Origin of the sequence: Desulforhabdus sp. TSK, assembly GCF_022836495.1 — a bacterium.
Lineage (GTDB): Bacteria > Desulfobacterota > Syntrophobacteria > Syntrophobacterales > Syntrophobacteraceae > Desulforhabdus.
Map to the genome: position 1 here is coordinate 1 of NZ_BQXM01000028.1, position 57,671 is coordinate 57,671.

Below are 57,671 nucleotides of genomic sequence, written 5' to 3' on the forward strand. Positions count from 1 at the left end.
TCGGATAATGGCTTTACGTACTTCACGCAGGCTCCTCGTAGAGGCTTTGACATTAACATCGTAATATCACTTATCCGATTTCGTTCATCATATCAACTTTGTTTGAAAACATTTGCTTGGGTACTTAAAACGATAACAGGGGTATGAACCCTGTTACGGCGCATCTCATCAATCAGCGCCAGCCCATCCAGCCTGGGCAGCATAATGTCGATCACCGCAGCATCATAAGGTTCTGTCAGCGCCAGATGAAGCCCATCTTCGCCATCGGGCGCAAGGTCCACGGCGAAGCCTTCCTGCCGTAACCCCTTGGCAATGAATTGCGAGGTTTGTTTGTCATCTTCAACCACGAGAATCCTCACGGCACTCCCCCTTTTCATTAAAATGGATTTTCATTCTGATTAAATCGGTATCCAAGCCCAGAGTGCTGGCGCATGAATCAAAAAGCGATGCTCCACCGTTCCGCTTCGGCGATCTTCCGGGCAGCCCGAGGCTATGGCAGGTCGCCTCCACCTAGAATTCGGACACTGAGTATCGCCAGTGTTGCAAGGTTACGCGGCTTTTCTGCCAGACTGGACAAAAGACTCCCTTTTTCCCTTCGGACTGCGGGGATCACTCTCAACAAGGTAGCGTACAAAACACTCAAAGGGTTGCTTGTAGCCCAAATAATAGTATCGGTGCATGTGTTCGTTCCAAAGCTGCGTCTCTTCCCTTTTCCTTCCCCTCTCCAGTCGTACGGGTTATGGCAACGAAAATTCCCGTCCGGGTTTTTTCCGAGGGGTAACCAATGAAATTCGAAATAAAAATCTTTGACCAGTTTGAAGCGGTGTGGTTAGATTCCCAGTGCTTGTCTGGTTCGTCCTGGCAGCCGTACAGGACTTGCTCAATTTGAAATAAGGAGAAAACGATGAACCCGTGGAAACGCTGGTTACTGATTTTAGGGGCTGGCATTCTTGGCCTCAACCTGATCATGCTTGCATCCAGCCTCTTCGGTGTCAACTTCCTGGTAAACTTCTGGTGGTTCGATTCACTGGGATATGGGTTCTATTACCTGCAACGACTTTTCTATCGATATGTCGTTCTCATTTCCGTGACAGTTTTCTTCTTCCTGATTTTCTTCTTGAACTTCTGGATCGCTTCCCGCTACCTGGGAACCACCGCCCCACCCCAGTCCGACGACAACGCACAGAAGATGGCGTATAAGGATCTGTTCCAGATGTTCCGCACGGGCTCCATGAGGGTTTACACCCCTCTTTCCCTGCTCCTGAGCGTCCTGATCGCCTGGCCGCTGTTCAACCATTGGGAAAAGTTTCTCCTTTATTTGTTCGCCCCCCGCATGGGACTCAGCGATCCCGTCTACGGCAAGGATATCAGCTATTACCTCTTCTCCTACCCCATCTATACGCTTCTGCAGCGTCGTTTACTGTTGGCCTTCGCCCTGCTCCTGGTGGGGCTGGTTGTGCTCTACTGGCTCGAAAAGCGATTGCTGTCCCGGCAGGAGCAGACATTCCCCAATGGCGCCAAGTGGCATTTGAGCATTCTCATTCTGCTCATTTTTTTCATTGAGATCTGGGATTATGCCTTACAGGCGTACGGGCTGCTCTACAGCACGGATCACCAGGTACTGTTCTACGGGCCGGGTTTTGTGCAGATGTGGGTCATCCTGCCCCTCATCGCCTTGACGCTCCTTTTTCTCACGGGAACGGCCTTCTCACTGATTTTCCTCATTCACAGGCATCGGGGACTCTGGGCCTTCGGCGCCTTCGCCGTGCTGTTTCTTCTTGCCATGGGAGCCCGCTACTCGACATTTCTTCCCAAGCTCGTAGACAAATATATCGTGAAGCCCAACGAGATTTCCCGGGAAAGAACTTTCATCGCCCGCAATATCGAGGCCACGCTGGCCGCCTACAATCTCAACGAGGTGGAAACACGGAACTTCAGTCCCCAAAGGGTTCCGACGGACCTGGATTCCCCGGCCATCAAGGCGGAGCTTCGCAATATTCCCGTTTGGGATGGAGAACTGCTGGAAGACGTCTATCAGCAGTTGCAGCAGCTTCGGACTTATTACAATTTCACCCCTGTGGACGTAGGGCGTTACACTGTCAACGGCAACTACCAGCAGGTTTTCCTGGCCGCAAGGGAACTGGAACAAAGCCAGCTTCCGGAAGGCGCCTTCAATTGGGTGAATCGCCACCTGACCTATACTCACGGTTACGGCGCCGTTATGACTCCCGCCAGTCAGGGGGGAGACGAGCCCATGACCTGGTTTATCCGCGGGATTCCTCCCGAATCGGAATACGGCTTCAGCTTGGAACAACCGGCGATCTATTTCGGACTGGGGTCCTACCCGTACGTCATCGCTCCCAATGACGCCGGGGAGTTCGACTACCCCAAAGGAAACAGCAACGCCGTGACCAGTTACGCGGGAAAGGACGGCGTTCCCCTGAACTCACTCTTCAAGAAGCTTCTCTTTGCCTACTACTTCATGGACAAGGACATTTTCTTCACGACAAAAACCAACAAGAACAGCAAAATCCTGCACCGCCAGAACATCATAGAGCGCATCAAGACGCTCACGCCCTATTTTCTTCTCGACGACGACCCCTACCTGGTCGTGACGGCAAAAAATCTTTTCTGGATCCAGGACGCCTACGTCACCTCGGCCATGTATCCCAACGCCACCCCGTATTCTTCCCCAACGGGCACATTCAATTACATCCGAAATTCCGTCAAAATCGTCGTAGACGCATACAACGGCACCGTTGATTTTTATGTGTTCGACACCGGAGACCCCATCATTCAGGCCTACAGCCACATCTATCCAGGCCTTTTCAAGAACCGCGACGCAATGCCGTCCGAGCTCGTGCAGCAGGTGCGTTATCCCCGGGACCTTTTCGACATTCAAATGACCATCTATGCCAAGTATCAGCAGCAGGACCCCGATGTCTTTTACCAGCAGGAGGACGTGTGGGAATTTGCCAAGAGCTACCAGGAAAAAGAGGTTTCCCGCATTACGCCTTATTATCTCACCCTTGACCTCATCGAGCCGCCGCGGTTTGATTTCCTGCTCCTGGCCCCCATGAGCCCCAAAGGCCGTGACAATCTGCGGGCGCTGGCCCTGGTGGGATGTGATGCGCCCCACTACGGCAAGATCATCGTCTACAACTTCCCGAAAGGCGAGCTCATCTACGGGCCTTCGCAAATTTCCGCCCTCATCAACCAGGACACCACCATCGCCGAGCAGTTCACCCTCTGGGATCAAATCGGATCGCGGGTGGTGCCGGGCAGGATGGTCATTTTGCCCGTGGGGAAGGTCATCATTTATATTCAGCCGGTTTATTTGAAGTCATCCGCCCAGACGAAAATCCCAGAATTGAAGCGCCTCATCATGAGCCAGGGGCAGATCGTAGTGATGGAGCGTTCGCTGGAGGATGCATACGCCAGGCTGCAGGAGCGCATCAAGGCAGACATCCGGCGCATCGATACGCGCTTCGCGCCTCTGCTGCCTGGGGCGCCGCCACCCCAGGAGGGCATCTCACCCCATGTGGAGCCTCAGCAGGAATAATATGGAAGGCCGTTCGTGCCTCGATGTTTCGGCACGAACGGCCATTGCATGCAGGTTTAGGGTCTGCCCGGATTTTTTACGTGGATTGGATGCTTGGAGAGGGACGGAATTTCAGGAGCCTGGTTTCTTGCTCACTCGATCCAAGACCTTTTCGTAGTAATCCTGGTTTTCTTCGAGGGAAGCGGAAACCCCTCGCTTCATATTGAGCTTCATCATGAGGTAATTCAGCCGCTGCATCTGCTTATATTTTTCCTGGGTATCGCTGATACCGGCAAGCATTTGTTGCGTTGTTCGGATTTCTTTCCGCAATTCCAGTTCGGGAGGCAGGCAGTCGGCGTTTTTGAGGATTTTATAAGAGAGTCGAATGTCCAGCGGGAGGTGGCTGTCATCCTCCAACTGCAGAGGCTCTCCTTTCCCGGCAATGTCGTCAAACTCTCCCCGATCTATGGATTCACGGATGCGCTCTTCGGCGATTTTTCCAAATATAGCAAAGAGATTACTCATCATTACCCCTTTTCGTCCATGCGGGTGAGCCGCAGCCCTCTGGAAATGGGATCCGCTGTCATCATTCGAGCCAGGTCAAACTCACAATCGATCATGTAACCTGATATCCATATAACATACGCCGTTCAAAGCGCAAATGAAAGGTGCAGTTAAAACGATGAGCTCTTCAGAATCTTCTTTTATGGCCGCATATCCTCCCCGAAAAATCTGGATCCTCGGGGCGGGACATTTTGGGTATATTGCCGCGCAACGCCTGAGCCGCCGACTGCCCGAAAGCCATTTTCTCGTGGTGGAGCTTCGGGAAGACCGCCTTCAGAAGGTCCACGAAGAGCTGGGATTGCCCATCCATGTGGAAGACTGCCTCGAATTTTTGTGCCAAAGGCCCGTCCCCGACGACGTCTGGGTCGTTCCCGCCGTTCCCGTCCACGTTGCATTTCGATGGATGCTGCACCAGCTGAGCACAATCGGCGAGGTGCAACCCCTCCCCGTTCCCGAAGCGGCAGACGCCCAGGTCCCCAACCCGTACCGCATGTCCACGGGAACACTGTATGCCAGCTACGCCACCTGGATCTGCCCCGACGCATGCAACGAGCCCGACGAGGTGTGCACTCACACCCGGGAGCCCCGGCCGGGAAATCTTTTTGAGCACCTGAGCCGCATCCAGGTCCCGGGCTTCCAGGTGGCCGTCTTCAGGAGCTGGCAGCTTGCTCCAGGCGTTGGGGGCTATCCCGGCGGATATCTGAAAGACATTCTGGCCAGGCAGGTGGCAGAGCAACCCGGAAGCTATCTCATCGCCACCAGCTGCCGCTGTCATGGCGTGGTGGATGCTCTGCAATGGAGACGATAATGCCCTGCCGACCCGCTCCCCTACGGGGCTTCTTTGTCTATCTTCTCCAAAAGCTGCAGGATCCGCTCTCCCTGCTTCAAATCGGTCCACCACTCCTGGGGAATCGCATCAGGTCCCAGATGAGCCCCCAGAACCATCCCCACGACGAGCCCTCTGGCGGCGGAATCGCCCCCGGCCATGACATTTTCCACCAGGGCTTCCCGCAGGTCCTCCTCAAACCGGGCGATGAGGTGCACCACCGACGGAAAGGCTCCATGGGCGTCGCAGCTTTGCCCAAACTCCAGGATGGCAGTGCGGGTTTCGAGCGTCCAGCTGTCCAGCCCTTCCTTCAGCATTTCCTCCACAGGCGTTCCCTTGAAGCATTCGGCTCCGACCTCCTGCATGGCCGTGACGGGAGATTCCCCCGCCAGGACCCTGCCGGCCACGCGGGCGAAAAATTCCGCACCGTCCACCACCAGAGGTGTATTGTGGGTCATGGCGGTCTGGGCTCGCACGCTCGCCATGAGCTGCTCCACGTCCTCCCGGTAACGGTAGACCAGGGGGGCGATGCGGGCGGCTCCGCCCAGGTCGTTGGAGAATGATCCCGATTCCTCCGGTCCTTTTCCCGACGCAAAGTTCCCCAGGGTCGCCCTGGTGGCTTCATCCACATAACCATGGTAAGCTTTGAAAAGTCCCCGCCAGCTCCCGGCAAAATGCCGGAGATCGAATCCGCCACCATCCGCAACGGATTGCAGGAGCACGAGGGTTTGATCTCCGTAGTGAGTGAATTCCCCCCGGTCTTTTGTGGGATGATAGGATTCCTTCAAGGGTTTGAGCAGCTGTTGGACACGTCCCAACTTGCGGTCGATCATCCCCGTGTCATAGATCCAGTGGGCTCCCAGCGCGAGAGAATCAGCGGCAAAGGAGGCCATCACCATCCCTCTGGCCTTCGTTTTCATCCTGTCACTCCTCTTCTGGTATACGCTGCATGGATGAGATCATGACTTTGTGATGACCGTGCAGGAGCGGCTTCCAGCCGCGACTCTGTTGGGAACCAGCTGTCTTTGTCGCGGCTGGAAGCCGCTCCTACAAAAGTCCAGTGTCTGCAGGTGATTCAAAGCCACCCCGCTCCCCGTGTTTACCGATCCACCGGCGCACGGCCTGCTCCAGTTCCCACCCGGCGCTCAGCTCCTCGCCCACCACGCGCAGCAGATCCCGGCAGCCCGCGGGCCCCAGCGCCTCCTGCAGGCCGGGGCACAGGTAATGCAAACAAAAATAGCTCTTGGCCGCCAGCTTGCACCCGTATTTTCCCACGAAATAGCAGCTTTCGGGAAGTTCCGGAGCATCGGGCAGCTCTTTGCCCAACAGGAGATTGATGAGCAGCAGGACCTCATCGAAGCCCTCCTCGATGCCCGAAAAACAGCAGCTTCCCCTGGGCTGGGCCGCACACACCGTACAGCCTTCCACAACTCCGTTCCGGAGCATGAGCGAGGAAGTCCGGGCAATGGCCTTCCGGTAGTTTTCCAGGAGCCCTCTGATCTCATCAGCATGGAAAAGCGCTTCCCCGAAGCGCTCATGCAGCCTCAGGGCTTCGTGGACTTCACCCTCGATGATCTGCCGCGGCTTTCCCTTCATGGTGTCCCTCTCCCCATGAGCCTCATAGATTCTTCAAACCCTCATGCAGGCAGTCCTCGGCTCGGTATCCCTTGAGGCGCGCCAGGTTCACCAGGTCCAGGAGGATTTCACCGAACGCCCTGGGCGATATGGGACTGCCGTTGGCCATGTAGCTCCCGAGGACTTGGCTCTTGCCCACGAATTCCTGCGTCCGGGCCTCAACCTCGTTCCAGGGAGCATCGTCTTTGCCCGAAAGGCGGGAAATGATGCGATAGGCGCGCATGAGAGCGGGCAGGGATTCGGGGATTCCGCCGGACTTTTGCCTGTTGGCGGCCTTTTCCCCCGCCTTGATCTTCTCCCAGTTCTGACGCACTTCTTTGTCGGACTCCACGGTGGCATCCCCGAAGACATGCGGATGTCTGCGGATCATCTTTTGGCAGATGGCGTCACAGACCGTTTCCAACCGGAAGCTGCCCTTTTCTTCGTAGAGGTGGATGAGGAATAAAACCATGAAGAGGAGGTCGCCCAGCTCGTCCACCGCTTCGGACAGGTGACCGGACCGAATGGCGGCGGAAGCCTCGTGAGCTTCCTCAATCAAATAGGTCTGAACGCTCTCGGGTGTCTGCTTCCGGTCCCACGGGCACCCGCCTTCACCCCGAAGACGATCGATGATCTCCCAGATCTGCCGCACTTTGAACCACCTGTCTTCCCCACTTTCCATGAAATTTTCCGTCATGAGTGCACTCTCGCTTCCTTCTCCGTTTGCGGTTTGGGTTTTTCGCCCCCCCGGTCACGATCCAACCAATAGCGTTTGAGCTCTTCCTGCTTCTTCTGGAAAAGCGTTTGAACCTTTTCGGGAGTCGCATGAATGACCATTCGGGCAGCCTCCTGGACATAGGGCGTCAATGCGGACTTTTGAAGTATCGTGCTCTGGGGCGACAGGAAAAACGTCAAAGCCGAAATGAGGATAACCGCCAGAGTGAGGGCTTTGAGGAGCCCCACCGCCACACCCCAGACCCGGTCGAAGAAGCCCAGCCCGGTGCGTTCAAAAACACGGGACATCCCGAAGCCGACCACACCCAGGCAAAACCAGGCCAGAAAAAAGAGCAGCGTGAAACCGATGGCTTGAGCCCCGACCAGGCTGGGGAAGCTCTGAGAGAGCCGGTTTCCCACTGCTTCAAAATAATGCGAGGCCAGGATGAACCCTGCAAGGACCCCGGCAATGCCAAACACTTGAGAAATCGCCCCTCGCAGAAACCCCCGCCCCAGGCAAAAGAGCCCTATTCCCAGCAGGACCCAATCCAACCCATTCAACTGCATCCGGTGCACTCCCTTTCGTACCGTCTTGGTTCCCTTCCCGTGCCCCTCCCCTGGGGTCACGCTGAAGCATCGCTTTTTTCCTGTCGTTCCAGGTTACCAAATATTGAAGAGTTATCCAAGCGGGGAGCTGGATTCGTTTGGGATCGTGAGCCCGTGCCGGTGGAAACCTCGTGAGTGCGCATCCCATCTACCCTCGCGCCCTGCGGCGTTCCCTCCAAAGTGCGTATTGTCATGGGAGTCAACCCATGCTACAAATAGCTCGTTTCTGATAGAAAAAACCGCATGGTAGATATCATGGACCGACGCGCCCTTCGGGGCTCATTATATAAGAGAGGACACCAAGGCTTTGGCCCCAACAGCGAATAAGGTTAAAGGGCAAACGGCAACCGTGCAGGTTGCTTTTGACGACAATCATCTGGTGCAGCAACTGGCGGGAGAGCAAAACAGCTACCTCAAGATCATTGAAAAACAATTGGACATCCGCATTCACCTGCGGGGAAACCAGTTCACCCTCTCGGGGGACAAGCCCCAGGTGGAGCTCACCGAGCGACTCCTGCACCAGCTGATGGAGATCCTCCAGAAGGGATATCCCCTTTTCGCCAGTGACATTCTCTATTCCATCCGCATTTTGAGTGAAAACATCCATCGAGATCTCAAGGACATACTCCTGGACCAGGTGTTCATCGCCTCCAACAAGCGGGTCATCACGCCCAAGAGCGTCAAGCAGAAGGAGTATATCGAAGCCATCCGGAACCATGACATCGCCTTCGGAATCGGACCGGCGGGAACGGGGAAGACTTACCTGGCCATGGCCATGGCCGTGGCGGCCATGAGTCGAGAGCAGGTCAGGCGTATCGTTCTGGTGCGCCCGGCTGTGGAAGCCGGCGAGAAATTGGGCTTTCTGCCGGGCGATCTCGCAGAAAAGGTCAATCCTTACCTGCGACCGCTCTACGATGCCCTTCACGATATGATGGATTATGAAAAAGCCGCCAACCTCATCGCACGGGGCGCTATCGAAGTTGCTCCTCTCGCCTTCATGCGGGGACGCACCCTCAACGACGCCTTTGTCATTTTGGACGAAGCCCAGAACACCACGCGGGAGCAGATGAAGATGTTTCTGACACGCCTGGGGCTGGGGTCCAAAGCCGTCATCACGGGTGACATCACTCAGATCGATCTGCCGGAAAACAAAGCCTCGGGACTCGTTGAAGCCATCAGCCTCCTGAAAGGAATCGACGGGATACGCCTGGTTTTTTTCACCAACCGGGATGTGGTCAGGCACCGACTGGTGCAGGAAATCATTCAGGCTTACGAGCGACTGGAAAAGGGCAAAGCTCCCGCATCCCAGGGGGCATCGCACGAGTGAGGCCATGGAAAAGGAAAAACGAGAACTGGACAAGCACAAGAACCGGCCGAAGGCTATCCTGGCAGGCACCAGGCTTCTCTGTTCCCTGGAGGATATCCTTTGCCAAAAAATTCTGCTCCTGGGAGCCCTCAGTCTCATCATCTCCCTCCTCCTGGCCCCATCCTTCGTGATGGCTCCCCCTCCCTACAGACTGGGAGACATCGCCGATCAAAACATCAAGGCCGGGCAGGACCTGCGCATCGAGGACGAGGAAGCGACCCTCAAGAAGCGCGAAGAGGCCGTCCGCCTGTCCCCCCTGGTGTACGACCTGGATGAAAGTGTGGGCGAGCAGGTCCTGGAGAGGCTGACTGCGGCCTTCGAGACCATGCAGGATTACCTGAAAGAGGACACCGCTCCAACCGAACAGCCATCCCTCCTGACAGCCCCCCCACGAAACCCCCTGTCATCCATCGTGGAGCCCCTCCCTCTGGAGCTCAGGCAACTGAGGCCCTCAGCAGGGGCCTTTCCGGTAAAAAAAGATTTCGAGGTGCTCCTGGGATTTTCCGTCCCCGACGAAATCTTTTCCAACCTGATGGATGCCCGCTTTGATGAAAAGCTACGGAACAAGGTGGGGGACCTTTTAAAATCCGCCTTTGAGAACGGAATTGTCGCCAGCAAGATTTCCCTGCTGCAGGCTCGGGGAGAGCGCATCGTCGTCCGCCTGGCCGGTTCGTCCAATGAATACCTTGCCTCCTCGCCTCACGCCTTTCCCGATCTGGAAGAAGTGCGCAAAATGGCCAGGATGCAGGCTTTGGAGGAAGGAAAGAACGTCAAGGAGATGATGAGCATCGCTTTCCTCGTGACGCAGCTTCTCAAACCGAACCTGAGCTTCAACCTGGAAGAAACAAACGCGCGCAGAGAAAAAGCCTATGCCGAAACTTCTCCTATCTACATACACCTGGCCAAGAACGAAATGCTCGTGCGTGAGGGGCAAAAGATAGGCCCCCTGGAGATTCTCAAGCTGCAAGCTCAGGCGCAGTCCCGCCCCGAAAGACACCAGCTCATCATCATCCTCACCATGTTTCTTTTCAGCGGCATGTCCATCTGGGTGGTGACCAATGTCACGAAGCAGCACATCCCGGCCTTTCGCATGGATTTTCAGGACCTGCTCTTTCTGGGTGTCGTCCTCATCTTCATGCTGATGCTGGGGCGGTCGGCCCTGTGGATGGCCGAAATCATCGGCGAGGGAACGAGCCATTTGAGCGGCAGGACACTTCTGTATGCCGTCCCCCTGACAGCCGGGGCGATGCTGACCAGCATCTTTTTCGGGGTCACGATCTCCCTCCTCTTCTCCCTCGTCCTGACGATCTTTACGGGCATGCTTTTCGGCAAGGACTTCGGCATGTTCTTTTTCTTTCTCATCGGCTGCTTCGTGGCGGCCCACGGCGTTGCCCCATGCCGCAACCGCATGATCCCCATCCGGGCGGGCGTCCTGGTGGGATGCACCAACGTCATCCTCATCGTTCTCAGCGCCTTCATTCAAGACCAGCTCGTCTTCTTCAGGATCGTGACCAACGCCTTTTTCGCTTTCAGCGGCGGCCTCTTTGCGGGCGTGCTGGCAACGGGCCTGACCCCTCTCGTGGAAATGGCTTTTCGGTATACCACCGACATCAAGCTGCTGGAGCTCGCCACCATGGACCAGCCGCTCCTCCAGGAGCTCATGGTCCAGGCCCCTGGGACCTACCATCACAGCATCATCGTGGGGAACATGGTGGAAGCTGCCGCCAAGTCCATCGGCGCCAATTCCCTCCTGGCAAAGGTGGCCGCCTATTATCACGACATCGGGAAGATCAAGAAGCCCCTCTACTTCATCGAAAACCAGTTTGAGTGTGAAAACCGCCATGAGAAGCTCGCGCCCTCCATGAGCAGCCTCATCCTCATTTCTCATGTGAAGGAAGGAGTCGAGCTGGCCAGGCAGCACCATCTGGGCAGGGAGATCATCGATATCATCCGCCAGCATCACGGCAAAAGCTTCATTTCCTTCTTCTACCAGAAGGCCCTGGACGCCAGGGAAAAGGCAAAGACGAGCAAAGGCGCGGAGCTCCCCCCTATCCTTATGGACGACTACCGCTACCCCGGCCCCAAGCCCCAGACCAAAGAGGCGGGGCTCGTCATGCTGGGGGATGTGGTGGAGGCGGCCTGCCGATCCCTGACAGACCCGACGCCGGCCCGCATTCAGGGGCTGGTGAATCGCCTCATCAACAATATCTTCAGTGACGGACAGTTGGAAGAGTGCGAATTGACGCTGAAGGATCTGCACCAGATTGCCAAGCACTTCAACCAGATCCTTGCCACGGTCCATCACAAGCGCATTGAATATCCGACGGCGCCCACCAATGACGGAAAGGGAAAATCCGATGTCTGTGATTCAAGTCAGCGTGAACCAAAGCCGGATCGAGATAAACCCCCGGCTCCTGGAGGAAAAAGCGGAGCGGATCTTAAGCGCCTTGGGATACACTGACGTCGAACTGAGCATCCTCATTGTGGACGACCAGGAAATGGCCGACATGAACCGGCAATACCGCCATATCGATTCCACGACGGATGTGCTGTCGTTCCCCATGTGGGAAGGGGAATTCGGAGACGTCTGCATGGACCTCCTGGGCGACGTGGTCATTTCAGCCCCCACGGCCCAGCACATGGCGATGGAGCATGACAGGCCCTTTTCGGCAATCCTGGACCTCCTCCTGGTCCACGGCATCCTGCATCTCGTGGGTTATGACCATGAGCGCGGTGAGGAAGCCGCCCGGGAAATGGAGACCCGCAGCATGGACCTGCTTCATCTTCTGGGGCACGAGAAAGAAAGCTTCGACTGGTATCTGAAGCCCGGTGACACAGACCCAAAGGAGAAATAAGGAGGAATCTTGGCCAGACTTGCTATCAACGTCGATCATGTGGCCACGGTGCGCCAGGCGCGCCTGGCCGCCGAGCCCGATCCGGTCACGGCGGCCGCCCTGGCGGAATTGGCCGGAGCGCAGGGGATCGTGGTCCATCTTCGGGAAGACAGGCGCCACATCCAGGACCGGGATGTGGAAGTCCTGCGGCGAACGGTAAAGACCAGTCTTAACCTGGAAATGGCCGCCACTGCGGAAATGATCCAGACGGCCCTGCGCATCAAGCCCGATATGGTGACACTCGTCCCGGAAAAGCGCCAGGAATTGACCACCGAAGGCGGACTGGACGTCACTCTGCACGAAGAATCCCTCCGTGGGGTCATGGAAACCTTTCACAAGGGAAACATCGCCGTCAGCCTCTTCATCGATCCGGACCCCAAGCAGATCAAGACGGCCCACAGGCTGGAAACCGATTACGTCGAAATCCATACAGGGAGCTTTGCCGAGGCGAAAACCTTCCAGAGGCGCCAGGAAGAGTACGACCGCGTGGGCACGGCCGCCAAGCTGGCGCGGAAACTGGGACTGGGAGTCCATGCCGGCCACGGAGTCGACTATCAGAATATCTTCTGGCTCCGGAATATTTCCGAGATCGAGGAATTCAGCATCGGCCACGCCGTCATCGCACGGGCGGTCCTGGTGGGGATGGACCGGGCAGTGCGTGAAATGCTGGCACTGGTCACCGGGTAGACGAATAGATGGCTGTCTACGGCATCGGCATCGACCTCATCCGGACGGACAGGATCCAGCAGATGCTCTCCCGGTGGAACGATCACTTTCTGAAGCGCGTCTTTACGGAAGGGGAACAGCGGGTCTGCTCGGCCCGTAAAACACCGGCCCGGTGTTACGCCCTGCGATTCGCAGCCAAGGAAGCGTTCGTGAAAGCCCTCGGGAGAGGGATGCGTCCTCCCGTCCTCTGGCTCGACATCGAAGTGATCAACAACGCGTTGGGAAAGCCTGAAATCGTTCTCTCCCGGCGGGCGGAGCTATTCTGCGGAGAACAGGGGATTCGCGCCCGGCACCTGAGCCTCACCGACGACGGAGACTATGGAGCGGCCATGGTCGTTCTGGAAAGTTGACGACGAAATAGACCGGACACAAGGATAAGAATAAGGTGAAAGATTCACAGCAGGGATTGCGTGTCGTCACCGCGGCCGAAATGGCGCGCATGGACCGGCAGACCATTGAAGAAGTCGGGATTCCCGGCGCGGTGCTCATGGAAAACGCCGCCCGGGGCGCGGCATGTTTTTTCCGCCAGGTGATTCCGGGCCTGTCCTCACAGCGCATCACGGTGGTCGCAGGGAGCGGCAACAACGCAGGGGACGGCTTTGTCCTTGCCCGTATTTTCCATGGGGAGGGCGCCTACGTCCGGGTGGTCTGCCTCCGGGATCCCGACCGCCTCCAGGGAGATGCTCTCGGCAATTTCAAGATCCTGGAAAAATTGAATGTTCCGGTGGTCGTCTGGAACGAGGCCCTGGACTTCGATGCTCAGTGGCGCTGGATTCGAGAGAGCGACGTGCTCATCGATGCAATCCTGGGAACCGGCCTGAACAGCGAAGTGGAGGGGCTCTTTCGCAAGATCATCGACGGCATGAACACCCTCCCCTGCCCGATCCTCGCCGTCGATATCCCATCGGGCCTGGACGCGAGCTCGGGAAATCCGCTGGGAACGGCTGTCCGCGCCACGGCAACCGCCACTTTCGCCTTTCCCAAAATCGGACACCTCATGGATCCGGGTCCGGAATACACGGGGAAGCTCCAGGTCGTGGACATCGGCATCCCGCCAACCGTTGCGGCGTCGACGGATGACGGCAGCCCCGTCGTCCGCTGGTGGCTGGATGAAGCCTTCCTTGCCGGCTGGCTGAAGCCGCGGCCTTCGGACACCCACAAGGGCAACGCCGGTCACGTGGCGGTGCTATCAGGCTCTCGGGGAAAAACCGGGGCAGCATGCCTCATCTGCCAGGCTGCGGCCCGAGCGGGCGCGGGGCTGGTGACCCTCTTCATTCCCTCCAGCCTGAACCCCATCCTGGAAGTGAAGCTCACTGAAGCCATGACTTATCCTATCCTCGAAACAGAGGAGCAATCCCCGGCGGAAGCGGCGCTGCACGATATCCTGGATTTTGTCGACGGGAAACAGGCCCTCGCCATGGGGCCGGGCATTTCCCTCCACCAGGAAACGCAGGCCCTCGTGCGGACGGTGGTGGAGCGAGCTTCCTGCCCCATGGTTCTGGACGCCGACGCCCTCACTGCCATCGCGGAATCCCCTGAAATCCTTAAAAAAGCCCATCTACCCTTAATTCTCACGCCGCACCCGGGAGAAATGGCCCGCCTGATTCAGAGCTCTCCCCAGGCCGTTCAGGCGGATCGCATGGGAATCGCCGCTGAATTCAGCAGCAAATATGGAGTCACCCTCGTCTTGAAGGGGCACCGGACGCTGGTGGCCTCCCCCGACGGCCGGATCGCCATCAACAGCTCGGGCAACCCTTCCATGGCGAGCGGCGGTATGGGCGACGCCCTCACGGGCATGATCGCGGGCTTTCTGGGCCAGGGATTCGATCCGTTTCGCGCGGCGTGCCTGGGAGTCTACATCCACGGGAGGGCGGCCGATCTCCGCATGAAGGGCTTAGCCAGTCGGGGACTCCTCGCTTCCGACCTGCTGGAGGATGTGCCCTCCGTCATCGGGTCTCTCGAAGGCATGAACGGTCAGGCGGAATGAGCCCATGCGGGAGCTGACCCTCCATTCCCCCCATGAAGACTGCACGTACCGCCTGGGCTTCAAGCTGGGAACACTGCTCCATCCCGGCGATATTCTGACCCTGCAGGGCGACCTGGGAGCCGGCAAGACCCTTCTGACGGGCGGCGTCGCCCGGGGACTGGGCATTCCCCCGGAAGTTCTCATCACCAGCCCCACCTTCACCTTCATCAATGAATACGAAGGCCGCCTCCATCTCTACCACCTGGATCTCTACCGGCTGTCCGACCCGGAGGAGCTCGAAACCCTCCCCTGGAAGGAGGCCCTCTTTGGAAAAGGCGTTGCGGTCATCGAATGGCCGGAAAGGCTGGGGGAGGATCTTCCCGAAGAACGCCTGGAGATCCGCATCCTGGTGACGGGCGACACCACCCGGACCCTGATCTTCCGGGCATTGGGCGAAGCGCTGGAAGCACGGCTGGAGACGTGGAGGGTGGAGCTGACTTGCACATGATCCAATAGGTAGGCAGCTTCTTGAAGCTTATTGAAAATTCATGGAGCGTCCGGCTTTCGTTCCTATCTCATTCGGAGACCGCTTTGAGGAGAGCATCACGCGCATCGGAATAAAACTGAATGTCAACCTTGGTCGCCATTTCGTCGGAAAGATCGAACAGCTGTTTGCGGCACCCTACCGGCATCAGGATGGCCGTCGCCCCCTTTTCAACGGCGATCTCGGTGATGGAAACCGCGTTGTGGATCTGTTCTATCGAGCCGCCCAAATTGATCTCTCCAACGATGATCAGCCCACCACGCACGCTCTTCTTCAGGATTGAGGTACAGAAGGCGACGAGGGATGCCACTCCCAGCTTGGCGCCGGATTTCGAGGCATCAAAGGCCCTGAGCTGAACCGAGAATTCGTGCTGCCTGGGGTTCTTGTCTCCGATCAATTGCATGGACCGGGCATAGAGATTCTGCTCGGCAACGCTGACACTCTCCTTAAATGCCGGAGGAACAGGCTTGTTCAGGATCTTTACACCCGAGCCTGGGCCTTCGTTGACTTCGATGCGGTACAGACCAGCATGATCATCCATACCACCGGGACTTATAGTCCAGACTTGGCCGGGCTCCAGTGGATCACTCCCAATGCTGTTTTCACTCTGCAGCTCGGGGGTCGAAACAAACTTCTCAACGCCATCCCTTCCCATAACGTAGCTGAAGTGAGTATTGAGGAATTCAGCCGCACCGATCCGTTTCTGTTGTTCCTTTACACGCCGCCTGACCTCAAGAGCAATTCGAACCGCCCACTCGATTTCTTCCTCGGGTACTTCCTCATTCCCAGCAGGATAGAGTAGCTTGAGCAGCCCGCTTATGGTCTTATTAACGGCATTCGTGTCACGCCCGCTGAGTGCACCGCCATAATGGACCCTGTTTTGAAGCGATGCTATGCGGCTCTGGTTGCGGAGCTGACTCCAACATTCCGAGAGGAAATCACTGACCAGGCCGAAGTGGCTGGTAAGTAGCTCCTTCTGGATCTTTGGAACATCCCAGCCTGGCAGATAGGCATGGATGCGGTCCATGAAAGCGGTATCATCTCTCATCTCGGGCGGCATTGGGCCAAAGAGATGCCCGATTCTTTGCTGGTGCTCCACATCCACTTCGAAGTTTCCAACCAGGACAATACTACCATCTGCCCGGATGCTCTCCTTGCCACGGCTGAATTCCCCGGACTCCATGTAGCCCTTCATGATGTTGACGCCGTCTTTCTGGTCAAAAGAAATCCCGGAGATCTCATCGAAGCAGACCACATCATACTGGCAGACCAATCCACGCTGGCCGTTCGAGTTATTCACAAACATGCGGGCAACGGTCGCCTTGCCGCCGGATATGAGGTGAGCATACGGAGAAACCTGTTGGAACAGGTGGCTCTTGCCGGTCCCTCTCGGGCCAAGTTCGACCAGGTTATAGTTGCGCTCAACGAAAGGAACCATCCGTAAGAACAGAGCGTTCATTGATCTATCTGAGAGCCCCCCCGACTCTATCCCGATACTCCGCAAGAGAAGGCACTTCCACTCCTCGGTCGAGAAGTTCCTTCGAGCCTTTCCCAATTGATCGAGGACATCTCTTTTGGACAGCTGAATCTCACGTAGGCCTTCCACTCCGAAGGGGCGGCCCTTCGTTTCCTGAGCAATGCCGGCATCGTAGGCCAGCGAGATTTCTGCATAGAATCCACCCGTGAGCATACGCTCGTGCTGGTTGACCAGTTCCGGGCTGATCCGAACATCCTGGAGTCTCAAGCTTGGAAGTGTCGCCAGGTAGGAGTCCGTCCTGGCATCGAGTCTGGCCGTAATGAGATCAATGATTTTGACCTCACCGTTCTCTCTCGCTCTTGCCTTGAAAAGCTCCTCCTCACCGGCCTTAACCGTTCGGGACTTGAGCTGCCTTTGAACGACGTCCAGCCCCTCCTCGATCTCCTCCGGATCGATGCTCGCGCAGTAGCGCCCCAGCAAAAACTCAACCACGTAAGTCGGAACCGGAAACTGGCGGCTGAAGGTGCGAACAAGATCCTTGCGAACCAGATATCCTTCGAGGTGGGAGGCCGCAAGCCTGTCAATGTGGTCTAATTCAATCATTTGCCGCCTCCACCCACAATGGTAGCAGATTGAGCCACAAGCTCACCCTTTTGATCGATCAACACAACAACGACCTGAGAGTCTTCAAGCTCTTCATTTTCAACGACAACGGAAGCAGTCCCATTCTCTTTGAGCGGTTTGGCACTCACCACCGCGCTGGATGCTGCATTGCCGGGTTCAGTGCGGATGTCCATGATGAGACCTAGGAAATCTCCGTCAACAGCGACTGTACAGCGAAATTGCTTCCAAACAATGTCGGTAATCTCCACTGTTCGAGTTGACTGTCCACCGGTCGCACGGGTAACCAGCAATTCGAGAGTCAAACATTCCTGGATACTTAGCCCCCCATGGGCATATTCGAGTCCATTTCGATAGCAGCTTATTCCGTCTGCAAGCGCAAAACTCTGGGCAGGGTTCCAGTACCATGGATACAAGCGCTCTTCAGTGGCAGCTCCAGCTTTTAGCGCCGCACAACGTCCCCATTTGTTCTCAATAAGAGAAGCCGACAGATCGACTTTGGGGAGTCCTCCCGGGAGCAGAAGCCATCCGTGATCCGTTACAATCCGCACGGTCTTCCACCCGGCATCGAGAAGCTGGCCCACTCGTTCCACTATCTCCACCATAAGGGGAAGAATATGTTTTGCCAGCTTCCATCCATGATCATGGCCCTCGGTGTCGATGTCTCCGAGCTCGCACCACCCTCTGCCTGTAGCGTCCCCCGTTTCATGCTTCTCAATAAAGGTGAATCCGGCATCGATCAGTAGCTTTCGAAGATGGTGCCCGCCCTTTAATGATTGCCCTGTCTCTTTAACGCAAGGCTCGAAATCGGAGTTTGCCTCCTGTCCGCCGATGAGATGCCGAACCGGTGTCACAGCCGGCTTGCCGGTGGCGGTAACACTTGGCAGTGCTGTCCATACTATCTTTTCGCTGACATTCAGTCCTTTGGTGGACAGCAGATTGGCCAGCCGTTTGGCAACGTCGAAACGAAGGCCGTCTACAAAAACCATGCACTCACCGGCATTACCACCCGAGGGCTTATACCTGGCCACGGGTTCACCCGCATAACCGGACTGATCCGCCAGTTTTTGCAGATGTCGTGCAGCCTCTTCCATCCAGGGCAGATATATGGTTCGAATGACTCCACGGACGGCTTCCAGGTCTTCATCCTTGCTCACACATCCCAGAGCTTTTAAGACAGCATCATCAGCCCGCCAGCCGGATGTCTGGTATATGGCTACAACGTCGTTGATGTCTCCTACGGCAAGAGAGTTGGAGGTGACTTCAGCCAAGAGAGTCAAATGTTCCAGGGCCAGAGCCAGCGGCGATTCACCCAACTCCGCCCACACGAGGTGCCGGAGGTCCTTGTACATTTTGTCGATTTTTGGAAGTTTCTCCCGAGCCTCGTGCGGAGGGTACTTCTGAAGGCTAAGCAGTTGTTGTCTGAGCCCTTTCTCCTGCATCTCGTTCCATTGGGGCCATCCCCCATGAGAAGTGGCATTCGAGTACAGAGTAAGCTCAGGCATTTTACACTTACGGATCTGGTTGGGGATATTGGGGTAACGCCTTGGAGCCTCACAATAGCGCTCCCAGACCGGTTGCCAGGGACCGAGGTGATTTGCGAGCCTTGTTGCTCCGACCAGAGCGCCATCCTTCTCAGGGCTGAAAGCAAACTGCGATTTACAGATTTCTACGAACCCAGCCCATTCGTTTTCTCCTCTTCCAGCCTTGAAAGCATCCCCTTGGTCGAGCCAAATGAGCAGATCTCTGACCGGATCGCCACCGGTGAGCAGTGTGTTGAAATAGTCTTTATCCAAATGCTTGCCCTTGAGGAGTTCCACGTCTTCATCGAGCAACCTGTAGAGGGCCAGCTGCATGGCTCTCTTAGTGTCGTTGTCCTGAGCAATGTCCAACCCCAAGCCTCCCTGATCGGATTTTAGAAAGGCAAGGATCGTCCAGTCCTTGGCATTTACCTGTGACCAGATCACACCGCGATATTGCAGCTCGGCAATTGGCTTCAGATGGTCCGGGCAATTCTCCACCGCTCGCAGATCCTGGCGGCTGATGCCGGGGAGATAGATAATGGGCGTGCAGCCTTCCGGCAACTGAAGATCATTGTTTTTCCCAGCGATGACACACCGCAGCCATATAGCGGGTCCGGTGTGTTTATCTGGTGAATACTCTCCCAGCACAAGCAGGTCGGGCAATTCGTTTTGCAGTCGCGATATCACTGCTTCCCATTGCCTGTCGTGATCCGGCCACAGGATACAACTCGGTGCCACCTGAACCTCAGGGTTGAAGACAGTGGCTGATCGCACTGCCTGGAAGAGGTGTTCGATCACTCTCATTTGTTGCCTCTGTCACCTTGAGAAGAGCCATGGCCTGATTGGCCAGATTCTTGGGGGTTTCATTCTAGCGAGTGTCATCCTGGGCTGAGGATTTTACCCTACCATATTCATCACAGGCGGCTGCTAGCGCTGAGGGAGCATCCGATGGAAGCCCCGCTGATTTGCACATTCTCACCAGTTGATCCACCGCAAGCTTACATCCTCGCTCTTTAACCAATTTGGGATAGTCATTTTCCTCATTTACCGCTTCACCATTCAGGTAATGGAGCCATGTTTCGATATTGCGTTTTGGAACTACGATCGCCACGGCTTCGTCAGCGGCCCGAAATGGTATCTGTCGCGAACTACAAGCATCCTCGAATCCTTTGATCCTAGACTGTACATCCGTGGAATCCGCGTCTATCATCGCGATCAGAGCAGAAGCCGCTCGTGTTTTTCGTCTACGATATGTCTCAAGTTCACTCGGAAAGGTCTCTCTCACCCACTGTTCCGCAGAACCACTCGCTGAAGGGCTTTTCTCGACCCGTAGCTCCCTCGTATTCCAACCCATTCCTTTAAGAAACCGTCTGGCGAAGGCTTCATGTTGAGAATCCTCGCAGAGTAGAACGATTTTCACGCGGCGTGTTGTCATTTCGTCCACCCCCTGGCGATCTGCATAGAAAGTTTCATACCCTCTTCCATCTGATTTCGCAGTTCCTTCACACGCGTTGGGCCAAGAGCATCCCGCTCGATCCACTTGCCATATTCCGGGCCAAGGTAATCGATCAATTCGGGGTGGTGACTGATGACCACGGCCTGGGGGAAGCCATCTCCGCACGTATCGTTAAGCTCCATGAGCCAAGGTTGGATTTCAGGCAACGAGACGTAGTTCTCCGGCTCGTCAATGAAGACCGTATGTCCCAGATCCTGCAAGCTGAGCAGGAGCGAGTAAAGGACAATTATGACACGCTGGCCGTCGGAGAGTTGTTCAAAGTCGAAGTAGATTGGGGTGGAACTCTCATCCGCAGTGCTGAACCCTACCTTCAGAATCCTATGCTTCCCAGCCTGCTCCAGCTTGAAAGCATGGAATCCAGGGATGACATCTCGCAATTGCTGCGTCAGCTGGAAGATCTTGTCCTGGCGTTCCTGAGAAATGTACCTGTACCATGAAGCGAAGTTAGTGCCATCGCGATTGAGCCAGGCAGATTCTTCTTTAGTTTCCGAGGTCATTTTCTTTGGCTGGAGACTGACGATAAACAGCATCTCCACCCATTCTTTGAACCATGTCAATTTCTTATTGTCCGGCCTCTCAACAATGGTGGCAAGAGCCGAAACGCTCCAGTCGAAGTTATATTTTGGCCCTGGCTTATGATCGTCATGGTAAAGCTGCACCTCGCCTTGCTTGAACTCGAACAACGGTTTGCCATCGAAGAGTAGATGTTCGAGAGCGATCTTCTGTTTTTTTATGTTGGGATTGTGCGAGATGACCAATTTGTAGGAAAACAAGCCATCTGCCCCCTGCACATCGAGTTCAAAGGCCTGGTCGGTCTGGTTGATCCAAGCCGTAAGGTCTTCCGGAGTAAATACTTCGTTGACCTTGGCGTTGTCCACGATCAGGTGACGAATCCCGAACAACAAATCAAACAAAGTGGACTTGCCGCCGCCATTTGGTCCCACTAGAAGAGTCAACTTATTGAATTTCATTTCGAAGTTAACGAGACAACGATAATTGTTTGCGTAGAGTCTTCTCAGCATCATAAAACTCCCTTGCGCTTTCGGGCTGCGAGTTTCTCTTCGATAGTTAGATGGTGGTCGTTGATACGATCTCCATTAAAGAGATGATACCATGGAGCAGATGGCACGTCTTTACCTCTATCCTTGTTCCAGTTGATATTGGGTTTATCCCGGAGCACACCAGCCCCTCTCTTGCCAACATCGGGCACAGAAAGGAACGGACGAATGTTGATACGGGCACCGTCGTTGAGATCGGGGTCCCAGCCGATGGGTTGCTTCTCGATGGGCTTCCAGCGAACGAAGATATCGTAGGGTGCTTCACCTTCAAGAATCATTTCCAACCGCTTCTTCAGGTGCTCGGCAGCAGACACCTTCTCTTCTGCACCATCTACTCCATCGCTGATATCCTGCTTTTGGCGACTGATCCAATCCCCAAGGTAAGTGTAGATGAGGGTTTCAAGGTTCTTGCGGTCAAGCTTGTGGTAGTTCACCAATGCTGCAAAGCCGTCCCGTAAGCCGTCCCAGATATGCCAGATGAAGGGGCGGTGATGAAATATGGTGCAGTGCTGGGTGAAGAACTTATCTCGGAGCCAGGTTTCCAGGGTCTTTCCTGCGTGATCGGCCTGGTTGAGCAGCTCGGAGAGCTTGTCATTGCTCCACGATTCGCCGTAAGCGGCAGCAAGCAGGTTTAGAAGTCTGTCGGGTTATGCTTCCCCCCAAAGTCTAGACAAAAAATGGGCCGATCTAAGCTTTTTTTCACCTCCTCTAAACAGCCCTTCCAGACTGAGTTATGATTGAGCTGCCCACCCGGAGGATAGGGCTCTGCTGGAGAGCAACCCGAGCGCCGAGGTGGGTGGGATGACGGAGGGGCAGGACCATAGGGTCATGCCTTTCTTTTCCCCTGCCCCTTTTGATTCCCCTCAAAGCGTTAAACTCCGGGGGGATCAGGGGGGCAGAGCCCCCCCACTATCAGTTCAGGTTGACACTGAAGTAGACCTCAGCGGGTGTGTGATAGCCAAGGGACTGGTGCAGTCTTTCTCGGTTGTAAAGATCAAGGTAGCTGCCGATCCCTGTGACTGCATCCATAACCGTCTCATAATCCTTGAGGTATACCTCTTCGTATTTGACCGATCTCCACAGCCTTTCGATGAAGATGTTGTCAAAAGCCCTGCCTCTGCCGTCCATGCTGATCCGGATCTTCTCCCCGGAGAGCCTGGAGATAAAGGAGGAGCTTGTGAACTGAGCCCCCTGATCCGTGTTGAAGATCTCCGGCCTTCCCTTTGCGAGGGCTCTCTCCAGAGCCTCCATGCAAAAGTGGGTATCGAGCGTATTCGATATCTCCCAGGAAAAGACGAACCGTGAGTACCAGTCCATTACCGCCACCAGGTAGACAAAGCCTTTTGCCAACCGAATATAGGTGATATCCGAGCTCCAGACCTGATCGGGCCGCTCCACCTTGAGACCGGAAAGCAGATAGGGGTACTTCCTGTGCTCATCGTTGCTCTTGCTCAGATTCCTCTTCGGATGCAGTCCCTCGATACCCATCTCCCTCATCAGGCGCTCGATGCGCTTGTGATTGATCGCATAACCTTCCCGGCGCAGCCAGGCTGTCATGCGGGGAGATCCATAGAACGGGAACCGGGTGTACTCCTCGTCGATGAGGCGCATCAGCATAAGATTGAACGGGCTCTCCGTTGCCGGCTCATAGTAGTAGCCGGATCGGGAGATACCCAAAAGCTCACACTGCCTTGCGATACTCAGCTTCGGGTGCGCCGGCTCAATAAGATCCCTTCTATTTGCCACCGAACTGTAAAGATTTTTTTTTCAACCACTCTCTTTCCACCTCCAGCTGCCCGATCTTCTGGTACAGAGAGGCAATGAGTCTTTCCGTTTCTTTACCCTGTACATCCAGAGCGGCTCTTGAGGAAAAGATTCCGGGCACACCGTCTAGGAGTTGCCTTTTCCACTTCGTGATCAGATTCGGATGCACCCCGTAGTCGGCCGCAATCTCGTTGACCGTCCTCTGGCCCTTCACCATCTCCAAGGCCACTCTGCCTTTCAATGCTGCGTCATGCTTTTTCCGTTGCATCGGTATTCACCCCAGACAAAAAATGTCCATTTTGAACCTCGGTCATAAGCTTAACCTGCTGTCCAAAATCTGGGGGGAATTATACTCGCCCCCCGGGACTATTCAAAGCGTACCTCGTTGCTCGCTGATTCCATTTCCTTGGGAAAATCGCGGAGGGGAAAGGGACGCTCATTGTCATTGAGGGTCATATAGCGGATGAGCTTGTATGCGTACGTCGCCACCTTGTTGGAGAAATTCTTGAGGGGCTCGCTGTACTCCCGGGTCACCAGCAGATAGATGAACTGGAAGAGCACCGTCACCTGCACCACCACCTTCAGCAGCTCGAAGATGATGAGATAAAGAAAGGTGTACAACAACCGAATGGCGATTTGTTTTCTCGAAGCTTTGCTTTCTGCCGCACCGTCCATCGAAACGTCTCCTTTGTGAATAACGAAATTTTCAAACCTCCAGCCGCATTCTTGCCGCATCAACCATAGAGGCTGAAACCCGTAACTTCAAGAACAATCAAAGAAGAAGGAGCAGTCCCCCCTTGGATTCATCCATCGAAAAGACCCTCAACGCCCTGGCGATCCTGCAATCTCCTACAATCCTGAGAGAATTTTTCCGGTCGAGGGCTTTTTCGGCCCGCTGCTTCCGGCTGGTCCAGGCTCTGCGATGCCACCAACCCGCTTTGGGCACCATCCTGGACGTGGGAGCAAACATCGGCCAGTTTGCCCTGGCGGCCCATTTTCATTTTCCCGCCTCACGGATTCACTCCTTCGAGCCCCTTCCGGACCTCTATCCGGAGCTGGTGGAAAACAGCAGGCGGATGAAAAACGTCCAATGCTTCAACTGCGCCCTGGGGGAGAGTACCGGGCATATTCCCTTCTACCGGAATCACTACTCCAGGCTGAGCTCCTCCCTGCCCATCGATGCAGCCAACGATCACCCCCGCTATCGAGAAAGGAAAACATCGTGTCTGACGGTGGATGTTTTTCGGCTGGAGGAGCTGAGCGAGAGATTGAGCGTTACGGGACCGCTCCTGCTCAAGATGGACGTCCAGGGCATGGAGCGGGAAGTTCTCCAGGGATCTGGAGCATTCCTGAGCCGGGTCGATTTCGTTCTCTGCGAGATGGCCCTCGTCAGGCTGTACCAGGGGCAGCCCCTTTTCGACACCATGCACGCGCTCCTGCAGGGCTTCGGCTACCGCCTGGTGGCCCCCCTCCACCTCAACAGGGGGAAGGGCGGGATCGTCATCGAAATGGATGTGCTGTACGCCAGGGAGTGCTGACAGCACGTCCGGGCTTTTCCGCCCTCTCCTGCACATTCTCAGCACCCCGTAACCGGCCTGCCGCCTCTTCTCCATGATGAAAAATTCTGTATCAATCGACCTGCATTTATGTTATTTAGCTTGTTTACCTAATTCTTGGATAGTATTCATGGAAAGCTCCGAAATTCTCGCATCTTCCGTCGGAAAGGGTGCAAGTCGAGGGTGCGAAAAGGCCTGCTTCGGCAGGATCTTTCGACTCGCTTCCCATTGCCGCCGGCAGGGTGTTACGGAGCTTCCACCTGTTCACACCACTTCCGCTCCAGCCGAGGACCGATGGTGCAGGGATCTGCCGGAAAACGCGAGGTCGGAGCAAGGGAGGTCTACAGAACCATGGCGCTTGTTGTACAGAAATATGGCGGAACATCCGTTGCGAATCCCGAACGCATCAAGGCGGTGGCCCAACGGGTGGCGCAACGCAAGAGAGCCGGCGATGACCTGGTGGTGGTCCTTTCAGCGAGGTCAGGAGACACGGATCGCCTGATTGCCCTGGGACGCGAAATCAGCCCGAAACCGGACGCCAGGGAGATGGATGTGCTGCTGGCCACGGGGGAGCAGATGACCATCGCCCTTCTCGCCATGGCCTTGAAGGACGTGGGGCTGGACGCCATTTCCATGACGGGCTACCAGGCGGGAATCATCACCAATCGAAGCTATAGCAGCGCCCGCATCAACTGGATTGAAACACTCCCCATCATGGAAAAGATCCACGAGGGAAAGATCGTGGTCGTGGCGGGCTTCCAGGGCTACGACGACGAGGGCAACATCACGACCCTCGGCCGCGGAGGCTCCGACACGACGGCTGTGGCCCTGGCAGCGGCGCTGGGGGCCGATATCTGTGAAATCTACACGGACGTGGAAGGGGTTTTTACGACGGACCCCAACGTGTATTCCAAAGCGCGGAAGCTTGAAAAAATCAGCTATATCGAAATGCTGGAAATGGCCAGTATGGGAGCCAAGGTGCTCCATCTGCGCTCTGTGGAATTTGGCATGAAGTACCATGTTCCCATCATGGTACTCTCTTCTTTCACCGACGCACCGGGCACGCTCGTCACCAAGGAGGATGCAGAAATGGAAAAGGTGGTGGTTTCCGGAATCACCTACAGTAAGAATGAGGCGCGCATTACCATCACCAACGTTCCCGACGCGCCCGGCATGGCGGCCAGAGTGTTCAAGGCCATATCCGACGCCAGGGTGAATCTGGACCTCATCGTCCAGGGAAGCGGCTCCATACCGGGACGCGCCAACATCTCCTTCACCGTCCCGAAGACCGACTACGACAAGACCATCAAGATTGCCGAGCAGGTTGCCAGGGAAATGGACGCAGGCCAGGTGCACAGCAATCCCCACATCGCCAAGATCTCCGTCATCGGCCTTGGAATGCGGAGCCACAGCGGTGTAGCCAGCAAGATGTTCGAAACCCTGGCGCGGGAGAACATCAATCTGAAGATGATCAGCACCTCTGAAATCAAAATCTCCTGCATCATCGACGAAAAATACACCGAGCTGGCCGTGAGGGTGCTGCATGACGCCTTCCAGTTGGACAAGGCCCCCAACGAGCGGGTCGAAATACAGGAAGAGAAGTAGGGCAGCCCAGACGCCTTGATCTGCGTGGGTTTCGCTTTCGCCGACGGTTTTCTCTACACATCGGGCTCTATCGCTTCTTCTTTTCCGCGGATCTCCCGGCAAACCAATCGGATTTTCGGCGCCCTCTCCCTCCCCGGGCAATAGTGCTGACTTAACGTCACCCCGGTGGAAACCGGGGTCCAGAAAGTCTTTATGTTCCTGGATTCCGGCTTTCGCCGGAATGACGAAAGTTAGTTAAGAGAAACAGCATTGCCCTCCCCGGGCAGAGGGCGCTTGAGCCATCGGCAGGCATGACCCCCATCAAAAATGGTTACTCAAAGGCTTTCTTCATGCAAGAAGTAAAAATCTACGACACGACGCTCCGAGACGGCACCCAGGCGGAAGACTTTTCCCTCTCCCTGGAGGACAAGATCCGGATCGCCCTGAAACTGGACGATCTGGGCATCCACTACGTGGAGGGAGGCTGGCCGGGGTCCAATCCCAAGGACGTGGGTTTTTTTGAAGAAATCAGGAAATACCAGCTGAAGCAGACCCAGATTGCCGCCTTCGGAGCCACTCACCATCCCAGCAAAACGGCCCGGGCCGATGAGAACCTGGCGGCACTGCTGGCCGCGAAAACTCCTGTCGTTACGGTGTTTGGAAAGAGCTGGACGGTGCATGTGAAGGAAGCTCTTCACACCACCATGGAGCACAATCTGCAGCTCATTCATGACAGCCTGGCCTATCTGCGGCCGCACGTCAAAACGCTTTTCTACGATGCCGAGCATTTCTTCGACGGATTCAAGGCGGACCGGGAATATGCCCTCAGAACCCTGGAAAAAGCTCGGGAGGCGGGGGCCGATTGCCTCATTCTTTGTGACACCAACGGCGGCAACCTCCCCAGCACGCTGCGGGAAATCATCCAGGTGGTGAAGGAGCGGCACCCCGGCATCCAGTTCGGCATCCACGCCCACAACGACGGTGAGCTGGCCGTGGCCAATTCCCTCACGGCTGTGGAAATGGGAGCGGGCCATGTTCAAGGAACCATCAACGGCGTGGGAGAACGCTGCGGGAACGCCAACCTCTGCTCCATCATCCCCAACATCTGCCTGAAGATGAACCTTCCGTGCCTTTCGCCGGATAACCTGGCCAAGCTGCGCGCCGTGAGCCGTTTCATCCTGGAGCTGGCCAACATCCCTCCCAACCGCTATCAGCCCTACGTGGGGCGCAGCGCTTTCGCCCACAAGGGAGGCGTGCACATCAGCGCCGTGGAGCGGAATCCCCTGACCTATGAGCACATAAAGCCCGAGCTGGTGGGGAACAAGCGCCGCATCCTGGTCTCGGACCTTTCGGGAAGGGCCACCATCAAGCGGAAGGCGGAGGACTACGGCCTGCGCCTGGACAAGTCCGATCCCGTGGCCATGCAGGTGCTGGAGGAGCTGAAGGACCTGGAGAACCAGGGATTCCAGTTCGAAGCGGCGGAGGCCAGCTTCGAAATCCTCGTCAACCGGGCCATGGGCAAGAGCAAACGCTACTTCGAGCTGGTGGGCTTCCGGGTCATCGACCAGAAGCTGGACGAAGACAGTGAGCCCGTGGCGGAAGCGACCATCCTCGTGAAGGTGGGGGGACACATGGAGCACACGGCAGCCCTGGGACAGGGACCTGTCAATGCTCTGGACAACGCCCTGCGCAAAGCCCTGGAGAAATTCTATCCCGAGCTCAAGGACATGGAGCTGGCCGACTACAAAGTCCGCGTGCTCCCGGGGCGGGACGGGACAGCCGCCAAGGTCCGAGTGCTCATCGAATCCCGCGACACGACGGATCACTGGGGGACTGTCGGAGTATCCCACGACATAATCGAAGCCAGCTGGCAAGCTCTTGTAGACAGTATCAATTACAAGATGTATAAAGGTGAAAAGCAAAGACAGCCGTGCTGAATCATCTCTTCAGAGTTTTCACGACTGAGGATCTCGAGTTCAATCAGTCCAAACATCGCATCTGGATCAAATAGAAAGGAAGGTTCACCATGAACAGCCCTACCACTCCCCGCAGTCCCTATGGCTTGGAAAACCACGGCATTCGGAATCCCGGCGACATCTATTGGAACCTTCCAACCCCCATGCTTTACGAGCAGGCCATCCGTCGGCGTGAAGGCCGCCTCTCTCACCTGGGCCCCCTGGTGGTTCGCACGGGCCAGTACACCGGACGAGCCCCCAATGATAAATTCATTGTCCGCGACCCGGCAAATGAGGGAAAGATCTGGTGGGGAGAGGTCAACCAGGTGATGGAACCGGAAAAATTCAACACGCTGCGGCAGCGCCTCCTGGCCTACTGGCAGTGCAAGGATCTTTTTGTCCAGGACTGTTTTGCGGGAGCGGATCCCGACTACCAGGTCCCCATCCGCGTCATCACCGAGACGGCTTGGCACAATCTGTTTGCACGCAATATGTTCATCCAGGCAACCCCGGAACAACTGGAGAAGCATGTTCCCCAGTTCACCGTCTTCCATGCTCCCAATTTCCACGCGATTCCCGAAGTGGACGGAACACGCTCGGAAATCTTCATCGTGATTCACTTCCAGGAGCGCCTTGCCCTGATTGGCGGAACCCACTATGCGGGCGAGCTCAAGAAGTCCGTTTTCACCATCCTCAACTACCTTCTGCCCCAGCAGAATGTTCTCAGCATGCATTGTTCCGCCAACATGGGCTCCGACGGAAGCGTGGCCATTTTCTTCGGCCTTTCTGGCACTGGGAAAACGACCCTTTCCACGGATATCTCCCGCGTGCTCATCGGGGACGACGAGCACGGCTGGAGTGACCATGGCGTTTTCAACCTTGAAGGCGGGTGTTATGCAAAGGTGATCCGACTCTCACCCGAAGCAGAACCTGAAATCTATCAGACGACACGCCGCTTCGGAACCATTCTCGAAAATGTCGGCTACGACAGTCTGACGGGGCGCATCGACCTGGACGACGAGACGATGACGGAAAACACCCGGGCATCCTACCCCATCAGCCACATCGGCTCTGCAACCCGCCAAAAGATGGGAGGGCATCCCAACAACATCATCATGCTCACGGCAGATGCCTTCGGGGTCATGCCGCCCATCGCCAAGCTGACTCCCGAACAGGCAGTTTATTATTTTCTGTCGGGTTATACGGCGAAAGTGGCCGGGACGGAAAAAGGGATCACGGAGCCCAAGGCAACTTTCAGCACCTGCTTCGGAGCGCCTTTCATGCCGCTTTTCCCGCGTGTCTATGCACAGATGCTGGGGGATAAAATCGCCAAACACAATGTCAATGTCTGGATGATCAACACGGGTTGGAGCGGCGGCCCCTATGGTGTGGGGAAAAGGATCAGCATCGGCCACACCCGCGCCCTGGTGCGTGCCGTCCTCAATGGGACGCTGGCCAACGTCCCCATGCGCGACGACCCCAGTTTCGGCATCGCCGTACCCACCGCCTGCCCGGACGTTCCCCCTGAAGTGCTGGATCCCCGCAGCACGTGGCCCGATCCGGCAGCCTATGATGCACAGGCGAAGAAGCTCGCCGGCATGTTCATAGACAACTTCAAGAAATACTCTGAAGGTTTGGCCGACAACATCAAAGCCGCGGGTCCCAAGGTATCCTGAGTCTCCCCGGCGAGAGCCGGTCTGCCGCGCAGGGCGGGCTTTTTGCTCGCCCTGTGGAGGCAGGCTCGTTCAAACACGTCCCGGCACCAGGAACATCATTGAATATTTTGCATTTGCAGGAGCGGCTTCCAGCCGCGAATAAGCCTCGCGGCTGGAAGCCGCTCCCGCAAAAACAAACCTTTCAATCCTCCCCTTTCATCTTCTTCAACGCCTTAGGAATGAACAAAGAAAGGACGAAGAGCCCCAGCCCCAGAAAAAGCTTGAAGGATTTGAGCTGCTGCCAGTCCCCCGTCTCCCAGATCTCCGCGAACGTTCCGATGAAAAACGTGAAGATGAACGTCCCCACAAGAATACCGAGCCCCGTTCCGAAGAAATACTCCGCAAAGCGTACCTTCGTGAGTCCCATTCCAAAATTCATGGGTGTGAAGGGGAAGTAAACCAACCGCAGATAGAGCACGGTGGCGAAGCCGTTGCGCGCGATGGCGTCATCGTATTTTTTGAGTCTTTCGCCCACCAGGGACGCCGCAAAGTCCCTCCCCAGGGTCCGAGCGATATAAAAAGCGAGGCTCGAACCCATCATGGCGCCGATCCACACGTATAGGAACCCTTGGTACGGGCCGAACAAGGCAGCACCCAACCCCGTGAGGAGGATGGAGGGAACGAAAAGACTCACCCCGACAGCGTAAATGACAATGAAAACGGCAGGGGCCCAGATGCCCGCACCATCCAGGAATTGCCGGAGGAGTTCGGCCGTCAGGTATTCCTGGACTGGCGTAAAACGAACGATCCCTATGGACGCCAGGATGAAAATGACCAATATCAACGCCTTGGCAACGGCAACTTTTTTCTTCCCGCTTCTACAAGAAATGAGCTCCAGAGCTTCCGACATAATTATACTCCAAACGGGTGAGAGCTTGAGTCATTGAGTTTTGTAGGAGCGGCTTCCAGCCGCGACGGAAATAGCCAGCTCTCAATAGAATCGCGGCTGGAAGCCGCTCCTACAAAAGTCAAGTTTTGAACCGTTCGCAGTATATCTGGGGCGTCCAAAAAGGGGCAAAATCGCCCGAATTTCCTGCCCGGTTCCTGGCCCTCCTGATCCCGGAGGGATCACAGCCATTAGCCGGTGGTTGAGCCGGCAAAGGCGATACCACCGGTAGGCTGGTAGCATGATCATGCACCCTGAAGGGGTGCCAGCAAGGGCATTCTGCGACCCCTCCAGGGTCGTTTCCTTCTTTTTCATTCTTAACCGGGGGTATCGGCCTTAAGGCCTCAACCCCCGGCTAATAGCTGTGAGCCCTCCGGGCTCTGGAGGGTCAAAAAACCGGAAACAATCGAGATTCAATTTGGACGCCCTACAGTATATCTGCCTCTCCAGGGGAACCACACAATGCCGTCGCAGAACCATAACAATGATATTCTCTGAAGAAAATTATGGGAAGAGGGCGTTCCGGTTCCCATTCGCCATGGACTGTCAAAATATAGTTTGTTTATAATAGCCCGACTTCCGATAGAGAGATCGATCCGTTTTTCAATGAAATGAACCTTCAGCCGATTACAATAGCCCGCCCATCGCGGGACCATGTTTCACAGCCAGGCTCCAATCGCCGCAGGAGGCTGAAATGCCGGAAACCACCGTGCTCGTGGTTGATGACGACAAGAGTATTCTCACCGCCCTTCGCATGACTCTCGAAGGGGAATATGAAGTGGCTATCGCAGAGACGGGAGCGGACGCCTTCAGCCTTCTTTACGCCCATAAACCTGAGGTGGTCCTCCTCGACGTCGGGCTTCCGGATGCAAACGGCATCAACCTGATCGAACGCATCAAGAACATCGATCCGAACGTCTTCATCATCATGGTCACGGCGGTTGAAGAAGCCCAGACTATCGTGAAGGCTTTGAAGCTCGGAGCGTACGACTACCTGGTAAAGCCCATCGACGCTCAGGCCTTGAAGGTGACGCTGCGCAACGCTCTGGAAACAAGAGGTCTGAAAGACACCATTCGCCGCATTCAGAAGCCCAAAATCGAACAGTATCGCCTCGACCTGATCGGCAATAGTCCACAGATGGAAGCCATGGTGGAGACAGCACGAAAGTTGGGCCGCAATGTCGACACTCCGGTTCTCATCACCGGCGAGACCGGGACGGGAAAGGGGGTGCTGGCCCGCGCCATTCATTTCAGCTTTTCGGAGCTCCCCGGCCCTTTCGTCCCTGTCAATTGCACCGCCATCACCCACGACCTTTTTGAAAGCGAGCTTTTCGGCTATGATCGCGGCGCGTTCACGGGTGCCAAAGGAGACGGCCGTGTCGGCCGCTTCGAGGAGGCGGCGGGAGGGACCCTTTTCCTGGATGAAATCGGGTCCCTGGCGCTTTCGACTCAGTCGAAGCTGCTGGGAGTCCTCGAAGACCGGGTATTCCACCGGGTGGGAGGAAATAAGCTCCACACCGTTTCCGCCAGGATCATTGCCGCCACGAACACCGACCTGGAAAAGGCCGTGGAGGAGGGTCAATTTCGAAGGGACCTCTATTTCCGGCTGAATGTCGTGAACATCCACATTCCCCCGCTCCGAGAGCGGGTAGAGGATATCATCCCCCTCACCGAATACTTCATGGACCTCTTCAACAAAAAATACGGCAAAAAATTCACCAAAATCCTTCCTGATACCCGTAAGGCACTGGAAGAATATGCGTGGCCGGGCAATGTACGGGAGCTGAGAAATCTGCTCGAGCGGATCATCCTGCTGGAAAACGGGACGACCCTGTTGCCCCGCCATCTGACTTTCCTGCAGGCAGCGCAGGAAGGGGCCGCTCCACCGGAACTGCCCTCATGCCCTGTCACCCTGGATTACGAGGAAACCATCAAGCATTTGATCCAGGAAGCGCTGCGCCGCACCGGAGGGAATGTTTTGGAAGCTGCACGGATGCTCAACATGCAGGCACACAAGTTACGGTACCGGATTAAAAAATATGGCCTCAAGGCCATATAACCGGATTGCAGCTGGAACGAGATATACTTGTTGAGGATGAAAAGCTTCGTTTTTGTAGGAGCGGCTTCCAGCCGCGATGTGAGCCGGTCGCGGCTGGAAGCCGCTCCTACAAACAGCATGGAGCGATCTGAAAATGTAACTTCTAAACCGAAAGGAGTATAAGTTTGATGGAGTCATTGGGCTCAAGGCTTGCGACCAGGCACGCGGGCTGACGCAACAGCCCGCGCCATAGTAGCTCCGAGGCATCCACCCAACCTTATTCTGCTGATTACCGGAAACCTGAGATCTCTCTCCTTATTATGATGGTAATCTTTTACTTGGTCTTACCGCCCGTGGCGGGCTTCTTGGGAGGGGCGGCTGCCGGACCGGAGCCCTCGCCGATGGACAGGAGCTCCACCTCGAAAATCAGGAGACTGTTGGGCGGGATCCGCCCCTGGCCGCGCTCGCCGTACGCCAGGTTAGGCGGGATGAAGAGCTGCCACTTGGATCCCACCGTCATCAACTGCAGCGCCTCCGTCCAGCCTGGAATCACTTGATTTAGCTTGAATGTCGCCGGCGTGCCTCTGCTGTAGGAGCTGTCGAACTCGGTGCCATCCGCCAGGGTGCCCCGATAGTGGACCGTGACGGTATCGGTGGCTTTGGGGGTCTTGCCGGAACCTTCTTTCAGAATTTTATACTGCAGGCCGCTGGGAAGGGTCTTGACCCCCTCCTTCTTTTTGTTCTCTTCGAGAAAAGCGTTCGCCTCGGCCAGATTTTTGGCCGCCTGCTCCTTGATCACCTTCTCATGTGCCGATGCCATTCTCTGCCGGAACTCCGCCATGGTTGCCTGCATCTCCTCAGGCTTCATCCGGGGCTCCTTTGCACCCAAGCCATCCTGAATCCCGGCGGTGTAGACCTGAAGATCGAGATCCAGCCCCTGCTGCTTCAGGTTCTGACCGAACTGGTAGCCAAGGGTGTAGCTCTCCTTCTCTTTCTGATCTTTCAGCTCCTGCTTTTCCTGGGCGGAGCAGACGTTGAACAGAAAAAAAATGCCGAAAAGCGCTGTCAAAAGATACTTCATTACCCACCCTCCTTTTTTAGTCTTTATCTTTCTCCGGTCACCGTATTGGAATAAGGCGAGTACACCGTCCCGGCCACCGCCCTGACTTTGTAATAATAGATAATTTCCGGTGAGGCTGTGATGTCAATATACTGGGAGGTGCCATTCAGCACCTTGGCAACTTCGACAAAGGGTCCGCTGGCGCGGTCGGAGCGGACGATCTCATACCCTGTGACTATACCCGGGTCCTGGGGAGAAAGCGTCCAGGTCAATCTAAACCCATTCGTAACAATCACAAGTTTGAGAGATGCCGGTGCTCCCGGGATAATACTTTTCTGTTCCGCAACAGCAGTTTTGCCAATCGTACCCGAGTATGCGCAGAGGGACGCTAAAACAACAATGATCGGAACCCACACACTCTTTTTCATGTCCTACACTCCTGGACAACTCTCTCAAATCGCCCCTGCTTCACCCACCTCTGATCTGGGGCGTCCAAATCGCCTTTCGGTGATTGCCCGGTTTCTGCACCCAGCGAAATCCTCCTAAATCAGGTGTGGAGGACATTTTGCCAGTAGATCTTGAGAGCCAAAAACCGGGCAAAGAATCTGGCCGATTCAGTCCCTTTTTAGACGCCCTACCTCTGATCAGTTCAGTGTTCCCCATCAAGGGAATCATTTTCAGTATGTGTCCCCTCCCCCTTCATGGGGGAGGGGCGACTGAGAGGGGATTCACTTTCAGTAGTCCGTTCCCTGGACGTACGACCTTACAGCGCTCGGGTTCGGCAGGAACTGGGAAGGCCGCATCATCTCGTTGTCCTCGTGGTCGGTGATGTGGCAATGCCAGACATAGGCGCCGTTCAAGGCGTTGGGCTGGTACGTCCAGAACAGATCGGCAGCGCCGATGGCCTTATCCTGCGGCGCAATGCGCACCGCGAAGCGCGTCACCTCGCCGGGGTGTGTGATGACCGTGTCCTTCCAGCCGGCTTCCGCCTGAAGCGGTGGAGCAGCTACGCCCAACAGGTACGGCGTGATGTCAGGGTTGCCGCCGTACTTGTTGCCGGTTGCCGCGGACGGAGCATAGGCAAGCGGCGGGCCGTATCCAGGGATGAGCATCTCGCCTGGGAATGCCTGGTTGTAGGCAGCCATGAACGCCTTCGGGTCATAGGGCTGGCGGTTCACGAGCTGGAACTGCAATCCATGGAGATGGATCGGGTGTTTATCCATGGTGGTATTCACGATCTCCCAGAGCTCGGTCTCACCCTCGTTCATCATCTCGGTAATGTAGTTGCCGAGCACCAGGGTCGAACCTGGAATCGGCTCGTCGGTGGTCTCGCGCAGGCCGCTCCACCTGCTGTTGTTGACCAGAACCTCCAGAGGTCCGCCCTCTCCTGCAATCTCAACCAACGTCAGCTCGCGGGTCTTGTTGGCGGTCACGCCTGCTGCCAACGTGCCTGCGACCGGGTTGGCCAGCCGCACGATCTTCTGTGCTCCAGAGCGGATCGCTACGCCGCTCGCGGGGTCGTAGCTGGAGTCGGCGGGCGCATTGGCCGAGAGGCGGAACTGCATGATACGGCCCTCGGTGCTTGCCTTCGGGTTGTCGTCGACTGTGGCAGCAACATTCCGCAGGATGATGTTGAGGGGATTCGGAACCGTCGCGCCGTAAGCCGCCGTGATGGCAGCGATCCATGCCGGATCGTTGAAGTCGACGATAATCTCATAGCGTTCGCCCGGCATGATGAACAGGCTCTTCTGCACACCTGCCTTCTTTTGTGCCCCCGTAGCGTTCGGATCGACCAGGACGGGGCTATCCAGGTAGCCGCCGTCCGTGGCGATCACCCACATGCGCGGGCCTTTCACTCCGGTGGTCTGGTCCAGCAGGAACATGTCGTAGGGGCGGGAGTTGGAGCCGTTGACAACGTAGAAGCGGTAGCGCTGCCGGTCGACCTTCATATATGGCCATACCTTGCCGTTGACCACGATCGTGTCGCCAACGAACTCGGGCACCCAGTATGGATGCTCTGGGTTGATGCCGATATTGGGGAAGTAGAGCTGTCCGTTGGTATCGAACATGCGGTCCTGTAGGACCAGGGGAACAGAGAGCCTCCCCCCGAGCCCTACGGGGTCCAGTCCCGCGGGAAGGGTGAAGCCTGGGTCTACAATGGCATAGGCCCCGGCCAGGCCCGCAAAGGTTGCATTGAGACGGGTGCCGCCGAGCAGGTGGTCGTGGAACCAGAGAGGCCCTGCCTCCTGGGTGTTGGGGTAGCGGTAAATCGCCTCGTTAAGAGCCGCCGGATGCGCCCCTCCTCCTGCCACGTCGGTCCCCGCATAGTAGGCGGGACCCTGAACGACGGAGATGGGCTCCGGCCCCGGCTTGTCGCTCGCGAACCAGGCCTCAGGGCCGCCGTCGATGACCGCCGGGTCTTCAGCACCGTGCAGGTGAGGAACGGCGAGAACAGGACCCATGTAATGCACCGCGTCGAAAGGCATCGGCATGGACTGGCCAAAGGCCTGGTGAAACGCCGAATGGATGCTCATGTCTGTCCAGTCTCTCCAGGCGATATTGTTGGCGGTGAGATTGTTGACGTACCGCACCTGGGTGGGTTGGTTCCTCGTCGCCACGATGAACGGGCCGAAGTAGGTGTCGACGGCATCCGCCGGCGCGGCTGTGGGGCCGACCCGGTAGCCGAAGACCCAGGTGCCCGTATAGGTCTGGCCATTCGCAGGTTTGAAGGTTGAAGGCATCATATTGGCCTGAAACTCCAGCATGTTCAGCGTGATCTCGCTGGAGCCTGCGATTACGGTTTCTATGGGGCCGTCCGGGTTGAGCAACGGGTCCTTGAGCAACGGCAACGGGTCAACGAATTGAGCGATCTTGTTCCCGGGAAGGGGTGTTCCCTGCCCGGCCATTGCACCAGAAGCGCCGACAAGTCCGATAAACATCACTAATAAAAAAAGGTTCAATAATTTTTTGCAGTTCATTAGCTTATCCTCCTTTCATGGATAACGCGAATGGAGGTTCTCTTTGTCTCATTCTTTCTTCCGAAATGCCCTCTACAATCACCAAGTATCCACTGCCGAACCCGAAGGCTACGACTTTCAATCTCCTTGGATCCATTACATTTTGGTGTTTCCTTAGGTGACTCCTGTGATTAGAGCCCTGTCGAAAGAACCACATAGCAGAATTTGTGCCATCTCGAACAAGAATTGAGAAAAGCCAAAATATATATTTAATTACAATACCTTATTAAAAGCACTGAATCTGTTTTGCGATCGCTGCGGGATGCCTTGGGAAGGAAATTTGAGCATATTGTAAAATACCATCTTCAGCCATTCATGCTTCAACGGTCTTTTAGTATATATTTCAATTAATTAATCCATTCAGAATACTTGGCAATATTCTCAAGGGATTCTCACAAGACCTTACCATAAAAACCCCCCTCAATCCCCCTTTGGCAAAGGGGGGCCAGGGGGGATTTCATAATAGGGGGTTAAAGATGCATCTTCATGGCCGTTAGCTGGTTTGGTGCAGGTTTCCCCCTTCATAGCGGATTGTCATTTCTGAAAATACCCGTCCGACAGCGTCTTCAAAAAAGCGACAATGTAGTCCACCTGCATTCGGGGGAACATGTTCAGCTGGGTGCGGTTCTGGTCCACTTCGGGCGGCGGAAACATGTCGGCCATGCCTTCGCAGCCACTGCCACTCATGCCGTCACAACCATCCATGCCACCCATACCACCCATGCCACCGCAAGTGCCGCTGGCCATACAGTCCATCGCGGCGCGCCAGTGGTAGAAGAAGACGATATCCTCCAGGGACTTGAAGTAACCGTTGTGACCGTATGCCTTGACAATGCACCCTACATTTTCGGGCTCCGCTTCACAGGAGAGCTTGGCCACATTGCGCAGGGTGGGCACCTTCTGCTTCCCGAGCTCTGATTTGTAGGGCAAGTCGGCTTTCATCAGAAAGCCGCCCAAGCCGTAGTCGATCCAGTCGGCGCCGTCGGGATTCCAGGCGGGGGGCATGGAGTAGAAGGGGTTTTGCGGATTCTTGGGGACACCCAGGTTGTCGTAACCGAAATCGGTGAAGAGCGGATAGCTGCCCGGCTTCGCGTTGAGCGTGTGGCAGGAGGCGCAATTGGCGCGCGTCGCGTCGGTGAAGACAGCCAAACCGATGAGCTCTTCATCACTCAAGCCCAAATTACGGTAGTTGGTCCAGCGGTTTGGCCACCTGCCCATCCCACCGCCGCCCATACCCGGCATACCGCAGCCCATACCATTCCCAGGGCACTGGATTTTAGTCACATCCTTGCCGGCTGCCTTGGCATTCTCCCAAAACTTGTCGAACTTGGAAGTAAAAGGATTGACTTCCGGGCTCCGCTCGTAGGCCGCCACGGAGCGGGCGATTTTCTCGTAGACGCCTTCCGTATCCTTGGCGCAATTCAGAGATCCGGCCCCCCACACCTGCTCGAAGAGCCCGGCATAGCCCGAGTTCTTGACCTTGACACAGAGGACCTGCGCATTGGCGATGCCCTGCTCCAGGGGGTTCAGGAAGGGTCCCTGCGCCTGTTCGGCCAGTGGGTCGCCCAGTCTCTCACCGGTGGCACGACCGTCCCAGAACATGCCGCCGAACCATCCGTCAGCGGTCTGATGGAGGACGGGACTATCGCCGGCATAGGCCGAGCTGGGCGGCTTGCGATTGCCGAAACGATGCGGCAGGGCGCCCTGGTAAACGGCCCCCCCCGCATTCACCGCCGCATCCGGCCCGGTCCAACCGGCTTCCGGCGCATGGCAGGCGGCACAGGACTGAGTGCCGTTGATCGAAAGGCCCTCGTCGAAGAAGATCAGTTTCCCCAATGCAGCCATATCCTCGGTGACCGCAACCGGACCCTTGGGCAGCGCGAAAGATCGAGCTGCAAGCCCGCTTAGACTGAATACCAGGGCCAGCGCCAGGATGATGCAACTTGGCCTTCTCATGTGTTCCCTCCTTTGAGTTCAATGCGCGAGTCAGCCGGATCGCCTTTTCCCGAATTTCCCCCATGATCTTCCCCATTCACGATCCGGAAGAGTGAACGTCTGTCCACGCAATGGAGTTGGGGCGCCTCCGCTCTGTCGTTGAAAGCGTGAGATTGAAGAAGCTCGATTGAAAAATCGGGGAGGGATTGCTCCCTCCCCGGTTGAGAAGTGGGTTAAAAGTTTACGGGTTGGTGAGGATCGGGAACGGCGTGGCGTTAACATAGACGGACGAGATGATCGCGCCGTTGTTCGCCCGGATCCGGTAGTAGTAGTTTGTGCTGCGACTCAGGCCGGTCTGCGTGAGCGTTGTCGTGTTGGCTGCAACGGTCACGGTGTTGAGCCCGGTTGTGAAGGCCGCGTCGGTCGCCCGCTGGATCGTGAAGCCGGTCTCGTTGTTGGAGTTGTCCGCCCACGTCAAGATCACGGTGCGGTTGTTGCCGTTGCCATTGGGACCGTTGGCCGCACTGAAGCTGCTCGGGGCGGCCGGTAGGGCCGGTACGATCAGGTTGGCCGACGTCACATAGGCCGACTGACCGGCAACATTCACCGCAGCCACCCGGTAGATGTAGCTGTTGCCTGGCACTATTGTGGTGTCGACGTAAGTCACGGAGCCGGTGTTGTTGCGAGCGGGTGCTGTTGCGATCTGGGCGAATGCCCCACCATTGGTGGCGCGCTGGATCACAAAACCGCTCTCATTCGTGGCGTTGTCCGTCCAAGTCAGGCTGACTTGCGGGCCCCCTTGGAGGACCGACGTCAGACCGGTAGGAGCGGCCGGCGGGCTCCCCACGACTGTCGATGCAGGTGCAGACTGGGCGGTGAGACTCATGAACTGTCCACCATAGCCGACAGTGTTCTGGGCGATGACCCGGTAAAGATATGCCGTATTCGCATTGTACCTGGAGGCATCGGTCAGGGTGCGAGTACCCCCGGCCGTGTTCGGCACGTCAAGAGGCGACAGCACCGTCCCCACAGCGCTCCAGGTAGTGCCATCCGTCGTACGCTGCACGAGGAAAGACGTCTCCGTAATGGAGTTGTCCTTCCAGGTCAGCACCACCTGCCTGTTGTTGCCGTTCCCCGTGAGCGTGTAGTTAAGCCCGTCCGGTGCCTTAGGCGGAAGAGCCGCCGATACTGGACGCATCATGTCCATCTCCTCATGGCTCAAGATGTGGCAGTGCCAAACATACTCCCAGCCGAAGTTGACCAGCTGGTTGATGATCGGGTTAGTCGGATTGCCATTGGCGTCGATATTGTTAAAGCCAAGGGTCGAGCCGATCGGCATCATTGGGTTCAGCTCTCGGATGCTGTTGGGCAGCTCGAAGGGGAGTGCGGGGATAATCGGCCTGAGGGCCACGATGGTATCCTCCAGCGGGCTCACCCGAATGGTATCCTTCCAGCCGAGCTCCGTGGCATCCGGCGGGATGATGATGTTATCCCACGTTACACGGTTGAGCAGCTGCACGTCGTACAGATGCCAGTGGATGGGATGCGTGTCCACACCGTTGTGAGTGATCTTCCAGATCTGCGACCCGTCGTCCCCGGTGGCGATGGGGGTCATCTTCACACCGAGATTGTTCAGGTCAAGCTTGGGCAGATTCGTGGCGTCTATGAGCTCCGTCGGCGGGTTCACGTACGGGTACAGAATGACATTCTGCAGGGCCGGTGTGGCCGGAACCGCCTCAAGGCCGATATTGGCCGTCATACGCCCGAATTCGTCGAAAGCCGAGGCATTCATCTCGTCGTGGAGGGCCTTGGGCTGCAGCGGGATCGTCATTCTGCTGTTGGGGGCCTTCAGCGTATTAAACCCAAACAGGTCTCCGCCCTGGTCTGAGATCCGAGCGAATCCATCACAGGGAGGGGGGGAGGTGCTGCCGTCATTGCACCAGCTGCTGGCAGCGAAGTTGGTGCCGTATGCCGAGTTGTACGCAGCCTGCCCGACAATGATTGGGTTCTGACTGGATTCAAATACGCCCGAACCGTCGGCCTTGTGCCTGAACGCATTCTGGAGCGCGGTCAAGTTGAAGGATGTCGGCGTTCCGGTCCCGTCCACCTTCACCTGCATAATGGTGCGGGTGTTGGGGCCGTAACCCGGAAGAATGGTCGGTGCGCCGACGGGATAAAGGTCCGGTGCCCCCGTGTAGTAGTCGTAGCTTGCAACCCGGGCGGGGAAGGCTGCGGGCGCGTCGTTGTAGAGGATCAGGGTCATGCCCTTATACTGCGAGAAGTCAACGATCACGTCGGCCCGCTCGGCTGGCGCCAGGAGCAGCGAGTGCTGGTCCACGTTCCCCACGTCAAACCGGGTCGGGTCGATGATCCAGGTGATCGGCTGGTTGGGAACCACCACCGGAGCCGGGAGGAACCCGCCCTCGGTACCGATCTGGATCCAGCTCGGCCCGGCAGGACTGTTGATGGTGTCCGGCGTGGGGAAGATGTTCGGATCCAGTTGGGCAGCCGCCAACTCGGTGGGATTGAGTGCGACTTCGCTGTCAGTTCCCGTCCTCGGGTCGGCCACATACCACTGGAGGTTCCAGAAGCGATCGTTTGCCGCGTTCAGGATGCGCAGGCGATAAGGCTTGGGTTGGACTGTGGTGGTCGGATACGCCGTCCCGTTCACTACTGGCGTATCGTTGAACTGCTCCATCCCGACGGAAATGTTCGGTGTGCCGGGGATTAGAGCCGGTTCGCAGAACGGGTCGGTCTGGTACTGCCAGGTGGCTGGGTTATCCAGACTACAAGGTACCGCCAGCGGAGCTGTGAAACCCGTTGCCGGATCCATGTTGTAGTAAGGATTGGCAATGGGCCCGTGCGGCGGGGTGGCCGGCGGCCAGAACCATGGCCCATACATCCAGCGCCCGAAAGCGCTCATACCCGAAGGGTCGCCCGGATTTTGCGCCGGCATGTAGACGTGATGGTACCAGAAGTCGCCCTCGCTCCCCCAACGCGTGTAATCCCAGGTCGGATCCTGCTCCGCCAACTGCGTAAGGCTCGGAACGAAGGTCCGGTCCTGGATGATCAGCGGGATCTGATCGGCCGGGATGATCCCACTGGACACCAGCTTCTGTTCGGTCGGATCGGAAATCAGGTAGCCGGCGGCTTCACCCACGTAAACGCCCAAGCGGGTGATACCCCAGGCATGATCGTGGTAAAACAACAGCCGCGCACTCTGCTGGTTGGTGTAGTAGAACGTCATGCAACCATCATTATTGGCCGAACAGTTGGGTACGCCAGAAACATTGGCCATGTCAGGGACGTTCCCCACGCTAACCCCCTCTGGCCAAGGGGTGTCTTCGTTGGCCGGCGTGATCCACTGGTGCGGTGTTCCGTCGCTGATCCAGGGGGTGATGCCGCCGTGGAGGTGCAACGTCGCCCGGTTGTCCTTGAAGCAACTGGGGTCACTCGGCGTGTCGGTGCACATGGGGTTGCGCACCATGTCCATGACGCTGCCCTGGTCAGCCGGGTCCGCCATGCCCATGGGACCCATGCCCGATCCCATAATCGTGGAGTCTTTAGGCAGGAAGAGATCCCCGCCGCTGTCTTTGGGCAGGAGGTTGTAGAAGACGATCCTGACCGGTCTGTCCTTCGCGGCCGCGATGATGGGCCCCAGGTAGTGCGGGTTGTCGACCGCAACTGCAGGTGTGATGCCATCCGGCATCAAGGTGGGAGTGGCCCCCCCGCCTGGCAAGGCCGTCTGTAGCTCGACGTGTTTGCTCCAGGACAAGTTGGCGGGGGTCTCGAGCTGCACGTACTCGCGCAGCAGGGTCCCTGTCGCCGGCAGAGAAGAACTCATCCGTTCCCGCGTTTGGACGAGCGCGATGACGTAGTAGTCGGCACCAGGGAACGTCGTGGTGTCAGGCACAGCGAGAGGGACATACTGGCCCAGGTTGTTCTTCGCCGCAACGCAACTGCCAGCGACCAATGGGTCGGCGACCGATGGGTCACACAACATCGGCAGCCCATCCTGGAACTTCTTCACGCCGCCCGCAGTGAGGTAGCCCGAGCCAGGCGCCGTCAGGGTGATCGCGGTGACGGCACCAACGTCTGTGACGGCTGTGGCCGAGGCCCCCGCACCCGAGCCGCTCGAGTCGGTGATGGCCACCGTCGGGGAGGAAGTGTAACCGGCACCGAAGGTATTCAGCACAACTGTCTGGACTGTCAGTGTGGCCGTGGCCGTAGCGCCGGTCCCGCCGGCGACCGGGTCGAAAATGGTGCCGTTACGGATCACGACGCTGGGTGCAGACGAATAGCCGGAGCCAGGGCTGTCCACCACAACATCAGTGATTGTCACCGTATCGCCCGGAACTGTGGGCTTGCAGTCGGGGTAAGGATCAGCGCACACGGTGTGTGCTGTGGCGACAACGCCATTCGGATCGTTGGGAAGATCGAAATCGACGGTCGGCATCGTGTAGCCAGCGCCGGGGTTGGTGAGCGTGACCGCGTCGACGCCTCCATACACTGTCGCCGTGGCGTCCGTGGTGGCACCACCGCCGGTGATGCTGACCTGCGGCGCGGTGTATCCGGAGCCGCCGGGATCAACGTTGATGGCGGTGACTACACCCGACGTACTGACTACAGCATCCGCAGTGGCTCCAGTGCCCGCACCAGTGATAGCGACTGTTGCACCCGTATAGCCGCTGCCCGGGTTGGTAATGGTGATACCGGTCACGGCACCGTTTGCTCCCACCGTGGCCGTAGCCGTAGCGTCCTTACCGTCGCCACCGATGGTCACTTTCACATCGGGCAGCGTGAGCGAGCTAAGTGCCCAGTTGGGGAAAGGTCCGAAATAATGCGGGACCTTTGTTTCATCCACTGGCGACATCGGCATGCTAGGCATAGGGGCCTGCAGAAGAATGGCCTGGGCCGCCTGTTTCAGAGCGGCCTTCTTGCCGGACTTGGTGAGGATCGGTTTCTTCGGATTATTGCTTTGCGCTGCGAGGCCTAGAGCTAACCCCAAGCCAAGCACCATCACCGCGGTGAGCATCAGGCTCATCCATCTCGGGTATTTGCGTCTATTCATGGTCGTTCTCCTTGCATAAGTTTATTTCAGTCCACCGCTGTCACTTCGCTTCATACCTCTGTTCTTCACCTCCTGTTCCTGGACCAGGTACAAATTCACAATTCACACGACAAAGCAGCCGATACAGTGGTCGTCAGCGGGCCTCCCCCGGAATCCAGAGTAAGGACCGGGTGCCGACCTTCGCTGGGCTGTTCCAGACACCTTTTCTGTGAGACTGCACCAATGAGTTTGGGACTTATCCACCGGTACCGCCGCGTGCAGGCCGATGTAACATGGAGAAAAAGCTGTTTTGCGTTCCCACACTGGGGCAATCGACGACGTTGTCTTTAAATGAAAGCCCAAAAGCGAGACCGTGAAAAATCGAAGATTCATCGTCCACAACAAGAATCCGAGCCACGATCTGCCCTTATTCCCTTCGTTTGCTCCACGAACGTTCAGGCCCGTCACATCGTGAAGAGCTTTGAGCAGAAGATGTGCCAACCCGGGCAGAAGGCAAAAAACCTGAATAGATTATGCAATTTCAATATCTTATAGAATTAAACAACATCCGGTTCGGGATGGGCCTAAGGCCTCTTCGGGAGGGCATTTGAGAATATTGTAAAATCGCCTTTTCAGCAGATGCCTCTAAAATTTTTTTCGTATATATTTTAATGAATTATAATTTATTAGAGACTTGACAATATTCTCATGAAATTCTCACAAGCTATTTGGGTGGGAAGCGATCTCTCACGAACGCTCATCAGCAGGGCGCACGAAGCGGGAGGGAGCGGCACGGTTGGAAGACCGCACCAGGCAGGTCCCTGCATATTCGCGAAAGAACTCCACAGTATTCCGGTATATTTCGGGAAGCGTTCCCAATGGATTGGAGGGACATTGTGTTGAACTTTTTCCGAAAGTGACCTGCACGGAGGGATCGGCTACACGGATCACTTCCTTTCTTTGGCTCCCGCACGGGCAGTTCAAGGGGCAGCATGGAAATCCCCCTCAATCCCCCTTTGATAAAGGGGGAGGAATTTCCATCGCGGCTGGAAGCCGCTCCTACAGGAGCATCAACAGGTCAGGATCTCATCCGCTTGGAGTATAAGCTGAAATTATTGCTGCCGAGGCGCTTCAGGTCTCCGCCAGTGCGCGTCGCTGCATACCGCGAGCAATGGCGTCTTTTATGGAGTGAATATGAAAAGGCTTTTCAAAATAATCGTCGACTCCGAGCTTTCGTGCCTCGCTGGCAGTCTCTCTCGAACACTGAGCCGTTATGACAATGGAAATGAGCTGGGGGTTGCCTGCTTTGAGGGTGCGAAGCACATCGAAGCCGTGCATGTCAGGGAGACAAAGATCCACGATGAGAACATCATACTTCTCCTGGCGGCCTTTCCTGATGGCGGATTCCCCTGTATCGGCACATTCCACCATGTTCTCCCGGGAGGAAAGTCCGAGGGCAAGTCCGTGAAGAATTGACAGCTCATCGTCTACCAGAAGAATTCGATTCATGCTCAGCCTTTGCACACATGGTATGACGCCTGAAAGAGGTGATCCGCTGCGTGCTTCCTCAAATTGGCAAAAGGTGTGCCGACATGGACAATGCCTGGAGCCTACTGAATAAAATAAATAAGTTAGACTCTATGAGATTGAACAGAGGGCTTTGCTCAGAACCCTGTGAAGGAATTGTTTGGATGGAAAATTGAGAATATTACAAAATGGAAAATTCACTCAGTTTGTCTAAATAAAGTATTTCCAATATATTTCAACCCATTAGCGCTATCTCAGGCAGTTGACAATATTCTCAAAGGATTCTCACGCAAGGTTTGGGAGAGGAGGGGCCTGGGAGACGCGCGTTCCGCAAGCTTCGAAGCAGGAGTGCCTACCGTCTCCATTCCACATTGATGCTTGAAACCAACCGCCAACTCCATCATAATTTGCAGGGCAATTCCTTAAAGGATTTTTCGTCCCCCCTGCGATGAAATCAACGATGCCCCGGCACAAGGAAATGGAGATATCGATGGGCACGCCCGAACGAACGGAGGTAGACATCCGGAGGCATACTCCGGCTTTTCAGCCGGAGAGCCCAACGGCCTCCCGGCTGGATCGTTTCGCCTGGGTTCCCATTCCCTTCTTCTGCCTGGCTATCGCCACACTGGCTTTGATGCGCCTCGAAGCAGCCTGGAATCCCCCACACCTGCTTGCAGTTTTGAACATCCTATTTCTGGCATGCGTCTCGCTTTTTGTCTCCATTCTGGCGGCAAGGGGGTACCTCGCCGGGCAGTCCAGGGCGGTCCTGTTTTTGGGCGGTGGCACTCTGGCGCTTGGGCTGGCGAGCGCTCTGGCGGGCGCTCCCCTCGCCGAGCTCACGCCCAACAGCAGAATAGCAATCTACAATCTCGGGGCATGCCTGGCAGGGATTTGCCACCTGGTCAGCGCAGTCCGGAATTTTTATGTAGATGGACACAAATCACGCCCGAACATTCCTCTGGCAGTTGCGCTCTATCTCACCGTGATCACAATTATTCTGATTACAGCGATTGCGGTCCACGAAAACTGGCTTCCGATCTTCTTCATCGACGGCCAGGGCCCGACCTTCCTGGATCTCTTCATCCTTTGGACCACGGCGGGTCTGTTCTCGCTCTCGGCCATCCTGCTGAGGATCAGCCACGGAAGAAACAAGGTGGAGTTCCACCGCTGGTATGGCCTGGGATTGGGCCTGATTGCCGTCGGTATGGTGGGTGTCTCCCTCCAGACGAGATTTGGGAGTCTCCTGAACTGGGTGAGTCGTTCGGCCCAATACATGGGCGGCATCTACATGCTGGTCGCCATCCTCACATCGGTCAGACGGACGGGAAGCTGGATGCTGCCTTTGGATCAGGCGCTGCAGGAAAGCGAGGGGCGCTACAAAAGCCTGGTGGAGCTCTCTCCCGATGCCATCCTGGTACATTCTGAAGGCAAATACGTCTTCGCCAATCCAGCCGCTGTGAAATTGTTCGGTGCCTGCTCTACGGTGGAAATCGTCGGGAGGGACGTCATGGACTTTGTCCCCCATGACCAGCGTCAGTATGTCACGGAACGAATCGCAGAAATCTACGGCGGCGCGGTAACGCTGTTGGAGGAAGCGGCAGTCCTCCGACTGGATGGCCAGCCGGTTGAGGTCGAGGTCACGGGCTCGCGGATCGAATTCAGAGGAAAAGCTGCCATCCAGATTACCCTGCGCGATATCACCACCCGCAAGCAGGCTGAACGAACCCTGCGAGACAGCGAGGGCCGGTTTCGACTGCTCTCGGAAACAGCCGGGCGCCTGCTGGAAACGGACGATCCCCAGCATCTCGTCAACGAGCTCTGCAGGGAAGTGATGGAATACCTGGACTGTCATGCCTTTTTCAATTTCCTGGTGCACGAGCAATCGGGCAGGCTCCACCTCAACGCCTATGCCGGAATTCCCGAAGAAGAGGCCCGAAAAATCGAGTGGCTCGACTACGGCGTGGCCGTCTGCGGCTGTGCCGCCCGCGACGGCACACGCATTGTGGCCGATGATATTTTCAATTGCCCCGATCCCCGCACCGAGCTGGTCAAATCCTACGGCATCCAAGCCTATGCCTGCCATCCGCTGATGGCCCAGAGTCGGGTCCTGGGCACACTCTCCTTCGGTACCCGGACACGCCCCCACTTTTCGCAGCAGGACCTGGCCCTCATGAAGACAGTGGCCGACCAGGTCGCTACGGCCATGGAGCGGATACAGCTGATAAAGGCCCTGCAAGATTCCGGCGAACAGTTGGAAAGGCGGGTGGCGGAGCGCACCCGTGCCCTGCAGGAAGCCAATGAGGCCATCAGCGATCTCTATGAGAACGCCCCCTGCGGCTACCATTCCCTGGGACCGGACGGGACCGTGCTGCAGATCAACAATACCGAGCTGCGGTGGCTTGGATACACGCGGGAGGAGATCGTCGGGAAAAGGAAATGGAGCGACCTGCTTTCGCCGGCCAGCCAGGTGACCTTTCAGAAAAGCTTCCCGGCTTTCTTAAAACAGGGCAAAATCAGGGAGGTGGAATACGAACTGGTTCGTAAAGACGGGACCCTTCTCCCCGTTCTGCTGAGTGCGACGGCGCTCGTTGACGATGAAGGCCGCTACAGCAGGAGCCGCAGCACCATATTCGACATCACGGAGCGCAAACGCGCGGAGAACATTCTCAAACGGTATGAATTGCTCTCCAGGCACACCCGGGAAATGATCCTTTTCATCTCTCAGGACGGTCGCATCCTGGAGGCGAACGATGCAGCCTGCACCGGCTACGGGTATGACCGGGACACCCTGCTGTCCATGCAGATTTATGACCTGAGGGCGCCCGCAACCAGGGATCAGATTCCGAGTCAAATGGAGAAAGCTTTCCACGAGGGAGCACTCTTCGAGACCGAGCACATGACAAAGGACGGCACGGTCTTTCCCGTGGAAGTGAGCTCCCGCGGTGTCGCCGTTGGAGGCGAAAGGATCCTCTTGACCATCGTAAGGGACATCAGCGAACGCAAGGAGGCGCAGGAAAACCTCAAAAAAGCCCACTCTATGCTGCAGATGGTGTTCGACGGCATTTCAGATCCTCTCCTGATGATGGATGCGGAATCGGTCGTGATAATAGTCAACCAGGCGGCCTGCCGGTATTTTCATATCGGACGGACGGAAGACGCCATCGGGAAGAAATGCTCTGAACTGGCCCATGGAAAATGTGAAACCTGCCGTGACTGCCCCTTGAGCCAGGTTGTTTTCGATGGAAATCCAAAGAGCTTTGAACGGAAGGGGCTCTTCGATCCCGAGCGCACCGAACAAATCACGGTCTATCCCGTCGAGGACATCACCGGTGGAGCCTCCAGCTTTGTCATGCGCATTGGCGATATCACCGAAAACAAGAACATGGAGAAGCATTTGACCCGGGCGGACCGGCTCTCGTCCCTGGGGCAGCTTTCGGGAGGGATCGCCCATGAAATCCGAAACCCCCTGGCGGGAATCAACCTCTTCATCGACGTGCTCTGCGATGAGGAAAAATTCACCCGCACGGCCCAGGAGCAGGAGATCCTCAATGAGATCAAGGCCAATATCAAGAGGATCGACGGGATCATCAAGAGAGTCCTGGACTTCTCCAGGTTGTCGGACACAACGGCACAGAGCCGCCTCAACACGGACCTGCTCCTCGCCGACAGCTTGAAGCTCTGGCAGTCGCGCATGACCAAACAGAATGTACAATTGGATGTGTCAGTCGAGGAAAGGCTCGCAGACGTGCTCGGAGACCCTATCGAAATCCAGCAGGTCCTGACCAACCTGATTCAAAACGCCATCGAAGCCATGGAAAAGGGCGGATCGCTCAACATCAGCATTCGAAACGGGGTGCTCTCCATGGACAAAAAACGCCCGGCGGTAATAACGACCGTTCAAGATTCGGGCCCGGGCATTCCCCTGGAGGTGCAAAAGCACATTTTCAATCCGTTTTTCACCACGAAGCATACCGGGACGGGGCTGGGGCTCGCCATCTCACATCGCATCGTGTCCAGCCATGGGGGACTCATCCATTTCGAAAGCACACCAGGGGCCGGAACCGTCTTCACGGTCGAACTGCCCGCCGCGGCGGAGGCTTGACAGCCATCCCGGCGAGCTCCGACTGATCTTCAGCCAGGGCGCGCTCATATCGAAATAAGTTCAAACGGCTGGATAAAAGCAGGGAACGATTCTCGATTTTGAGTCAGGATTTCGTCGGGACGCGGGTTGAGAATATTGTCAAATATCTTCTCCAGGGGCAGGTGTTATAAAACACTTTTCTTATGGATTTTAGAATGTTATCTTTTAAAAGAACATATAACAATATTCTCAAGGGATTCTCACTGAAGATCGCGATAAATCACGAAAGCGTCCGAGCTCTGTCTGCCTTCAGCACACCTCCAACGGAAATGACTATGAAAAACGAAGCCATCGTAACGGCCATCGCACACAAGAGCATCCGGATTCCTGTGCTGGCATTGGGAAAGGGGTGGCTGGCGGTGGACAAGCCACCGGGAATGACTGTCCACAATGAAGCGGGCCGGGACCTTTGTTCCATTGCCTCGGCTTTCATCCATGAAGAGTCCGCACTTCAAGGGCAAATCGCCATGGACCCCGGTTTTGGCCTCCATCCCGTGCATCGCCTGGACCGGGAAACGAGCGGTATCCTGCTGCTGGCCGCCAAGCGGGAAGTGTTCCGCTTTTTTTCCAAGCAGTTTGAATGCCGTCGCGCCCGAAAGCATTACCTCGCTCTTTTGCATGGCCGGCTGGAGATGGAAGGCAACGAAGAGAGTGGAACCTGGGGCTGGCCCCTCGCCAAGACCGCCGGCGGACGTCACGACCCCCAGGGCGCCGAACCACGGCAGGCCAGCCGCACCCGTTACCGGGTCCTGGGACACAGCGCCCACTACACCCTCGTGGAAATCGAGCTGCTTTCCGGCCGCACCCATCAAATCCGGCGCCACGCCAAACTCTCGGGGCACCCCGTCGTGGGGGACTCACGTTACGGATCCAAGCGGGCCATCAGTTACCTCAGACAAACGCATGGGTTCGATCGCCTCGCTCTGCATGCCCACAGACTCACCCTGCGTCTGCCGGACAGGCAGAAGCCGAAAGTCCTGGAAACCCATGCCCTTCCAGCTCCCATACGGGACTTGTTCGTGAATGACTCCAGGTACGCTTCTCAGAATGATACAGCCGGTTCCCTTTGTTGCTCCACGTAGGAGCGGCATCCTGCCGCGACATGGAAGAGCAATGCTCCTGTCGCGGCAGGATGCCGCTCCTACGGAGGCCTGGATCAATCTTTCCGCTCACACATTATCGAATCCAACGGGCACAGAAAGTCTGGACCTCACTACCCCATGGACAAACAGATGATCGCCCCCTTAGACCGAAGCCTCTTCCGTGCCATTGCCCTGGTAGCGGCTGTTTGCCTCGCTATCCTCTTCGTGCGCTGGTCGAAGACCTCGAGGGCACCCGCCCCGCCTTCCCCCATGCCCGTTATCGTCGAAATCCTGGGGGACGTGCAGAAGCCGGGTGTTCACTTCCTGGAGCCGACAGATCTCCCAACCGCCCTGACCGTGCGGCACGCGGTAGAAGCCGCAGGCGGGTTAACCAGAAACCCGTCGGCCGGCATGCCCCCTGGTTTTGACAAACAGGCGGTGCAGAGCGGGCAGAGGATACGCGTCACCCACCGGGACCCCGTGGGCTTGCCCGAGATCGAGCTGGAGCTCATGGACGCCGCAGCCCGGTTGACGCTGGGATTGAAGTTGAATCCCAACGAGGCCTCGGTGGAAGAGCTGTGCCTGATCCCGCAAATGAAGCCTGAAATTGCATCCCAAATCGTCGCGCGCCGCGCGAAGAAGCCCTGGCGGGAGCTCCAGGATCTGCAGGAAATTACCGGTGTAGGCCCCAGGACCCTGGAGAAGTGGAAGGAATATTTGGAAGTCGTGCCGCAGAGATGAAAAACCGATGGTGCATGAAATGCACCCTACTGAGCTGGAAGTCATGCGAGGGGATTGAAAACGAATAAGATCCAGAATTATTGGTGCTCCTGTAGGAGCGGCTTCCAGCCGCGACAAAAATAATCCATTGCAGAGAAAGTCGCGGCTGGAAGCCGCTCCTACAAAACTCAAGATTTTAAATGTTCGGAATATAACAGCTAATCACTATCGGCTGAACGCTTCCCCTCCTGCAATGACATGCGAAGCGACAGGCGCCACAACTCCCCCATCCAGAGCACCACGGATGTTGCGACGGTGATCTTCACCCAGTCCGCTGCTGCCAGGGGCACCGCCCGAAACAACGGTCCACCCCATTGCGTCACCCCTGCCTGGCCCAGGAACATGACAAACGTGATGAAAAGAAACATCCCGCTCTTCCGATGGCTGGAGAAGTTGGAATCCGCAGGTCCCCAGCAGCGGATGTTGAAGAGGTTCCACAGGTGAAGCATGGCAAAGATGGTGAAGAACCTGGAAAGATCGTAGTCGCCGATACCGCCCCTTTGCATGTTGTGAAGCAGCCAGGCCAGGAAAATCAGGTATAGAAATCCCGTCACAAAAAAGTGCTTCACCAGGGACAGGACCGTTGTTTGAACATGCGGGCGTGGGAGGTCGGCTGCCAGGGCCAGGACGCCCAAAGGAACCACGACCAGGTTCAGCCAAAGCATCTGCACGGCGGTGAGGGGGGATCTCACCCCCACGAAGGGCGCCAGGACCAGGAGGCCCAGGGCAACTCCATTGACGGTCACGGGGAAGAGAATGAGCTTTTGGGCGTTTTCGCGGAGCATTGTTTTCATGGGGGGAAAAGCCCGACCCAGAGCAGCCCATGGAGAGCCAGCGCGGCGTAAGCGCCGCTCACGAGGTCATCCAAAAGGATTCCCCAGCCGCTCTGCATGTTCCGATCGATCTGTCGCGCAGGGGGGACCTTGATGATGTCGAACAGGCGGAAGAGCAGAAATGCCGCGAGCATCAGCTGCCAGAGCGCCCCGTGGCGAAAGAGGATCGGGACGATCAAGTATCCCGCCACCTCGTCCAGGACAAAGCGGCCGGGATCCTTGCACTTCCAGTAGTCCACAGCCCAGGGCGCCAGGATGACGTTCAGGGCGGAAACCACGAGCAGGCACAGGACGAGCGCGGCCGTCTGCACACCTGCAGGGAGCAACACCACCACCAGGCCATGGAGGAGAACACCCAGCAGGGTTCCCCAGGTGCCGGGCGCCCCCGGCAGGAGCCCCAGGCCGAAGGCCGTGACAAGGGCCAGGCGGAGCCCCTGGGCAGGTCCCGCCGTGCGCACTTCAACCGTGTTGGACGCATTCCGCGGCATCATACAGAAAGCTCATTCCTTTTCGACGGGCTCCAGGGGGATGACGATGCATTCTTCCACTCCGTGTCCCCGCACCGAAGTCACTTCAAACCGGACATTGCCGTAGACCACCTGGTCGCCCACCCGGGGCTGCCGATCCAGGAGCATCAGGACCAGCCCGCTGACGGTATAGACCTCTTCATGCTCCAGGGGAATCTCCAGCCATTCGCCCACCTCGTCGATGCGAACGGTGCCCAGGACATGCAGCCGGCCCTCTCCGTCTTCATACATTTCCGCCAGCTCCGCCACACCCACGTTGATGTCCCCCACCACCTCTTCGAAAAGATTCTCGATGGTGATGAGCCCTGCCGTCCCCCCATATTCGTCCATGACCACGGCAAGGTGAGTGCGTCTCCGCCGCATGGCCGCCAGGACGGCATCGAGCTTGGAGGTTTCCGGCACATAGGGGACCGGACGCAGGTCATTCCGGGAGAGATGCCGGCCATGGAGCATGAGGCGCAGGAGGTCCTTGATGTGCACCATGCCGAGGATATGATCGAAATCGGCCTCGTAAACGGGATAACGGCTGTGGCGGCTGGTGCGGATGATCTCCCGCACTTCCTCCACCGGGGCATCGACCCGGATCCCCACCATCCTGACCCGGGGCACCATCACCTCCGCCGCCGTCAGCTCCCCAAATTCCAGGAGGTCCCGCAGCACCTCGCCGGCCCCGTTGCGCAGGAGTCCCCCCGCCTGGCTCTCTTCGACAATATACTGCAGCTCCTCCGTGGAAAGATAAAAGCCGGTGTTGACGGCACGTTCCACGCGCAGGAGTCGCAGCATCAGGTTGCCGATCCCGTTGAGGAGGATCACGAGGGGATACAGTCCCCGCTTGACCCAGAGCATGAGAGGGGAGATCCAGAGGACCGTCCCTTCGGGAAGTTGCAGGGCCAGGGATTTGGGCACCATCTCCCCCAACACGATATGGAAGTAGGTCAAAAAAGTCAGGGCCAGCACACTGGACAAGGCATGAACCGCCAGCCAGTGGGGCAGGGGAAGGCTTTCCGTGACCTGGCTGATCCAGCGAGCAAGCACATGCTCTCCATACATGCCGAGGCCCAGGCTGGCAAAAGTGATGCCGATCTGAGCCGTGGCGATGTAGCGGTCCAAAAGGGCGGGATCGTGCAGAATGCGGCTGACTCTTCGCGCGATGCGATTCCCCTGGACCGCCCGCCGCTCGATGGAGGCCCTCGGAGCTCCCACAATGGCAAACTCCGCAGCCACGAAAAAGGCGTTCAGCAAAATCAGGAAAACAATGATGAAGGCGGAAATCAGGTCATCCACCGACATCCTCCACGGGCGGCTGGACCGGCCTGGCGAGAATGGACACAACGGCGTGATGTGCCACCTTCTCGATTTCCACCTCTACTCCCTCGATGGTCACCTTCTGCCCTGGAGCGGGCACGGCCCCCAGGACCTCCATCACCAGTCCGCTGATGGTATCGCTCTCTCCCTCCCAGAGCACACCGAGCCACGGCGATGCCACATCCAGCCGCATGAGTCCGGGTAGTCGCACCCTCCCGTCAGGGAGTCGCTCGGGCTGGGGGTGGTCCCTCTTGAATTCGTCGGCAACCTCACCGAGCATCTCCGACAGAACGTCTTCCAGGGTCACAAGCCCTTCCGTTCCCCCGAATTCATCCACCACCATGGCCTGATGGCTGCGTCGCTGCCGCAGCAGGTTGAGCAGAGAATCCGCCGTCACGTTTTCGGGGACACTCATGACGGGACGCATGACTTCGGTGATGGAGCCGATGGCCCCCTTTTCGATGTAGCGGATCACCACCTCCTTCACATGGACAATGCCGATGACATTGTCCACCGACCCCCGGTAGACGGGCAAATGGCTGTATGGGCTGTCCGCAATCCGGCGCAGGATCTCTTCCAGGGGAGCCTCCACATCGATGGCCGACATGTACCGCCTGGAAACCATCAACTGGTGAGCCGGGCGCTTGCCCAGGTGGAGGGCTCGCTGCAGGCGCAGGTGCTCATCGGCCTCCAACACCCCCCCATCCCGGCTTTCGGCGAGGAGCATCTCGATCTCTTCAGGGGAATGGATGTGCCGATGGCCTCCATAAGGGACACCCAGCATTTTGAGAATTTTCAGGGCGCTGCCGTTGAGCATGGCGATGAGGCCGGAAAAAACGGTCACGGACCAGCGCATGGGGAAGAGAGTAGAGAGGGCCGACTGGGTGGAATACTGGAGGGCGATGGACTTGGGAACCAGCTCCCCCAGAACGACCTGCAAAGCCGTCAGAACCATGAGTACCACCAGTGCGGAAACGGACTGCGCCGTCACATCCTGCAGCCCGCCCCACTCTATGAGCACACTCACCAGGGGAGCGGTCAGAGCCCTCTGACCGTAGGCACCCAGAACAAGGCTCGAGAGCGTGATGCCGATCTGGCACGCAGCAATGTAGCGGTCCAGCCTGTGAGGGTCCTCCAGCCAGGGCAGGAAAAGCGCCGCCGAGTAGCTCCCCTCCTCCGCCATCTGGCGGATGCGGCTTTTGCGCACCCCCACGGCGGCAAATTCTCCCGCCACGTAGAGGGCGTTGATGAGAATCAGCAGTAAGATAACGACGCAGGCCGTAAACATGGCTGCGCGACCTCCCCGTACTCAAGAATCGGCACGATATCCTCGTATCCTCAGGCGTATCCGAAATGGGTTGTCACGATGCAGAGCTATTCCTGCACTGATAGCACGACGGGAAATTCTCAGCAAGGATTACCCTTGGCTCCGCCAGGGCAATCGCACGAAATAGCCGGTGACATGAGGGAAAAAGCAATATACTCAAACGGATGAGATCCTGACTTATTGATGATCCTGTAGGAGCGGCTTCCAGCCGCGATAAAAATAGCCGCCTCCCAATAGAATCGCGGCTGGAAGCCGCTCCTACAAAAGTCAAGATCTTAACCGTTCATAATTTAAATGGGCTCCGACAAAGGAATGGATTGAAAACAGCTCATCCGAACTTGTGCCGGACGCCGTATCCCCCTTTGGGAAAACGCCATCCGATGTTGAAGTGAGGGCAGCCGATGCGGCAGGATCCGCATTCCAGGCATCCCTCATAGCCGATGCTGATGCGGTCCTTCTCCAGCTTGTACACCTGCGCGGGGCAGATATACAGGCAGGGCTGGTCCACACATTTCTCCATGCAGACACTGCCGTCCACCAGCCGCAGGTGAGATTCCTCATCCACGCGAAACCGATCGAGAAAAAGCTTGTCTTCAATCTTGACGCTCATCGCACACTCCTCCATGCTTCCCAGGCAAGCCGCAGCAATTGCATGAGGGGCATCCGGCTCCGGATGGCCTTCCAGATGGTGCCCTGCTTCGTTTTCTTGGGCACCCCGTTGACCGTAAGCATCTCCCTGGCAGCAAAGCCCGCCAGGCTTGGGAGCGATGAAAAGAGCTCCGGGTGATTTTCCATGAAGGCGGGAAAGCGCCGGTATTTTTTCAAATCCTGGAGCACATAGGATTCCTGAAGCCGCTCGACGTATCCGTTCAGCCCGCGTGCACTGCAATCTCCCCGGTTCAGAGCGTCCAGGATGGCTTCGGCAGCAAAACGCCCGGAAGTCATGGCAAGGTTGGAGCCTTCCCGATGGAGGGCATTGAAGAGCATGGCCGAATCTCCGGCCAGGAGGAAGCCGTCGCCGCAGAGTCGAGGCACAGTGTCGTAGCCTCCTTCGGGAAGCCAGTGGGCAAGGTATTCCTTAGACTTCCCTTCCCTGATGAGGGGAGCCACCAGGGGATGCTCCTTCAGCTCCTCCAGCATTTCATAGGGACGGGCTTTGTGTTTGGCAAAGTCGGCGAGGTTCGCCCCGATGCCCAGGGAAATGGAACGCCGATTCGTGTAGAGGAAAGCGACGCCGTTCATGCCCCGGGTGATTTCTCCCAGGATTTCCGTCGTGACGCCCTGTTCCGATTCCACATTGAAACGGGCATTGATGACTTCTTCGGGGAGCTCGATGAGCTCCTTCACGGCCAAGGCGACGTGCTCGGGTTTGGGCTCCGGGCGAAGCCCCGTCCTGCGGGCCAGGGGGGAGTTGATCCCATCGGCCAGAAGCACAACCTTTGCCGCCAATTCCCCCTGGGGACGGTCCACCCGGACCCCTGTCACCCTCCCCCTCCCGTCCCGGAGGAGGTCCGTGACCACCGTGGCGCAGACGACCAATGCACCTTTGGACCGGGCCTGCTCGGCAAACCACCGGTCGAATTTCGCCCGCCCAACGGTGAAGACATTTTGCTGCAGTTTGTCAGCGAAAGCCCTGTCCCGGTACGAAAGATTATAGCCGCCGTCCCTGGACAGGTACCAGAGGCGCGTCTCGAGGATGTACCGCTCCACGGGGCATTTCCGTTCCAGGTAGTCGGGCAGGACCTGGGCCAGGTCATGGCCGTAGAGCACCCCCCCGAACATATTCTTGGACCCGGGATATTCTCCCCGTTCAAAAACGATGGTCTTTACGCCCTTTTCCGCCAGAAGGCACGCCGCCGAAATCCCGGCCGGCCCTGCCCCGACGATGGCCACATCAAATGTTTCACTCATGCTGGAACCCCTTCGTCCGAAAAACGCTCAGAGCGCTCGCTGCAAAGGAACCGTCAGGCATGTTGACTCAACCCACTTTCGTCATTCCGGCGAAAGCCGGAATCCAGGAAAATAAAGGCTTT

Annotated in this window: 41 protein-coding genes and 1 pseudogene; 17 read left to right on the forward strand and 25 right to left on the reverse strand. The window is 56.9% G+C overall.

Going from position 1 to position 57,671, the window contains the following annotated elements:
• Window positions 1-92: 92 nt before the first annotated feature.
• Window positions 93-347 (reverse strand): response regulator, encoded by a 255-nt coding sequence (locus MWC30_RS15390; RefSeq protein ID WP_244085082.1) that lies wholly within the window; start codon window positions 345-347, stop codon window positions 93-95.
• Between the two features lie 557 nt (window positions 348-904).
• Here MWC30_RS15390 and MWC30_RS15395 point away from each other — a divergent pair.
• Window positions 905-3,562, forward strand: a complete 2,658-nt coding sequence (locus MWC30_RS15395; RefSeq protein ID WP_244085083.1) for a UPF0182 family protein — start codon at window positions 905-907, stop codon at window positions 3,560-3,562.
• A gap of 111 nt (window positions 3,563-3,673) precedes the next feature.
• On the opposite strand, the gene MWC30_RS15400 is transcribed toward MWC30_RS15395, so the two are convergent.
• On the reverse strand, window positions 3,674-4,066 hold the full coding sequence (locus MWC30_RS15400) for a DnaJ family domain-containing protein (protein ID WP_244085084.1): 393 nt from the start codon (window positions 4,064-4,066) through the stop codon (window positions 3,674-3,676).
• A gap of 157 nt (window positions 4,067-4,223) precedes the next feature.
• Here MWC30_RS15400 and MWC30_RS15405 point away from each other — a divergent pair, with 157 nt between their 5' ends.
• Window positions 4,224-4,913: an NAD-binding protein gene (locus tag MWC30_RS15405; protein ID WP_244085085.1), complete on the forward strand. Its 690-nt coding sequence runs from the start codon at window positions 4,224-4,226 to the stop codon at window positions 4,911-4,913.
• 20 nt (window positions 4,914-4,933) lie between these two features.
• Here MWC30_RS15405 and MWC30_RS15410 read toward each other — a convergent pair whose 3' ends face one another.
• The 4 genes from MWC30_RS15410 to MWC30_RS15425 form a co-directional block, all read right to left on the reverse strand.
• Window positions 4,934-5,851 carry an ADP-ribosylglycohydrolase family protein gene (locus MWC30_RS15410; protein ID WP_244085086.1) on the reverse strand — a complete coding sequence of 306 codons (918 nt, stop codon included), beginning with the start codon at window positions 5,849-5,851 and terminating at the stop codon, window positions 4,934-4,936.
• Window positions 5,852-5,978: 127 nt separating this feature from the next.
• Window positions 5,979-6,527 carry a hypothetical protein gene (locus tag MWC30_RS15415; RefSeq protein ID WP_244085087.1) on the reverse strand — a complete coding sequence of 183 codons (549 nt, stop codon included), beginning with the start codon at window positions 6,525-6,527 and terminating at the stop codon, window positions 5,979-5,981.
• A 22-nt stretch (window positions 6,528-6,549) separates the two neighbouring features.
• Window positions 6,550-7,242, reverse strand: a complete 693-nt coding sequence (locus MWC30_RS15420) for a MazG family protein (protein ID WP_244085088.1) — start codon at window positions 7,240-7,242, stop codon at window positions 6,550-6,552.
• Window positions 7,239-7,826, reverse strand: a complete 588-nt coding sequence (locus MWC30_RS15425; RefSeq protein WP_244085089.1) for a CvpA family protein — start codon at window positions 7,824-7,826, stop codon at window positions 7,239-7,241. The genes MWC30_RS15420 and MWC30_RS15425 overlap by 4 nt, the downstream gene beginning before the upstream one ends.
• Window positions 7,827-8,214: 388 nt before the next feature.
• On the opposite strand from MWC30_RS15425, the gene MWC30_RS15430 reads away from it, so the two are divergent.
• From MWC30_RS15430 to tsaE, 7 genes are read left to right on the forward strand one after another with little or no spacing between them, the layout of a single operon-like run.
• Window positions 8,215-9,192 (forward strand): PhoH family protein, encoded by a 978-nt coding sequence (locus MWC30_RS15430; RefSeq protein WP_244085090.1) that lies wholly within the window; start codon window positions 8,215-8,217, stop codon window positions 9,190-9,192.
• Between the two features lie 4 nt (window positions 9,193-9,196).
• On the forward strand, window positions 9,197-11,692 hold the full coding sequence (locus MWC30_RS15435) for an HD family phosphohydrolase (RefSeq protein WP_244085091.1): 2,496 nt from the start codon (window positions 9,197-9,199) through the stop codon (window positions 11,690-11,692).
• Window positions 11,589-12,086: an rRNA maturation RNase YbeY gene (gene ybeY, locus MWC30_RS15440; protein WP_244085092.1), complete on the forward strand. Its 498-nt coding sequence runs from the start codon at window positions 11,589-11,591 to the stop codon at window positions 12,084-12,086. The genes MWC30_RS15435 and ybeY overlap by 104 nt, the downstream gene beginning before the upstream one ends.
• A 9-nt stretch (window positions 12,087-12,095) precedes the next feature.
• On the forward strand, window positions 12,096-12,812 hold the full coding sequence (locus MWC30_RS15445; RefSeq protein ID WP_244085093.1) for a pyridoxine 5'-phosphate synthase: 717 nt from the start codon (window positions 12,096-12,098) through the stop codon (window positions 12,810-12,812).
• 8 nt (window positions 12,813-12,820) lie between these two features.
• Window positions 12,821-13,201, forward strand: coding sequence for a holo-ACP synthase (gene acpS, locus MWC30_RS15450; RefSeq protein WP_244085094.1), 381 nt, complete (start codon window positions 12,821-12,823; stop codon window positions 13,199-13,201).
• Window positions 13,202-13,236: 35 nt separating this feature from the next.
• Complete coding sequence (locus MWC30_RS15455) at window positions 13,237-14,838, forward strand: NAD(P)H-hydrate dehydratase (protein WP_244085095.1); 1,602 nt, start codon at window positions 13,237-13,239, stop codon at window positions 14,836-14,838.
• A gap of 4 nt (window positions 14,839-14,842) precedes the next feature.
• Entirely contained in the window at window positions 14,843-15,325 is a 483-nt protein-coding gene (gene tsaE, locus MWC30_RS15460; protein ID WP_244085096.1) for a tRNA (adenosine(37)-N6)-threonylcarbamoyltransferase complex ATPase subunit type 1 TsaE, read from the forward strand.
• A gap of 67 nt (window positions 15,326-15,392) precedes the next feature.
• Here the strand turns inward: tsaE and brxL are convergent, their stop codons facing one another.
• The 6 genes and pseudogenes from brxL to MWC30_RS15495 form a co-directional block, all read right to left on the reverse strand.
• Window positions 15,393-17,441, reverse strand: a complete 2,049-nt coding sequence (gene brxL, locus MWC30_RS15465; RefSeq protein ID WP_244085097.1) for a BREX system Lon protease-like protein BrxL — start codon at window positions 17,439-17,441, stop codon at window positions 15,393-15,395.
• Window positions 17,438-19,786, reverse strand: a complete 2,349-nt coding sequence (gene pglZ / locus MWC30_RS15470) for a BREX-1 system phosphatase PglZ type B (protein WP_244085098.1) — start codon at window positions 19,784-19,786, stop codon at window positions 17,438-17,440. The genes brxL and pglZ overlap by 4 nt, the downstream gene beginning before the upstream one ends.
• Before the next feature lie 627 nt (window positions 19,787-20,413).
• Window positions 20,414-21,523 (reverse strand): AAA family ATPase, encoded by a 1,110-nt coding sequence (locus MWC30_RS15475; protein ID WP_244085099.1) that lies wholly within the window; start codon window positions 21,521-21,523, stop codon window positions 20,414-20,416.
• Window positions 21,520-22,200: pseudogene (locus MWC30_RS15480) on the reverse strand (SAM-dependent DNA methyltransferase); the annotation flags it as partial. The pseudogene MWC30_RS15480 and the gene MWC30_RS15475, both read right to left, overlap by 4 nt.
• A 268-nt stretch (window positions 22,201-22,468) precedes the next feature.
• A protein-coding gene (locus MWC30_RS15490; protein WP_244085133.1) for an IS3 family transposase occupies window positions 22,469-23,594 on the reverse strand; the annotation gives its coding sequence in 2 pieces (ribosomal slippage) (window positions 22,469-23,315 and window positions 23,314-23,594; 1,128 coding nt in all).
• Window positions 23,595-23,686: 92 nt separating this feature from the next.
• On the reverse strand, window positions 23,687-23,995 hold the full coding sequence (locus tag MWC30_RS15495) for a DUF4389 domain-containing protein (RefSeq protein WP_244085102.1): 309 nt from the start codon (window positions 23,993-23,995) through the stop codon (window positions 23,687-23,689).
• A 122-nt stretch (window positions 23,996-24,117) separates the two neighbouring features.
• Here MWC30_RS15495 and MWC30_RS15500 point away from each other — a divergent pair, with 122 nt between their 5' ends.
• The 4 genes from MWC30_RS15500 to pckA all read left to right on the forward strand — a co-directional run bounded on the left by MWC30_RS15500 (window position 24,118) and on the right by pckA (window position 30,091).
• Window positions 24,118-24,858, forward strand: coding sequence for an FkbM family methyltransferase (locus MWC30_RS15500; RefSeq protein WP_244085103.1), 741 nt, complete (start codon window positions 24,118-24,120; stop codon window positions 24,856-24,858).
• 369 nt (window positions 24,859-25,227) lie between these two features.
• Complete coding sequence (locus MWC30_RS15505; protein WP_244085104.1) at window positions 25,228-26,481, forward strand: aspartate kinase; 1,254 nt, start codon at window positions 25,228-25,230, stop codon at window positions 26,479-26,481.
• Window positions 26,482-26,810: 329 nt separating this feature from the next.
• A complete protein-coding gene (cimA, locus tag MWC30_RS15510) occupies window positions 26,811-28,397 on the forward strand; it encodes a citramalate synthase (RefSeq protein WP_244085105.1) in 1,587 nt (528 codons plus the stop codon).
• Between the two features lie 89 nt (window positions 28,398-28,486).
• A complete protein-coding gene (gene pckA / locus MWC30_RS15515; RefSeq protein ID WP_244085106.1) occupies window positions 28,487-30,091 on the forward strand; it encodes a phosphoenolpyruvate carboxykinase (ATP) in 1,605 nt (534 codons plus the stop codon).
• Window positions 30,092-30,272: 181 nt separating this feature from the next.
• Here pckA and MWC30_RS15520 read toward each other — a convergent pair whose 3' ends face one another.
• On the reverse strand, window positions 30,273-30,980 hold the full coding sequence (locus tag MWC30_RS15520) for a TVP38/TMEM64 family protein (RefSeq protein WP_244085107.1): 708 nt from the start codon (window positions 30,978-30,980) through the stop codon (window positions 30,273-30,275).
• A 730-nt stretch (window positions 30,981-31,710) separates the two neighbouring features.
• Between MWC30_RS15520 and MWC30_RS15525 the strand changes: the two genes are divergently transcribed.
• Window positions 31,711-33,075 carry a sigma-54 dependent transcriptional regulator gene (locus MWC30_RS15525; RefSeq protein ID WP_244085108.1) on the forward strand — a complete coding sequence of 455 codons (1,365 nt, stop codon included), beginning with the start codon at window positions 31,711-31,713 and terminating at the stop codon, window positions 33,073-33,075.
• Window positions 33,076-33,388: 313 nt separating this feature from the next.
• Here MWC30_RS15525 and MWC30_RS15530 read toward each other — a convergent pair whose 3' ends face one another.
• From MWC30_RS15530 to MWC30_RS15555, 6 genes are all read right to left on the reverse strand, one after another.
• Window positions 33,389-34,135: an FKBP-type peptidyl-prolyl cis-trans isomerase gene (locus MWC30_RS15530; protein WP_244085109.1), complete on the reverse strand. Its 747-nt coding sequence runs from the start codon at window positions 34,133-34,135 to the stop codon at window positions 33,389-33,391.
• 23 nt (window positions 34,136-34,158) lie between these two features.
• Window positions 34,159-34,542 carry a fibronectin type III domain-containing protein gene (locus MWC30_RS15535; protein ID WP_244085110.1) on the reverse strand — a complete coding sequence of 128 codons (384 nt, stop codon included), beginning with the start codon at window positions 34,540-34,542 and terminating at the stop codon, window positions 34,159-34,161.
• A gap of 306 nt (window positions 34,543-34,848) precedes the next feature.
• Window positions 34,849-37,092: a multicopper oxidase family protein gene (locus tag MWC30_RS15540; protein ID WP_244085111.1), complete on the reverse strand. Its 2,244-nt coding sequence runs from the start codon at window positions 37,090-37,092 to the stop codon at window positions 34,849-34,851.
• A gap of 573 nt (window positions 37,093-37,665) precedes the next feature.
• Complete coding sequence (locus MWC30_RS15545; protein ID WP_244085112.1) at window positions 37,666-39,087, reverse strand: cytochrome-c peroxidase; 1,422 nt, start codon at window positions 39,085-39,087, stop codon at window positions 37,666-37,668.
• A gap of 220 nt (window positions 39,088-39,307) precedes the next feature.
• A complete protein-coding gene (locus MWC30_RS15550; protein ID WP_244085113.1) occupies window positions 39,308-44,137 on the reverse strand; it encodes a multicopper oxidase domain-containing protein in 4,830 nt (1,609 codons plus the stop codon).
• A 1,110-nt stretch (window positions 44,138-45,247) separates the two neighbouring features.
• Complete coding sequence (locus MWC30_RS15555; protein WP_244085114.1) at window positions 45,248-45,625, reverse strand: response regulator; 378 nt, start codon at window positions 45,623-45,625, stop codon at window positions 45,248-45,250.
• Window positions 45,626-46,133: 508 nt separating this feature from the next.
• Between MWC30_RS15555 and MWC30_RS15560 the strand changes: the two genes are divergently transcribed.
• From MWC30_RS15560 to MWC30_RS15570, 3 genes are all read left to right on the forward strand, one after another.
• Window positions 46,134-49,745: a PAS domain S-box protein gene (locus tag MWC30_RS15560; RefSeq protein ID WP_244085115.1), complete on the forward strand. Its 3,612-nt coding sequence runs from the start codon at window positions 46,134-46,136 to the stop codon at window positions 49,743-49,745.
• Window positions 49,746-50,059: 314 nt separating this feature from the next.
• Window positions 50,060-50,866: an RluA family pseudouridine synthase gene (locus MWC30_RS15565; RefSeq protein ID WP_244085116.1), complete on the forward strand. Its 807-nt coding sequence runs from the start codon at window positions 50,060-50,062 to the stop codon at window positions 50,864-50,866.
• A gap of 150 nt (window positions 50,867-51,016) precedes the next feature.
• Window positions 51,017-51,607 (forward strand): helix-hairpin-helix domain-containing protein, encoded by a 591-nt coding sequence (locus tag MWC30_RS15570; RefSeq protein ID WP_244085117.1) that lies wholly within the window; start codon window positions 51,017-51,019, stop codon window positions 51,605-51,607.
• A 197-nt stretch (window positions 51,608-51,804) separates the two neighbouring features.
• Here the strand turns inward: MWC30_RS15570 and MWC30_RS15575 are convergent, their stop codons facing one another.
• The 6 genes from MWC30_RS15575 to MWC30_RS15600 all read right to left on the reverse strand — a co-directional run bounded on the left by MWC30_RS15575 (window position 51,805) and on the right by MWC30_RS15600 (window position 57,549).
• Window positions 51,805-52,440 (reverse strand): cation-translocating P-type ATPase C-terminal domain-containing protein, encoded by a 636-nt coding sequence (locus MWC30_RS15575; protein WP_244085118.1) that lies wholly within the window; start codon window positions 52,438-52,440, stop codon window positions 51,805-51,807.
• Window positions 52,437-52,970, reverse strand: coding sequence for a phosphatidylglycerophosphatase A (locus MWC30_RS15580; RefSeq protein ID WP_244085119.1), 534 nt, complete (start codon window positions 52,968-52,970; stop codon window positions 52,437-52,439). Before MWC30_RS15580 ends, MWC30_RS15575 begins: the two co-directional genes overlap by 4 nt.
• A 9-nt stretch (window positions 52,971-52,979) precedes the next feature.
• Window positions 52,980-54,296 carry a hemolysin family protein gene (locus tag MWC30_RS15585; RefSeq protein WP_368860868.1) on the reverse strand — a complete coding sequence of 439 codons (1,317 nt, stop codon included), beginning with the start codon at window positions 54,294-54,296 and terminating at the stop codon, window positions 52,980-52,982.
• A complete protein-coding gene (locus MWC30_RS15590; protein WP_244085121.1) occupies window positions 54,283-55,599 on the reverse strand; it encodes a hemolysin family protein in 1,317 nt (438 codons plus the stop codon). The genes MWC30_RS15585 and MWC30_RS15590 overlap by 14 nt, the downstream gene beginning before the upstream one ends.
• A 367-nt stretch (window positions 55,600-55,966) precedes the next feature.
• Window positions 55,967-56,248 (reverse strand): ferredoxin family protein, encoded by a 282-nt coding sequence (locus tag MWC30_RS15595; RefSeq protein ID WP_244085122.1) that lies wholly within the window; start codon window positions 56,246-56,248, stop codon window positions 55,967-55,969.
• A complete protein-coding gene (locus MWC30_RS15600; RefSeq protein ID WP_244085123.1) occupies window positions 56,245-57,549 on the reverse strand; it encodes an FAD-dependent oxidoreductase in 1,305 nt (434 codons plus the stop codon). Before MWC30_RS15600 ends, MWC30_RS15595 begins: the two co-directional genes overlap by 4 nt.
• Between the last annotated feature and the right edge of the window lie 122 nt (window positions 57,550-57,671).

Coding starts and splice junctions, on each gene's coding strand:
- MWC30_RS15395 (WP_244085083.1), top strand. CDS start 905: ATGAACCCGTGGAAACGCTGGTTACTGATTTTAGGGGCTGGCATTCTT.
- MWC30_RS15400 (WP_244085084.1), bottom strand. CDS start 4,066: ATGAGTAATCTCTTTGCTATATTTGGAAAAATCGCCGAAGAGCGCATC.
- MWC30_RS15405 (WP_244085085.1), top strand. CDS start 4,224: ATGAGCTCTTCAGAATCTTCTTTTATGGCCGCATATCCTCCCCGAAAA.
- MWC30_RS15410 (WP_244085086.1), bottom strand. CDS start 5,851: ATGAAAACGAAGGCCAGAGGGATGGTGATGGCCTCCTTTGCCGCTGAT.
- MWC30_RS15415 (WP_244085087.1), bottom strand. CDS start 6,527: ATGAAGGGAAAGCCGCGGCAGATCATCGAGGGTGAAGTCCACGAAGCC.
- MWC30_RS15420 (WP_244085088.1), bottom strand. CDS start 7,242: ATGACGGAAAATTTCATGGAAAGTGGGGAAGACAGGTGGTTCAAAGTG.
- MWC30_RS15425 (WP_244085089.1), bottom strand. CDS start 7,826: ATGCAGTTGAATGGGTTGGATTGGGTCCTGCTGGGAATAGGGCTCTTT.
- MWC30_RS15435 (WP_244085091.1), top strand. CDS start 9,197: ATGGAAAAGGAAAAACGAGAACTGGACAAGCACAAGAACCGGCCGAAG.
- ybeY (WP_244085092.1), top strand. CDS start 11,589: ATGTCTGTGATTCAAGTCAGCGTGAACCAAAGCCGGATCGAGATAAAC.
- acpS (WP_244085094.1), top strand. CDS start 12,821: ATGGCTGTCTACGGCATCGGCATCGACCTCATCCGGACGGACAGGATC.
- tsaE (WP_244085096.1), top strand. CDS start 14,843: ATGCGGGAGCTGACCCTCCATTCCCCCCATGAAGACTGCACGTACCGC.
- brxL (WP_244085097.1), bottom strand. CDS start 17,441: ATGATTGAATTAGACCACATTGACAGGCTTGCGGCCTCCCACCTCGAA.
- pglZ (WP_244085098.1), bottom strand. CDS start 19,786: ATGAGAGTGATCGAACACCTCTTCCAGGCAGTGCGATCAGCCACTGTC.
- MWC30_RS15475 (WP_244085099.1), bottom strand. CDS start 21,523: ATGATGCTGAGAAGACTCTACGCAAACAATTATCGTTGTCTCGTTAAC.
- MWC30_RS15495 (WP_244085102.1), bottom strand. CDS start 23,995: ATGGACGGTGCGGCAGAAAGCAAAGCTTCGAGAAAACAAATCGCCATT.
- MWC30_RS15505 (WP_244085104.1), top strand. CDS start 25,228: ATGGCGCTTGTTGTACAGAAATATGGCGGAACATCCGTTGCGAATCCC.
- cimA (WP_244085105.1), top strand. CDS start 26,811: ATGCAAGAAGTAAAAATCTACGACACGACGCTCCGAGACGGCACCCAG.
- pckA (WP_244085106.1), top strand. CDS start 28,487: ATGAACAGCCCTACCACTCCCCGCAGTCCCTATGGCTTGGAAAACCAC.
- MWC30_RS15520 (WP_244085107.1), bottom strand. CDS start 30,980: ATGTCGGAAGCTCTGGAGCTCATTTCTTGTAGAAGCGGGAAGAAAAAA.
- MWC30_RS15525 (WP_244085108.1), top strand. CDS start 31,711: ATGCCGGAAACCACCGTGCTCGTGGTTGATGACGACAAGAGTATTCTC.
- MWC30_RS15530 (WP_244085109.1), bottom strand. CDS start 34,135: ATGAAGTATCTTTTGACAGCGCTTTTCGGCATTTTTTTTCTGTTCAAC.
- MWC30_RS15535 (WP_244085110.1), bottom strand. CDS start 34,542: ATGAAAAAGAGTGTGTGGGTTCCGATCATTGTTGTTTTAGCGTCCCTC.
- MWC30_RS15540 (WP_244085111.1), bottom strand. CDS start 37,092: ATGAACTGCAAAAAATTATTGAACCTTTTTTTATTAGTGATGTTTATC.
- MWC30_RS15545 (WP_244085112.1), bottom strand. CDS start 39,087: ATGAGAAGGCCAAGTTGCATCATCCTGGCGCTGGCCCTGGTATTCAGT.
- MWC30_RS15550 (WP_244085113.1), bottom strand. CDS start 44,137: ATGAATAGACGCAAATACCCGAGATGGATGAGCCTGATGCTCACCGCG.
- MWC30_RS15555 (WP_244085114.1), bottom strand. CDS start 45,625: ATGAATCGAATTCTTCTGGTAGACGATGAGCTGTCAATTCTTCACGGA.
- MWC30_RS15560 (WP_244085115.1), top strand. CDS start 46,134: ATGGGCACGCCCGAACGAACGGAGGTAGACATCCGGAGGCATACTCCG.
- MWC30_RS15565 (WP_244085116.1), top strand. CDS start 50,060: ATGAAAAACGAAGCCATCGTAACGGCCATCGCACACAAGAGCATCCGG.
- MWC30_RS15570 (WP_244085117.1), top strand. CDS start 51,017: ATGATCGCCCCCTTAGACCGAAGCCTCTTCCGTGCCATTGCCCTGGTA.
- MWC30_RS15575 (WP_244085118.1), bottom strand. CDS start 52,440: ATGAAAACAATGCTCCGCGAAAACGCCCAAAAGCTCATTCTCTTCCCC.
- MWC30_RS15580 (WP_244085119.1), bottom strand. CDS start 52,970: ATGATGCCGCGGAATGCGTCCAACACGGTTGAAGTGCGCACGGCGGGA.
- MWC30_RS15585 (WP_368860868.1), bottom strand. CDS start 54,296: ATGTCGGTGGATGACCTGATTTCCGCCTTCATCATTGTTTTCCTGATT.
- MWC30_RS15590 (WP_244085121.1), bottom strand. CDS start 55,599: ATGTTTACGGCCTGCGTCGTTATCTTACTGCTGATTCTCATCAACGCC.
- MWC30_RS15595 (WP_244085122.1), bottom strand. CDS start 56,248: ATGAGCGTCAAGATTGAAGACAAGCTTTTTCTCGATCGGTTTCGCGTG.
- MWC30_RS15600 (WP_244085123.1), bottom strand. CDS start 57,549: ATGAGTGAAACATTTGATGTGGCCATCGTCGGGGCAGGGCCGGCCGGG.